This is a genomic window from Aliiroseovarius lamellibrachiae (genome assembly GCF_018599245.1).
In the GTDB taxonomy this organism is placed as follows: Bacteria; Pseudomonadota; Alphaproteobacteria; order Rhodobacterales; family Rhodobacteraceae; genus Aliiroseovarius; species Aliiroseovarius lamellibrachiae.
In genome coordinates this window covers 350729-408399 of sequence record NZ_JAHEVJ010000003.1, presented here as the reverse complement: position 1 = coordinate 408399, position 57671 = coordinate 350729, and the positions used below count along the sequence as shown (strand labels likewise).

Here is a 57671-nt window from a genome sequence, read left to right as displayed (position 1 = left end):
TTCCAGGCTTTCTTGGCCTGACAAAAACAGCGCCGAGGAATAGGTCATGCTGTCATCCAGCCATAACCCATAGAAATCATTCCCTAAATCATAGTGATACGAGATATTTTTGCGGGCTTGCCGACGTGAATTTCCATTCATCACATGGCGCATCCGCTCATAGGCCCGTACAAAGATCATGCCCGGAAACCCGTCATACAGCATGTCATTGTCATCCTGCACCAGATCCAGAAACGCCTGAAGATCCGGGGTCGACCAATCGCCTTCGATATAAGCATCGCAAAAGCCAAGATCCCCTTCGCGCACCAGCCGCGCAAAGACATCCGGGTTGTGGATGTGAAGTTCGGCCACCTGCCCGCCCCCCTCTCCGCTGGCACGAAACCGTCGCCCATCGGGTAGGACAAAATCCAACTGTCCCCGGTTCAATTTCTGAGCAAGGTCAAAAACGCGTTTGAAATAGCGTGGCAGGCCGGTTTGGCCGCGTGTTGTAAACAGGATCATGGCTCCCCCCGAGGCTATCCCTGAATGGCAATAGGCTAGGCGCAGAGGGGGTTGGCTGGCAAGATGGTCGTTCTGCACCTGCAGAATGCCGTGCTGCATGGGCGAAAGGACGCCGGTTCACCGCAAATAGGCGGGAAAGGACATCCCATCAAAAAGGGGCACCGCAGCGCCCCTTTTTCTTTGGCTTATTTTCCCTGGCCTCGCGTCTACAGCACCTGATCCAAAGCCGCGATCAGTTTGCTGACCTCCGCCTCGGTTGTGTAATGGGTAAAGCTGACCCGCAGCACGCCGTGGGCCGGGTCCACGCCCTGTGCGGCAAGCGCTCGCACGGCATAGAAATCACCTCCACCCGCCATAATGCCCATTGAGGCCAGCCTCACCGCCAGCTCTTCACCGGGAATTTGCGACGCCAGTGCCACAGTTGGCGCGCGGTTGGCGGCCTGATCTGGGCCCAATAGGCGCACCGAGTTCTTGGCGCTTGCGTAATCCAGAAGCGGTTGCAGCAACGTCGCCTCATGATCCCGCATCAAGGAATGCGCGGCCCGTGCTGCCGCCGCACCAGACGCGGCGTGGCCATGATGCGCCGAAAGCGCCTCCATATAATCCGCCATGCCAGCCGAGGCCGCAATTTGCGCGTGATCCGGCCCCGCCGGGGTGAAGCGTTTATAAAGGCTGTCGGCGTTGAAATAATGCCCTTGGTTGGGCAACGCCTCGCCCAAACCACGCCGAATGATCATGATGCCTTGATGCGGCCCATAGGTTTTATAGGCGGAAAACAGGTAAATATCCGCGCCCAGCGCGTTCACGTCCACAAACCCATGCGGCGCATAGCTGACCCCGTCGACGCAGGTATAGGACCCATTGGCGCGCGCCTTGGCACAGATCAAAGCCACGTCATTGATCTCACCCACCACATTGGAACAATGGGGGAAACAGACCAGTTTCACCTTTTCGTCCAAGAGGTTATCAAGGGTTGCCACATCCAAATGACCGGTTTCAGGGTCAATCTGCCATTCCCGCACCTCGATCCCTTCCTCCGCCAAACGGCGCCACGGGCCGGTGTTGGCCTCGTGGTCCTGATTGGTGACAATGATCGCATCGCCCGTGTTCAGGTGCTGACGAAAGGCGTTGGCCAGAACATATGTGTTCTGCGTGGTGGATGGCCCAAATGACAGCTCATCGGTGTCGACCCCCATCATCGCCGCCAGACGGCTGCGCGCCTCATCCATTTCCGCGCCCGCCAAGGTCGACGCCTCATAAGGCGCATAGGGTTGTACCTTACGTTGGGTGTAATAGCGGGTCAGGCGGTTTATCACCGGCGCGCAAGTATACGACCCGCCCGCGTTTTCAAAAAAGGCCTGATCCTGCAACACATCCTCGGCAAAGGCCGGGAATTGGCTGCGCACCCATGTGGTGTCGAGTGTTGTGGTGGTGTCTTTCATCATTCTCTCTCACTGTCTGAGAGCACGCGGGACCTATGTCAGACCGGCGCGCCCATGTGGCTCCGTTCCGGCAGGTCTTCCAGCCAGCGGTGCAGATATGGCTCTGCCCCGCAGCCCGCCTCTTGGGACGGTCCTTTCCCAATGGCTAACGTGTTGGGGTATTGGGCGTCAAGTCCAACAAAAAAGGGCCCTCAACTGAGAGCCCTTTTTAGGGTCATGTCACAGCAATTACTTGCCTTTGCTCTCGGCGCGCAGACCCAAGAAGATCGACACGCACATCAGCACCAGCACAATGGCAAAGGGAAAGCCCGTTGCAATGGCCGCGGCCTGAAGTGCTGCAAGTCCGCCCCCCAGCAAAAGCGCAATGGCAATCGCCCCTTCCAGGATGCACCAGAACACGCGCTGTGCGGTGGGGGCGTCGGTTTTGCCCCCGGCGGTGATCGCATCAATGACCAAGGATCCGCTGTCCGATGAGGTCACAAAGAACACGATGACCAGCACAATGCCCACAAAGCTGAGGATCCCGGTCAGCGGGAAGGCTTCGAACATGGTAAACATCTTAAGCTCAAGCGCTGCGTCTTTCAAAGCTTGGCCGCCCCCGGTCATCGCATCCCCCATGACTTGATCCAAAGCGGCCCCACCAAAGACCGACATCCAGATTGCGCCAACCACAGTTGGGATCAGCAAAACGCAGATGATGAACTCGCGCACCGTGCGCCCGCGTGAGATGCGCGCGATGAACATGCCCACAAAAGGCGACCAGCTGATCCACCACGCCCAGTAAAATGCGGTCCAGCCTTGCATAAAGTTACTGTCTTCACGGCCAATGATGCCCGAAAGCTTCGGCAGGTTCACCGCATAGGCCCACATATTGTCGAAAAACCCGGTCAGGATTGCCACAGTTGGCCCCACAATGACCACCAAAACCAGCAAAGCCCCCGCAAGGATCATGTTCGCCTCGGACAGACGTTTCACGCCTTTGTCCATCCCAGCCACAACCGAGGTCAAGGCAAAGCCGGTGATCACGATGATCAGCAACACTTTCATCCCATCAGAGACCGGCACACCAAACAGATAATTCAACCCGCCCAGCGCCTGTGTCGCGCCCAGGCCAAGCGAGGTGGCAAGACCAAAGATAGTTGCGAAGACCGCTAAAACATCAACAACATGGCCCACGGCCCCCCAAGTGGCCTTGCCGAACAGCGGGTAAAACACCGAGCGCATGGTCAGCGGAAGACCCCGGTTGAAGCTGAAAAATGCCAATGCCAGCCCCACAACCGCATACACCGCCCAAGGGTGCAGCCCCCAGTGAAAGATGGTTGCCGCCATCGCGAGATCTCGCGCCGCTGCCGGATCCCCCGCAGCCGCCCCCAAAGGCGCCCAATCCGTACGCATACCGCCCTCAACAGCGATGCCCCCCAAGGAGGCCCCATAGTGCGAAATCGGTTCCGCCACGCCCCAGAACACAAGGCCAATGCCCATGCCCGCCGCAAACAGCATCGAGAACCATTCCATATAGCTATAGTTGGGTGTCGCCGTGGCGCCGCCCAACCGGATCTTGCCATAAGGCGAAACCACAAGCGCCAGTGAAAACAGCACAAAGATATTGCCCGCCAATAAGAACACCCAGTCGAACTGGCGCGTCAGTGCCGGGCGCAACCAGCCAAAGAATGCCCCGGCCTCGTCTTTGAACACCAAGGTAAAAAACACAAACGCCAAAATGGTCAGCGCAGACACGCCGAACACTGGATTGTGGATATCCAGACCCATGATCTGAACATTGTCCTGCCCAGCCTCATATGTGGTCTCTTCTTCTTGCGCCATGTGGCCCCCGTTTTTTTGCATATTTTGTCCAGACATCCCTGTCTGGAACCGGGGATTTAATATGGGTTCAAAAGACCTCGCGCGGTGCATTTCCGACATTTTCGTCGCAAATGGCCGGTATTATGTCCATAGTGAGTATTGGTGAACAGGTGAAGTGTCCCACTCTGGTTCGATGGGACATAGGCGAAAGACCTGTTTTCCTAAAACTATAAAAGGACAGGGAACATGAGTATCAAACCACCGTTTACGGAGCTTGAGATTAACAAGGCTTCGTCTGGTTTTTACGAAGGGAACAGCCTTCCAATCGCTTTGATCTCAAAGGGGATCATGGTGGCGCTGGTGATTTGGGCGCTGGTCTTTCCAGCCAATGCAAATTCCACATTGGGAAGCTTGAACTGGAAACTGCTAGAGGGGTTCAATTCTTTCTACATCGTTATCGTTGGCTTCTTTCTATTCTTTCTGGCCGTCGTGGCCATTCTCCCCTCAACAGGGCGGCGGGTGATGGGGCTGCCCGGACAAAAACCCGAGTTTTCGAACTTCTCGTGGTTTTCGATGATGTTCGGCGCTGGTCTGGGTGTGGGGCTGATGGTCTTTGCGACCGCGGAACCGCTGGGCCTGTGGGGATCTAACCCTGTGGTGCTGTCAGGGGACGTTGCCCCCAACACCGAAGAGGCACTGCAATCGGCGTATCGCTACACCTTCTTGCACTATGGCTTCCATGCCTGGGCGATTTACGTGATGACCGGCCTTGCGCTGGCGTATTACGCCTATACCCGAGACATGCCGCTGACCATCCGTTCCGCGCTGACACCGCTGTTTGGCAAATACGTGAATGGCTTCTTTGGTCATATCGTTGACGTGCTGGGGGTTGTGGCGACCATTCTGGGTGTGTCTGTGACCATCGGCTTTGGGGTTAGCCAGTTCATCGACGGGATGTATGCCATCACCGGAATGGAATGGATGATGGATATGTCAGGTGACGCCCCTGCCCCGGGCAAAGTCGGTCTTGTGGCCGGTCTTGTGGTGATTATGGCGATGTCAATCATCTCGGCGGTTTCCGGTGTCGGCAAAGGCGTGAAATACCTTTCAAACCTGAACCTCGTTCTCTCGCTGATCTTGCTGACCGTGTTTGTGGTCTTTGGCTCGTTTGCCTTTGCAATGTCCACATATGGAGCGGCCTTCATCGATTACATCCTGCATATCGTACAGCTGTCATTTGGCCCTTACGGTCCACAAGCGGCTGGTGACTTTGCCAATGCCCTTCCCGAGGCCGCGGCCCCCTTTGCCGACGCCCTGAAAGGTGGCGCAACCAACGCATGGGGCAGCTTTGATGGCTTTGTCTCGGGTCTGGAAGGCGACGCCGCCGCCCTGCCCCAAGATGTGCTACAAGCCGCCTATGCGGCCGGCGAACCTGCCCGTCAGTTCGGCTGGCAAGCGGGTTGGACCACGTTCTACTGGGCATGGTGGATCGCGTTCTCACCCTTTGTTGGCCTCTTCCTGGCCCGCATCTCCAAAGGGCGCTCCGTGCGTGAATTCATCATCGGCTGCGTTTTCGCACCCGCTCTGGTGTGTTTCGCCTGGATGACCATCCTTGGTGGCACCGCGATTGATCTGGAACTGACCGGTGGGGCCGAAGGTGCCATCATCGGTGCCTCAAACACAGCCAAGCTCTTTGTGACCTTGGGCGAGATGATCTCAGGTCCGTTCCTGTCGATCATCACCGTCATGTGTGTGGTTCTGATCATGACCTTCCTCGTGACCTCAGCTGACTCCGGCATCCTGGTGATGAACACCATCATGTCCGGCGGCGAGCAGGAAACCGGCATCAAACACCGCATCGTCTGGGGTGTGATCCTGACACTGGTGATTGGCACGCTGCTTCTGGCGGCCGGGGAAAACAACCCGATGGACGCGCTGAAAAACGCGATGATCATCGGCGCGTTGCCCTTTACCGCCGTGATGGGCCTGATGATGGTGGCGCTTGCCAAAGCGCTCTATCGTGACGGTCTGCGCGACAAGCACAACGCGGTTCAGGAACAACCCGCCGAGTAAGCTTTTCGCTGATCAAACACCAAACGGCGCCGCGTCAAACCGGCGCCGTTTTTCTTTTGGGGAACGATTTCGTTGGGATTAGCTGGCCCTGTTGTCCAAATGGATCTCTGTGGCCCGCTGAATTTGCGCCAAATACCGGTCATGCCCCTCGACCACGGGCATGGACAGATCCGGCTGGCCCGTCGCGCCCGCAATTGCCAACTGTGTGCAGAACCAATTCAACACCGCCCCACGCGGCAATTTATCCGCCGGAGGGAACGCCTGCTCAATCGCAGGGGCTTTATCAATCTCTCCACTTAGCAATTTCCTGACAAATCCCGGATCAGTGATAAAAGGCCGTCCCATGCCAATCAGATCCGTCTTCCCCCCCTCAATCGCCGCATCCATCACGCTGGCCGAACGAAACCCACCAGTGACCATCAAGGGGATGCTCAAAGCGTCTTTAATGGCCGCCGCATAGTCTAAGAAATAGGCTTCACGTATTTGGGTAGAGCCCGTTTTTGACGCGTGTTGATAGGCTGTGGGTTCTTCAAAGTTCCCACCAGATATTTCTATAAAATCAACGCCTTCCGCCTCTAACATCACAGCCACCAGAACCGAATCCGCGTGGTCAAAGCCCCCCTTCTGAAAATCAGATGAATTCAGCTTCACCGCGACAATAAAATCAGGTGCAACCGCCGCGCGGACCGCCCGGACCACCTCAACCGTCAATCGCGCCCGGTTTTCAAGGGATCCCCCCCAACGGTCGGTACGTGTATTTATCCGCGGCGACAAAGCCGAGCTGAGCAGATACCCGTGGGCGGCGTGGATCTCGACCCCGTCAAACCCCACGTCTTGCGCAATCTTCGCAGAGCGCACAAATTTCGCAATAACCTCGGCAAAATCTTCATCCGTTGCGGCATCAGGCGCGCCATAGCCCGGCAAGGCCAGCTGAACCTCTGAGACAGACGTGGGATGCGGGTTGATCGCCTCTGGCGTCTGTCGCCCCGCATGGGCAAGCTGGGCCAGTATCTTTGCCCCGCCACTTTGCCCCGCCTCAACAAGTGCTGATACTTTTTCGCTGTCGGACTGGGGGTCGAGCACAAAATTCCCTGCGTGTTCAAGATGCATCCGGTCAATGGGCGTGTTGCCGGTGATCAAAACTCCCGCCCCGCCTGCGCTCCACTGTCCAAACAGATTGATTAACGCCTGCGTCGGGTTGTTCTGCGCATCCGCCAGCGCCTCTGACATTGCGGATTTCACAATTCGGTTCTTCAGCGTCACCCCATTGGGCAGCGTTAGTTCGGTTCCAAACATGTTCATTGCAGATCCTCCGAAAGCTTTTTCAACGTCTGGGCAATCACCTCTTCGTTGCGGCGATAAAAAGTCCATTGACCATGACGCTCTGACAACACCAGCCCAGCCCCCTTCAACGCATTCATATAGGTCGAAATCGTCGACTGAGAGAGGCCGGATTTCTCTTGAATATATCCAACACAAACCCCCGCCAGATCCGCGTGTTCTGGCAGCGCAGGTGGAAAGTTTGAGCGGTCCTTCAGCCAGATTAGTATTTGGCGACGAGCGGGGTTGTTGAGAGCCGAAATGGCTTTGTCGATATCCATATATCGAGATATCGCGATATAGCGCTACATTGTCAAGCCCTCTTTCCAATCTCTCGCGTCCACATTGGCACCGCTCCCACACAGGGACTTGATCCCGCCCCCACAACCGCCTATTTGGCGCACATGTTCACAATCGCTGCTCTTTATCACTTCACCCGCTTTGACGACCCTTCTGCGTTGCAGGCCCCCTTGTTGGCGCTGGCGCAGGCCAAGGGCGTGACCGGATCGCTTTTGCTTGCCAATGAGGGCATCAACGGCACCATTGCCGGATCTCGCGCAGGCATCGACGCGGTGCTCGCGCATATCCGCGCTTTGCCGGGCTGCGCGGAGTTCTCGTGGAAAGAAAGCACCGCAACCGATCAGCCCTTTGGCAAAATGAAGGTGCGCCTGAAGAACGAGATCGTGACCATGGGCGTGCCGGATGTGGACCCCAATGCCTCTGTCGGTCATTACGTGCAGCCCGAGGATTGGAACGATCTGATCGCGCAGGATGATGTGGTGGTGATCGACACCCGCAATGATTACGAGGTCTCGATCGGCACGTTTGAGGGGGCAGTTGATCCCAAAACCGAAAGCTTTCGCGATTTCCCCGGCTGGTGGCAAGACAACAAAGATCGCTTCCACAACAAACGTGTGGCGATGTTTTGCACCGGCGGCATTCGCTGTGAGAAATCAACCAATTACCTGATCAGCCAAGGGGTTGAGGATGTGTTCCACCTCAAGGGTGGCATCCTGCAATATCTGGAAGATATCCCCAAGGAGGAGAGCACTTGGGAAGGCGAATGCTTTGTCTTTGACAACCGCGTTTCTGTGGGTCACGGGCTGACCGAAGGCCCGCATGAGCTGTGCCATGCCTGCCGCCGACCCATTCTGCCCGAAGACAAAAACCGTGTGGAATTTGAACAAGGCGTGAGCTGTCATCAGTGCATCGACCAGTTTGACGAAGCCCGCCGGGAACGATTCCGCGAACGCCAAAAGCAAATGGCATTGTCTGCCAAACGCGGCGAACGTCATTTGGGGCGGGACCCCCTACCTCGTTAACGGATAAAGCAAAAGGGCACCCAAATGGCCAGCCTGTGCGATAAATGTTGAAAATGAATCGCCCCACCAGTAACCTGGTGGGGCGTTTTCTATTGCGGGCTTGGTTGTGGCGAAAAAATCAGAGGCAAATTCATCCCAAAAGCTCCCGAAGAAATCTTCGAGAGTTGCAAGGAGGCGCCTTCCAGCAACTCCAGGTGGATTTTCGATCAATTTTTGCCGGAATCCTCACTGCGAAGCCTTTGGTCGTTTCCCGGACCCCCTTGATGGACGAGGAAGGTCAAAGCCGTCTGACAACCGAGGAACCTTATCTGGCTCTGGCGAGGAGCGATCGTATATCTGCCCAACATGCGGTGTGGCAAATGTAGTCAAATCAAACCGTGCCGTAGCTGAAGAGTATTCAAGAGTTCGTCGACAAGATAGGAGAACAAACGGAAAACATTGCCAAAATTCGACCTGTGAGAACCATGGCCTGTCCGTTTGTCTTAGTCCAAGTTCTTACTCGTCCTTTGGCAAGACGGCGAAAGGTGACCCCCGATATCAGTGCAAATCGTGCAAAAAGACTTTCTCGGTTGGCAAACCAACTCGGAGGCACAAGTCGACAGACGACACAGGGGCGATCTTCAAAAGTCTGGTGAACAAGGTTGCTCTCGCCCGCATCTGTGAAATTCACGATGTCAGTATGAAACAGATCCACAGCAAGGTGGATTTCTTGCATAAACAAGTCGTGGCTTTTTCACACGAACGGGAAAAGCGTTTGGATGCGTGTTTCGAAGGCCGAAGGCCGTTTTTCACTACTGACATCCAAACAATCTTGGTCAATTGGCCCGTGAAGAAACGACGCGGAACAATTCCTCTCCTGCACATGGCCACAGTTCATAAGTTTTCTCAATTCGTTGTGGCAGCCACCGTTGACTACGATGCAAGCATCTCCCCCGAAGACCTCGAAAGTGCCATGGAAGGTTGCGGCGACTTTGATTTGCCGCGAAGCATGCGTAAACATGCAAGGCTGTGGTCCGCTACCGAGTATCAGGGGTCTCTCATGCGCTCGCAGGGAGTGCGCTTTTCAAAGGATGATATTGCTACAGCTGGCAAGCTACTCCTTCCCGGGCATGGAAGCAGGGTTCGCGGTGATGCCTTCAAGTTCGCACATATGATGCATGTGAAGAAGCTGATTGGAGAGCGCTTCAAGACAGCGAACTACTGCCTTGATGATGAAGCTGGCCTCGCAGCAGCCGTCTGCGCTTTGAATGTAGAAAATATCAAAGCAGGACGCGTCAATGTCGCGGAGATTAGTTTCAAGAAAGGGATGATCAATGATGATCGGCAAGTCTTGGCGGCCCAGGGCAGAGCCACCCTTACCAATTCGATTGCCGCTGAAGCACAAAACATGGCCTTGGTGAAAAGCGAATTCCCGAACTTGAGCGATTTTCAGGCCATTACTCTAATCTTGCTGTGGAAAAACTACCGCTCGCTCGCTCCTGCCGCTCGCGCTGCAAAGCTTGCTAAATCAGGAGTGCCTTGGCCTTTCCATACCAAGTCTGAGCCTTACAAGTTTATTCGTCTGAAGACAGATCTCGATGACATGGGCTGGGATGGACTGGCGAAGTTCTTTGCCAATGCGACCATTCATCCAGTGGATGCCTACTTCAATTTAGCCCGCCGCCGCGTCATGGGTTTTGAACGTGGCGTCCCAACGGCCTCAAACGATCAACGCATCTGGCATGCCTATTCCTACTACAATCCCGAGATGGTCCCCAAGATGGTCGCCATCCTTCGGTTTTACTACAACTACATGCTGGTGCCACGGGATGGCGACGGCAAGACGCCAGCTATGCGATTAGGCTTAACGAAAGGAAAAATCTATGTCCGTGACGTGTTGTCATACAAATGATTTCCTCCAGCCAAACAATGGTTTGCGTCAAACATGCTTCACGTTATGGTTGCGCAAAGCATTTAGCAGAATCCATTTCTGGGAAATGGGTTTCATCCCCATATTCTCGGCAAGAAACAACACTTTTTGAGGAAGCCGCATGAGCATCGAAACCACCCTTTTCGCCGCAGCAGACAAAATGTGGGGCAATATGGACCCCGGCGAATACAAACACGTGGCTCTTGGCCTGATCTTCCTCCGATATGTCTCGGAGTCCTTTCAGCGTTTGCACGATACACTTTCCGAGGACCAATACTCGGACGCAGAAGACCGCGACGAATACCTGGCCGAGAACATCTTTTGGGTGCCGGAAAAGGCGCGCTGGTCTTTTCTGGCCAAGAATTCCAAAAGCCCAGAGATCGGTGTCATGCTCGACGATGCCATGCGCGCGATCGAGGCTGACAACGAAAGCCTGAAAGGTGCGCTCCCGAAGGTCTATGGCAAGGAAAGCATGGACCGTGGCATGCTGTCGGGCTTGATGGACCTGTTCACCAACTTCAAGCTGGCTGGCAACGATGAAGACTTCGACCTGATCGGCCGCGTCTATGAATACTTCATCGGTGAATTTGCATCTGCCGAGGGCAAACGCGGTGGTGAGTTCTACACGCCCAAACCCGTAGTTGACACGCTGATCGAGATGATCGAACCCACCAAAGGCCGCGTCTATGACCCCTGCTGCGGCACTGGCGGCTTTTTTGTGCAGTCGGAAAAGTTCATCGACGCACACAAAGGCCAGAAGAACGACATTGCCATCTATGGTCAGGAACGCAACCACACCACCTATGGTCTGGCGCGCATGAACCTTGCCATTCGCGGTATCTTTGCGGAGATCCGTTGGAATTCCGAAGGCACGCTGCTCAAAGATGCCTTCCCGGATGAACGCTTTGACTATGTCCTCGCCAACCCGCCGTTCAACATCTCGGACTGGTCCGGTGATCTGCTGCGCGAGGATGCGCGTTGGAAATTCGGCGCGCCGCCTGTCGGCAATGCGAACTACGCGTGGCTCCAACACATTCACACGCACCTGTCCTCCAAGGGGATCGGCGGCGTGGTGCTGGCCAATGGCTCGATGTCGTCCATGTCTGGTGGCGAAGGCGATATTCGCCGCGCCATGGTCGAAGGCGACGCGGTCGATGCCATGGTCGCCCTACCGGGGCAGCTGTTCTACGGCACGCAGATCCCGGCCTGCTTGTGGATCTTGGCCAAGGATAAATCCAACGGTATCGCCAAGGACGCAAAGCTGCGCGACCGTCGCGGTGAGGTGCTGTTTATCGACGCGCGCAAGATGGGCGCGCTGGTGCCGGGATCGCGCAAGCAAAAAGAGCTGTCGCGCGTGGAAATCGAGAAAATCGCCACCGCCTATCACGCTTGGCGGGGTGAGCCGGACGCAGGCGCATATGAAGACGTCGCGGGCTTCTGCAAGTCAGCCACAACCGAAGAGATCGCCAAACACAACTTCGTCCTGACCCCAGGCCGCTATGTCGGCGCAGGAGAGGTGGAGGATGACGGCGAACCCTTTGAGGAAAAGTTCACCCGCCTGATGAGGGCCTTGCGCCAGCAGTTTGCCGAGGGACGGCGGCTGGAAGCGCAGATCGAAGATCGTTTGGGGGAGTTGAAATGATAAGTCGCCAAATTTTGTCCGTCGGTGACTTGTTTGAGCTTGAAAATGGTTTCGCCTTCAAAAGCAGAGACTTCATTGATCAAGGCGTTCCAGTTATTAAGATCAAAAACGTAAAAGCAGGTTTCTTCAGTGAGCATGAGTTCTCTTATGTATCGGACAAATTCTTAACGGAACGCGCCAACAAACTTGCTAAGCCTCAGGACCTTCTCATCAGCATGTCAGGGAACCGGCATGACGGTTCGCCGGAGACATGGGTTGGTAAAGTCGCCTTCTTTGACAGGGCGACACCTTACTTTCTGAATCAGCGAGTCGGGGCGCTCCGTCTCAAAAAGGAAAAGCAGGCGAGTATTCGCTTTATGGGGTATTTGCTGAGTTCGTTTCCCTATCAAGAGCAATTCATTGCGATTGCTACCAGCTCTGGGGGGCAAGCAAATCTCTCGCCAGCTCAAATACTTAGCGCAGAAATCGATATCCCAAATATAGAAGAACAACTCGAGATCGCGGCGATCCTCGGGGCGCTGGATGACAAGATTGAGGTGAACCGCAAGACGGCGGCGACGCTGGAAGAGTTGGCGCAGGCGCTTTATCGGTCGTGGTTCGTTGACTTCGACCCCGTCCACGCCAAAGCCGCAGGCCGCACCCCCGCCCACATGGACGCCGCCACCGCCGCTCTCTTCCCCGACAGCTTCGGCGAGAATGGCCTGCCGGAGGGGTGGGAACAGTCGACGGTTTCTGCAGTCTGTGAGCATGTAAAACAGACGGTGAAACCGATGGATCAGCCAGATCAGCCATTCCATCATTTCAGCCTGCCAGCATTCGATACTGGGCGCGTTCCTGTCTTAGAAAACGGCAAAGATATCAAAAGCAACAAGCTGTTTGTTCCAAACAATGCAATTCTGTTTTCGCGCCTTAATCCGTCGATATCCCGCGTGTGGTGGGCGCAGACAGATGAAGAAGCGGCAATTCCTGCTTCTTCGACGGAGTTCTATGTCGCCAAGGCGCTTCATGAACTTCAAACGCCCTGGCTTTATTGCCTGATGTCCTCGGCAAACTTCCGTGATGAGGCCCTTTTTAGGGTAACTGGCACATCCAACAGCCACCAGCGGGTGCCCCCCAAAGCTTTTGCAGAGATCGAGGTGATCAAACCAACAGATGGTCTTCTTCAAGCCTTCGGTGAGGTCTGTGGAAACTGGTTTGAGCGCATTCACGCCATGTCCGAAGAAAACCAAACCCTCGCCGCCCTGCGAGACACGCTTCTCCCGCGCCTGATGTCCGGTGAGTTGCGCGTGGGTGAGGCCAAAGAACAAGTAGAGGCAATCGCGTGATGCGGCTGCCTCTTCATATTCGGGCGTTTGCCCAAAAGATGATTTACAGGTGATGTGATGGCGTTTTTGATTGAAGCCGATCTTGAAGACTTCCTGATGGAAGAAATGGGCGATCTGGGCTGTCAGTTGATGCATGGTGCGCAGCTTTCGCCAGATGTGAAACCCGCCCTGCGCGCCAGCAACCGCGATACCATCCTGGAACCCGTTTTCATGGATGCTTTGCGCGCCATCAACCCCGATCTGCCCGAGCGGGCCTTGATCGACGCCTCCAAGAAAATTCTCGACCCCGTTTTCACCACCGACGTCGTGCAGGAAAACCGGCGTATTCATCGGCTGATGGTTGAAGGCATCAAAGCCACCTATGTGCAAGACGGCGAAGAGCGCGGCGCGGTTGTGCATCTGGTTGATTGGGAAGACCAGAACAACGACTGGCGTGCGGTCAATCAGGTCGACGTCGTGGGCAAAGCCCCTCGCATCCCCGATATGGTCATCTTCCTCAACGGGCTGCCATTGGTCGTGATTGAGCTGAAAGGCACCGAGGGCAAGGATATCGAAGCCGCCTTCAACCAGATCGAGACCTACAAGGCAGATATCCCTGATCTGTTCCGAACGACGCTGCTCAATGTGATCAGCGACGGGTTCACGGCGCGCTATGGTTCGCTCTCGGCCAATCTCGACCGTTTCATGACATGGCGCACGCTCGACGGTGAGACGCTTGTTCCTGCGGGCACGGATCTTGCGCTGGAAACGCTGGCGCGAGGATTGTTGAACCGTCAGACGCTGCTTGATCTGCTGCGCTGGTGTGTGGTGTTCGAGGATGAGGGCAAAGGCCCGATCAAGAAGGTCGCCGGTTATCACCAGTTCTTTGCCGTGCGCAAAGCCATGGACGCCATCGCCAGTGCCCGTGGACAGGACGGCAAAGCGGGTGTGATCTGGCACACGCAGGGTTCGGGTAAGTCGCTCCTGATGACCTTCCTTGCTGGGCGGGTCATGCATGATCCTCAGCTTGAAAACCCAACCCTGTTGGTGCTGACGGACCGCAATGATTTGGACAACCAACTGTTCGCCACCTTCGCGCGTTGTAAGGACATTCTGGGTGAAGAACCTGTGCAGGCAGACAGCATTAGTGATGTAAAATCGCTGTTGGATCGTGATGTAGGTGGCGTTGTTTTCTCGACCATTCAGAAGTTCCGACCAGACGCTGGCGGAGAGTTCCCAGAAATCACGGATCGCTCGAATGTCATCGTCATGGTCGACGAAGCGCACCGCACCCAATACGGGTTCGACGCGAAGATGACCAAGGAAGGCGATGTGAAATACGGCCTCGCCTATCAGCTTCGCCAGGCCCTGCCGAATGCCGTCTATGTGGCCTTCACAGGGACACCTGTTGAGTTGGTAGGTGCGAACACACGCGGCGTGTTTGGCGAATACATCGACGTCTACGACATCGCTCAGGCCGTCGAAGATGGCGCTACTGTGCCAATCTATTATGAGGCGAGGGTTGCGAAGATTAAGCTAAACGAAGACCTTGCTGACGAAATTGACGAGGTATTCGACGACGCAACTGAAGAGCTCGAAGAAGAAGAGACTGACGCCGCAGCCAAGAAATGGTCGCGGGTTGAGGCTCTTGTGGGGGCAGACAACCGGCTGGACGCTGTTGTCGCAGACATTCTCCAACACTTCGATGCGCGCATTGAGGCAATCGATGGCAAAGCCATGATTGTGTGTATGAGCCGCAGGATTTGCGCCGAAGTCTACGATCGTATCGTTGCGACACGCCCCAAATGGCACGGAGATACAGATGACACCGGAGAGGTGAAAGTTGTCATGACCGGCAACGCAACAGATCCGGCGGCGATGCAGCCTCACATCCGCTCGAAGTCCCGACAGGAAGCCATTCGCAATCGATACAAAGATCCAGCTGATCCATTGAAGCTCGTGATCGTCAGGGACATGTGGTTGACCGGCTTTGACGCGCCTTGCATGCATACGCTGTATGTCGACAAGCCGATGAAGGGACATGGCTTGATGCAGGCCATCGCGCGCGTGAATCGGGTGTTCAAAGGTAAGCCAGCTGGCTTGGTCGTTGATTACATTGGGATTGCTGCGGACCTGAAGAATGCCCTCGCGCATTACTCGCAGTCCGATCAGAAACAGACGGGTGTCAATGAGGCGGAGGCTGTCTCCGCGTTTCTTGATGCATTGGATGTCGCGCGACAACAGTTTTTTGGGTATGACTATGCTGATGTGCTTGATGGATCGTCGAAAGACAGGATCAAGGTTCTTCCACCCGCGATTGAACACATCCTAAACAAAAGCATCCAAGATGATGGCGCATCCGTCAAAAGGTTCCAGGACGCGGTTGCTGCGCTGGTAAAGGCGTTCAAGCTGGCATCAGGCAGCCCTCAGGCGACCGAGCATGCTGTCGAAGTGGCGTTCTTCTCAGCGGTTCGAACGGGGATCGAAAAGCTCGATGCTGATCGCAAGGGCAAGAAGAGTGGGCAGTCGGATTTTGCAATTCAGCAGCTCGTCAACAATGCTGTCGCTTCAACGGAAGTGGTCGACATTCTCGGCGCTTGTGGCTTTGACCGACCTGACATCAGCATGCTCTCCGAGGAGTTCATGATCGAGCTTCAGAACATGCAGCATAAAAATCTCGCAGTGGAAGCACTGAAAAAGCTTCTAAATGGAGAGATCAGTGCGCGGACTCGAAGCAACGTTGTCAAGAAAGACGAGTTCTCTCAACGCCTTAAGGTGGCAATTGGGCGCTACCATAATCGCAGTGTTGATGCGCTTCAGATCATTCAAGAGCTGATCGAAATTGCGAAAGACCTTCGCGCAGAGCCTGACGACGGCCTTACGACGGACGAACGCGCGTTCTATGACGCGCTCGCGCAGAATAACAGCGCTGTTGAGATCATGTCCAACAATGAACTCCAAGTTATCGCGGCCGAGTTGGTCAAGACAGTCAGGGGGAATGCGGGTGCTGATTGGTGGCGTCGTGAGAATGTGCGCGCGAAAATGAGGATTGCGGTGAAGAAGATCCTTCAGCGACACGGATATCCGCCTGATCTCACATCAGACGCCATCAAAACGGTTCTGAAGCAAGCTGAAGCGCTCGCAACAGAAATTTCCTGAAGAGAAATTAGGCTTCGAATTCTTTTTCGCAGTATTGGTTTCGCAGAGCGATGAAGTATTCGGCCAGAACAATAGGGTCGCTATCAGTCTTCCAGGCAGCCTTTTTAATGAAAAGTTCCATGTCTCGGCAACAATGTCTTAGAGGCATGGAAGCATCATTGGGCAAGGCCACTCTCAACGCGAGAAGTTTGGTTAAAGCCAGCACCGCGGAGGCATTTACCGTCACCTTTCCCCTTTTTCTTATCAGTCGCGCCTCTTCCAGGAACAGACCTTTCTCTTCTGATGAAAATTCAGAGATTGGCGCAAAATTTGCTTCTATGAAGTCTTGTGCATCTCTATCCGCCTGATCCTTCCAGAAGAGGCCAAATGATCCTATTCGCATACTTGCTCCAAAAAAAAATCGATCAACCAATAGGAATTAGTTCGGACCGTAGTCATAGAAAAACCTCCCGCAAATTATTTGACGCATTCTCACTTATAGGACATTGAGTGGGTCCTCGGCAGCTTATCTGCCGAGGAAACCCTTTGGAGGGTCCGCAATTTGAGTTGGTCGTCTACGTGACGATCTGATGTTGACGGCCCAGACCCGCCATTCGCCTGACAACAAATCGCTGCATCGCAGCTTCCCGAAACCTGTTGTTCGAAAAATGGTGCAGCATTTTGCCTGCCTGAGCGGCAGGACTGGCGGGACTTAGCTTCCGTTCTCGACAATTGCGCCGATGGCAACTTTCCACGGTCTGAACTGGGATCTGTTAAGCCGGTTTGACCTTTGCCACCTAAATGGGATTTCTTCCGAGTTTAATTTTTATGATACATGCATGCCTCATATCTTGACGTCCGGTTTTGATACACCTATGTCCCATGTCAAGACACACAAAGGATATGAAAATGAAACATCTGCTCTTGGCCATCTCGGCCATCTCGGCCCTCCTTCTCGTCTCGGCGTGCTACCCAGGTAAAGGAATGAAAACCCTGGGCGAACTGCATGAGTTCACCGGCAGCTGGACAGGTTCAGGCACCCTCTATTCAGATGCAGGCAGCCAGGGCACCCCTTGGACATCTGAGGTCATCTACACGCCGGCCTACGATGATGTTCTGATGGAAAAACGGGAAATCATCGACACGGGCGCCGCGCAACCCATCGCGACCCTGTCGTTTCTGGGCTGGGACTGGGGCACTGAAAACCCTGTTCACCTGACCGTTGGCAATGACGGGCTGGGTGCGCGCAAAGAACCGATGACCCGCATCAGCGACACCGAATTCATGGTCACGCGCACGACCATGAACGCGCAAGGTCAAGCCGTCGTTGATCAGACGACAATGGAGCTGTCGGGCAACACCTACACGGTGTCCCGGATGCGTGCTGTGGATGGCGGAACGCCGTTTGTCAGCTTTGAAGGCACCTATCAGCGCAGCTCTGAGGCGCTGGACGTTGACCTGTTCAAAGTGGGTGCCCAAGTGCCGCTGTCTGACGACACGAACCGCATCGCCTGCATGGCGGGGTTCTACCGTCAGGAGGGCAGCTATCAGGGTTCGCCCATCCTTGGCGATGAATCCATCGAACTCATCCTGGGTGGCCACGCGATGTTCATCAACTTCAAGTTCGAAGCGGACGCGGGTGACGGCTATTTCGGATCGTCCCTGACGTCGTGGAATTCAGAGCAGGACCGGTTCACCGGCTTCATGGTCTCCAATGACGCCATGACCGCCGCGTTCGAAGCCTGGTTATCAGACGACCAATCGCAGCTGATCTATCAGCCTCTCGACGATCAAGGGCGCGGTATGGAAGACGCCCGCTGGAGCGCCAATCTGAACAGCGACGAAAACCATTGCTTGTTGAACGTTTCCAGCCCAAAAGTCGGATCAAATGATGCCGCCGACAAGGGGCTGTTCATCAAATTCACAAAGGTGGTCGAATAACGCTCATGAAACGGGATCAGCGCCTTGTGCAATCTGAAACGGCCATCGTTGAAGCAGCTCTCAAGACGCTGATCACCAATCCGTCTGCGGCAATGTCAGAAATTGCCATTGCCGCAGACGTGGGGCGGGCGACGCTTTATCGGCATTTCGAAACGCGCGAGGTTCTGATCAAGGCGCTCGTTGTGGACTGCATGAAAGAGACCGAAATCGCGTTGAAGGGCATTGAGCACCTGAAGGGCCGCGCCGCGTTTGAGGCCATTTTCGACCTGCTGATGCCGCTCGCAGACAGGTATCAGTTCATGGCTGGCATCTGGTCCCAGGTCCAAAACGACAAGGACCTGGTCAAGATCGAAGCCGGTTGGAAAAAGGACATGCAGGCCCTTGTAAAGCAAACCAAAAAACGGGGCGAGATCAACCGCGACATTCCTTCAGAATGGATTGTCGCGGTTTTTGACAGCACCTTCGCGGCGGCCTGGGTGCTGGTCAGTTCGGGCGATCTGTCGCCCAGCGATGCAGCCAGATATGCAAAACAAACGTTCTTTTCGGGCTGCGCAGGATAGCCCCAACAGGGGTGTTGCCGATGGCTGCCGGGGTCTCGCTGCGGCCCTAAACAGGTGCTATTGCGCGTATCTCAGCAAGCGATAGCCGTCCCCGTCGGTTTCCTTCATCATTTTGTCATATTCTTTCGCTCGTTTCTGTCGCGTTGGCTTGGTCGCGTCCTTGTCGAACGAGATGACATGCCACTCAAAGCGATCATCTTTGATCATGTCTCGAAATATGTGAGGAACGGTGCGAGCCATAGCGGCTTCCTGCTCTCCAACCAGTGTTATCTTTCCGTATGCAAGCAGGGTTTTCTCAAGCCAGAAAATGCGGTCGTAGATCCTTTTCACCCCGACTTTACGTTTTCCTTTTGCCGGCATCAGCAACCGCTTCAATCCGTTGATGCTTGCATCGTTAACCAGGTGTTTGAGAATTCGGATATTCTCTCGCCGGTCCTGTTGCCGGATATGAGATTGAGAAACCGTAAAGCGCGCGCCCGTTTTGCCCTTGCAGGGCTCGTGGATCATACGCACACCTATGGCTTTTGATTTGCCTTTGGTGGTCGTTTTCTTGCCGTTTGCCCCATTGAAAACAAACTCTTCAGGCGCGGATAGGTAAGTTGTCCCGCAATGCCCGCAGCTTGGTCCATCAAGCAGACCATTTTGTGATAGGAAACGCTCTTCTTCTTTTGCAAAGTGTTCGTTTGAAAGAACTTTAAACTGAATCCCGCATTCAGAGTTTCGCGCTGTGTGCTGGCATTTCACAGAGCGATTATCATCCCAAGAGTGAGGATCATCCGCGTATTCCAGAGCAATACTGTTTCGTATTTCTTGTCATCTTTTCCGCCATGAAAGCGATATCAGCCCACGCCCATGTTGATGCCAGAGTTCTTCAAAGATGCAGCTAATCGCCGTTGTCCAGCATTTCTGCCGCGAAAAGCATTGTGGATGCTATCAGGTGCGATGCCATAGTTGCCGCAATCAGGATCGCCGCAGGTATTTAGGTTTACATCACCATTTTGTGCTGGATAGATCTGCTCCAACGACAGTTGTGGAATACTCTTGCCCAAGCGTTTGCCCTTCGAAGTTTCGGTCAAGAGTTTGTGTTTCGTATCAGCTACATTGGCTTGATCGAGCATTTCCAAAGGGCCTATTACTCAGTATTTGAAATTTTTCTCGTGCGGACCTCTGGCCGTGCACGAACAAGCCTCATCTGGCAGATGAATTTGAAAAAATTATGGCGCAAAAACAAAACGCTGCCGGAAATCAATCCGGCAGCGTCGTTTGGCCATGTCCTATAGGTGAGAATGCGTCACAAATTATTTGCGGGAGGTTTCAACATTTATCGCACAGGCTGGACCCAAATGGGCGCCCTTTCTTATGTCACAGGTCATGCCTTACAAGGTTAACCGCGCTCAGGCGTTCACATCCACCACAACACGCCCCTTGACCTGACCTTTCAGGATATCGGCGCCCAGCGCGGGCAAATCAGACAGTTTGGCCGGGCGGATCATCGCCTCCAACTTGTCCATCGGCAGATCGGTGGCAATGCGTTCCCATGCGCGCAGACGGTTCTCGGTCGGTTGCATCACACTATCAATACCCAACAGGTTCACCCCACGCAGAAGGAAGGGAATGACCGTGGCCGGCAGCCCAGCGCCGCCCGCAAGCCCCACCGCAGACACGCTTGCCCCGTATTTCATCTGACCTAAAACACGCGCAAGCATCTCGCCGCCCACCGCGTCCACACACCCCGCCCAGGTTTCCGCCTCAAGCGGACGTTTGGTGGTTTCGTTCAGTTCCTCTCGGGCGACAATGGTGGTGGCCCCCAGCGATTTCAGATACTCCGCCTGATCGGGACGCCCCGTGACGGCCGCAACCTCATAGCCAAGATGGGCCAAAATCGCCGTGGCAACCGAACCAACACCGCCCGCAGCACCCGTAACCAGCACCGGACCATTGCCGGGCTTCAGCCCGTGATCCTCAAGCGCCATCACCGCCAGCATTGCGGTAAATCCCGCCGTGCCCACCGCCATCGCCTGACGGGTATCAAGCCCTTTGGGCAGCGGCACCAGCTTATCGGCTGAAATGCGCGCCTTCTGCGCATAACCGCCCCAAGTTGCCTCGCCCACGCGCCAACCGGTCAGCACCACTTTGTCGCCGGGTTTGTAGCGCGCGTCCTCCGACGCCTCAACGGTGCCTGCATAATCAATGCCCGGCACATGGGGATAGTTGCGCACCAGCCCGCCGCCTTTGGCCGACAGGCACAGCCCGTCTTTGTAGTTCACGGTGGAATACTCCACCGCAACCGTCACATTGCCCTCGGGCAGCGCAGCCGCCTCGATCTCTTTGATCTCAGCCGCGGCCAAACCATCCTCGCCCTGCTCCATTACCAGCGCTTTAAACATCGTCATCTCCTTTTTGCGGGCCACCCTGCCCGCCGGTTAAATCCAAAATGTGTCATAAACGGTCGCAGCACGCGGCCCATCTGGTGTCAGCACATCCAACTCGGTGCCGGACGCCCAATGGGTCATGCGCACCATGCCAATCGCGACACCGGTGTTGAAATCCGGGGAATTGGCGGCGGACGTCACCTGCCCCACCTGGTTTTCCCCATCCATCAAGGGCCAGGCCCGATCACAGGGCGGCACGGGGCGCCCATCCCCGGTGTGGATCTCAATCGCGCGCACCTGTTGCACCGGGCCTTCCTTGGCCACGCGCAGCAGCGCATCACGCCCGACACAGCCCAAGGCACTTTGGGTGGAGCAAAACCGCCCCAACCCGGCCTCGTGCGGGGTGTTATCGCGGGTCATATCGTTGCCGTAAGACAAAAGCCCGCCTTCGACGCGCTCAATCCCATTGGGACATCCGGCATGCACGTCCATGCTTTTGCCGGCTTCCATCAAGGCGTTCCACAGCGGCATGGCAATGTCAGCCCCCTCGACATAGATCTCAAACCCACCCTGCTTTGAATAGCCAGAGCGGGCGACCACCAGTTTGCGCCCCTGAAAGTCCAGCTGTTTATAGCGGAAAAACCGAATGTCACGCACCGCGTCGCCAAACACAGCCGCCGCCAGATCATCCGCGCGCGGGCCTTGAATGGCAAGCGGCGAAACATCCGGTTCATCCACCAATACATCCAGACGAAAGCCGTAGACCAACCCTTTGACCCAAAACAAAAGATCACTGTCGGCGATGGAAATCCAAAACCGGTTTTCATCCAACCGCACAGCAACAGGGTCGTTGAGCATCCCCCCCGTCTCATCCACCATCGGCACATAGAAACATTGCCCATCCTGCATCTTTGACAGATCGCGCGGGGTGAGCATTTGCATCAGGCGCGCCGCATCCGGCCCGCGCACTTCCACCTGTCGTTCACACGACACATCCCAGACCTGCACGGCGTCCTTCAGGTGGCGGTAATCCTCTTCCACCGACCGAAAAACAGTCGGTAGAAGCATGTGGTTGTAGATCGTATACCCCTTGACCCCGGCGGCTTCGACACCGGGGCTGAAAGGGGTGCGCCGCAAACGGCGAGAGGGTGAGATCATGGCTCCTGAAGAACTTACCACGGGTCGCGCTCCCTTATCAAAGGTCCGGCCGCGTCAGCGACCGGGACCTTTCCAGTCGATCTGACAGATTTCAGCGGATTTTCCGTCAAAATCCCACACCCGACCAAAGGCGCGCACTTTGGCAACATTGGCCTTGGCAACGGTGATATCCGGACCCATCCAGTAATTGGTGTTGGTGATGACCTGATCGGCCCCGCCTTTTCCGGGCACAGGTTCAATCTCGCCTTTGATGGCTTTGCCGACCATCAGGCGGCGCTTGTTGCCTTCGGTTTCAAAAACAACCGGCGCGCGTTCTGCACCCAGAAACTCGCTGACCAACATCTTGAACAACCCGGTTGTGCCTTTGGCCGCCCCGGTGAAAATGTGGCACAGCGCTTCGAACGCGGCATCATTGGCACGATCATCAATATAGGCCGCAGCTTTCCAGTTGCCACGCGCCATGCGGCCGGGGATTTCCAACAGAAGCCCCACATTCAGGCCAGACAGGTCCTCGCCGCCATAATGGCCGCTGTCGATGCGAATGCCCGCCCAGCCCATGCAATACCCTTCGGTCGGGGGGTGATCGCCCAAACTGACCACACAGGGGCAAAACACCGTGCAGTTACAGTTGAGGATCAGTTCCCCTTTGATGGCCCATTCAACCTGGCCTACTTGCGTCCCGTCCATGTCATTCTCCCTTATTCGGCGCCCCTAAAGCAGGTTCATTGCGCCATTGGTCATGAGTGCAAGGCCAAGAATAGTCAGTCCCCAGCCCAGCGGTTTGGTCACATACCGGCCAATGTCCGGCAGTTTTTCGAAAATCATCACAAGCGTGGCGAGGCCCATAAAGGCAATGTTCATCACGCCCCCCACAAACCCAAGCAGCATAAGCGCCCAACAACAGCCAAGGCAGACCGCCCCCAATCGCAGACCCAGCGCCACAGCGTTCCAGCGGGTGTTGCGCCAATACTGCATGAAAAAACTCATCGGTTGGCGGCATTTTGACAGGCAAGCCTCCTTGAAGGCTGAGAACTGATAAAGCCCCGCGCCAATCAGCAAAGCCCCCGACAACCAGACCGACAGGCTTTGACCCAGCGGAGAGATCAACCCAAGCCGGAACAGCGCCAATTGCGCGCCTGCCGCCACCAGCGCAAAGCCCAGCCAGATCGCCAGATAGCCCGCAATCAGCTCGCCAAAGCCGCGTGTGCTGGCCGCGCCACTGCTGCGCATGTCGTCATAAGTTGCCAATGCGGGCAATGCGGTGGGCGCCATCATCGCCCCCGACATAATCGCCCACATTGCAGCCAGGCCCCAATATCCTGCCCGATCGGGCGACACCACGCACAGCGAGCGCCAGAACTCGGCCCCGTAAATCTGCGCCATCGCCAAATCATCCGTGGGAACGGCCATCGCATAGAGCCCCCCCCAACCCAGCAAGACCAAGCCAAACAGAGCCAGCCAGTGAGGGGCGGCCATTTGCCTGATGCGGGTGGCGATTTGCATGGGGTGCTCCTGAAAGATTCGCAATTGTCTTACATTTAAACGCTACATCCGGAACCAATTGTCAGACAAATGATTTTTTTCCGCACCGAAAGTGACGCAGCGTCCAGTTGACCACACGCCCCCTCACCGCCTAGACACAAAGGATGAGCGCGCAAAAACCCACCCCGCAAGACCTTTCCGCCCAAATCGCCAGCGATATTCGTGATGCCATCATTGCCGGCGACCTGATTGTCGATCAGCGCCTGCCGTCAGAGGCCGAATTGGCCGATCAGTTTTCCGTCTCCCGCCCCACCGTGCGCGAGGCGCTAAAAAGACTGGCCGCTCAGAACCTTATCCGCACACAGCGCGGTGCCACCGGGGGCGCCTTTGTGAACCGCATGTCGTTTGAGGACGCTTACGGCCAGCAGATCACCACCTCCACCCTGCTGCTCTCAATGAATTCCGTCAGCTTTGAAACCGCTTGCGAAGCGCGCTATGCGCTGGAACGCGCCTGTGCGCCACTGTCCGCCCAACGCCGCACGCCTGACCACCTTGCCACCATGCGCGCCGAGATTGTCCGTCAGGGGCAAACCGGCCTGTCAGACGAGGCTTTCTGCGCCTCGGACGTGGCCTTTCACCGCGCGCTGGTCGACGGGGCCGGCAATCCGGTGCTGTCTTATCAACTGGCCGGCGCCGTAGAGGCGATGCAGCCGCTGATGAACATGATCACCTATACACAGCGGGATCGCGACCGGATCATTGCCCTGCACACCCAGATCGCCGACGCATTAGAGGCACGGGGCGGAGCACAGACAGATGACACCCTTGCCGCCTTGGGGGAATACACCCAGACACTGGCAAGACAGGCCTTTGCGCGGCGCGGGCACTCTGCGGATCACGGTTAACCCACGCTTAACCACAATAACCAATGCTGCGGCTTTAACCACGCCCCCATATCCCCACACGCACCAAAGGCATGGCAGCACGCGCTCTTCACCTCAAAAACCGAGCACACAGGCGCGGTGATCCGGCGTACGGAAAATTCCGGCCAGACCCTCATCTTCTGCAATCGGGCGCCAATCCACCCGCCGCCTCTGTGACAGCCGCGCTTTCACTGCAAGAAAACGGTATGAAATCTTTCAAAGATTTCACACAGGCCCTTTTATCTGCCGGCACGAAGACTTATATCTGTTTCGTCCCCTCGGGGACTATGGACATAAACGCGCTCGCAATAAGCGGATCGGACCCGGGGGCGGTACCCGGCGTCTCCACCAAACATCCTATCATTTGGGATCATGGGGACGAAATAGGATCGACGGACGTCTAAAGGGGTTAGCTTTGTTTCGGTGAGTTACCACCGTTATCGGTACATTTTAAGCTAGTTGCAAATGACAACAAAGCTCCAGCAATGGCTATGGCTGCGTAAGCAACCTTGGTCGCTGACCTTAAGTCCTTACGCCTAGCCGCGTTTGGCGGGGTCCGCAGGTACCTGGCAACAGAAACCTGCACTTAACCTTCCCCTCATCATATCACTTCGAATTTGCAAGTGAAAAACCCATTTTTTATGGGGTTTTTTGCACAACCTGTCCAAATAGACAGGTGCCCGTGCAAGGGTTTGTTCACGTTTCACTCACTATACTTGTCGTAACTTTTGAACGCTGAGCAGCATAAAGGCGGAGACCACATGTCTAATCTGGACATCCTAAAAGAATGGTATCAACGCGTCTGGGTCGAAGCAGACCTAGAGGTCATCGACACCCTATTCACACCAGACACCGAAGCGCAGGGCATGATGGAATTTGGCGTCGGCCCTGAAGATTTCAAAGCCCTCGCCGGGGCCGTACATGAACAAATCGAAGACGTGACAATCCACTTTGACCGCGTGGTTGAACTGGACAATTGGGTCTGGGCACAAATGTCCGCCAAGGCGACTGGAAAACTGAATGAAGGCACGGTAAATGTCACCGGCCAAATCATGTGTCGTATCAAAGATGGCAAAATCGTCGAAGCCTATAACCAATTCGACTTTTTGACACTATTTGAACAACTTGGCCTATTACCAGAACACACATTGGCTCTGTGCTTGGCCGGGGAAACCATCGGCTAAATCTATGAAAAAAGGGGGCGCGAACATGCCCCCTTTTGCTTGGCGAATACCCCGCAAGAAAAGCGATAAGTTTTTCACCTCACCACTTCCTTTTACGTTAATTTCCCGTATGCTCAAATCAAGCAACAGCAAGGGTGCAGCATGTCCGGATCGATCGACTATGGAAATTTGATGCATGATGCCATGCGCGGTCTGATAAAGTCCGTGCTGGAAGATGTGGCGCGCGAGGGCCTGCCGGGAGATCACCATTTCTTTATCAATTTCAACACCCGCCATCCCGATGCAGAGCTGGCGGATTGGATGCATGATCGCTTCCCCGAAGATATGACCATCGTGCTGCAACATTGGTTCGATAACCTCAACGTCAACGACGACGGCTTCGGGGTCACATTGAATTTTGGCGACACACCCGAAACCATGTATGTCCCCTTTGATGCGATCAACACCTTCGTCGATCCCTCGGTAGAGTTTGGCCTGCGCTTTGAAACACAAGACAGCGACCATCACACCAATTTGCACATCGCGGGCGAAGACGAGGACGAAGAGGGCACAGAGGACGCGCCCGAAATTGAACTGGAAGAGGCCGAACCAGAACCCAAAGATGCCGACGTGGTCAGTCTCGATAGTTTCCGCAAGTAATTTTGCGCCTGCAACGCGAGAGCCGCACGGGCCCCGGTCCTGCAACCGGGCGCAGTTTGCGACGAATAATCACAAACATGCGACAGGTTCTGACGCTACCAGCATTGAATTCCGCGCGCTTTTAAGTACAAAAGCCGGGACTTCTTTTGCTAAAGGCGCATACCATGACCCAAACCCGCACAGAATCCGACAGCTTTGGCCCGCTCGAAGTGCCCTCCGACAAATATTGGGGCGCACAGACGCAACGCTCGTTGATGAACTTCCCCATTGGTTGGGAAAAACAACCTGTCGCCATCGTGCGCGCGTTGGGCGTGATCAAACAAGCCTGCGCCGAGGCCAACAAAGCCTCGGGCGACATGGACGCCACAATCGCTGACGCCGTGATCCAAGCCGCAAGCGAAGTGATCGCCGGCAAGTTTGACGACAACTTTCCGCTGGTCGTGTGGCAAACCGGGTCCGGCACCCAGTCAAACATGAACTCCAACGAAGTGATCGCCAACCGCGCGATTGAAATCATGGGCGGTGTGATCGGGTCCAAAGACCCCGTGCACCCCAATGATCACTGCAATATGGGCCAATCCTCCAACGACACCTTCCCCACCGCCATGCATATCGCCACCGCGATGTCCGTGCGCGACGTGCTGTTGCCCGGTCTTGAAAAACTGCTGGCGGGCCTTGAAGCCAAGCAAGAAGAATTCAAAGACATCATCAAAATCGGCCGCACCCACACGCAGGATGCAACCCCGCTGACCTTGGGTCAGGAATTCTCAGGCTACGCCCATATGATCCGCCAGGGCATCGCGCGGGTGAACGCCGCCCTGCCCGGCATTTATGAACTCGCGCAAGGCGGCACCGCTGTCGGCACCGGGCTCAACACCAAAAACGGTTGGGGCGAAACGGTTGCCGCCAATATGGCGCGCATCACTGGCCTGCCATTTGTAACCGCCCCCAATAAATTCGAAGCGCTCGCCGCCCATGACGCCATGGTCTTTATGTCCGGCGCTTTGGCCACGGTCGCGGGATCTTGCTATAAAATCGCCAATGACATCCGTTTCTTGGGCTCTGGCCCCCGTTCGGGTCTGGGCGAATTGATCCTGCCGGAAAATGAACCCGGGTCCTCGATCATGCCGGGCAAAGTGAACCCGACACAGGCCGAAGCCCTGACCCAAGTCGCGGCCCACGTCATGGGCAACAACGCCGCAATGACATTCGCAGGGTCGCAAGGTCACTTTGAACTCAACGTCTACAACCCGATGATGAGCTATAACCTCTTGCAATCCATCCAACTTTTGGGCGACGCAACCGACAGCTTCACCGAACGTATGCTGAACGGTATCCAAGCCAACGAGCCACGCATTGACAAGCTGATGAAAGAAAGCCTGATGCTCGTCACCGCTTTGGCGCCAACAATTGGTTATGACAACGCAACCAAAGTGGCCAAAACGGCGCATAAAAACGGCACAACCCTGAAGGAAGAGGCAATCGCGCTTGGCTTTGTGGACGCAAAAACCTTTGACGAGGTGGTCCGCCCCGAGCAGATGATCGGCCCAAAAGACGAATGACTAAAGACGGTTCAGAGCCGGTCAATCTGAACCGGTACAGAAAAGAAAAAGCGCGGGCCGAGGGTAAGGCCCGCGCGCAAGAAAACGCGGTGAAATTTGGCCGCACAAAGGCGCAAAAAGACGCGGAACATGTGGATGCTGAACGGGTGCGCAAGCTTTTTGATGGCCACAAACGGGACGGCGAGGACGACAAAACATGACCACCCGCCCGCAAAAACACTCGCTCACCTTACACGGTCACCGCACCTCGGTGTCGCTGGAACCGGAATTCTGGCAAGCCTTTAACGAGATTGCCCGCGCGCGCGGCATGGCCCTGAACGCCTTGGCCGCCGAAGTGGACGAAACCCGCGGCATGGACCGCGGCCTTGCCTCTGCCATCCGCGTTTACGTGTTGAACCACTACCGCGCTTAACCCCGCTGCGTCAGCCTCAGCCAGATCCCATCTTTGCCGCGCACCGTCAGGTGTGCGACGGGCATTGCTGGTTTTTCGGTCACGATTTCAAAGCGATAGGCGCGTATCAGCAGCGATAAGATCAAAGGCCCTTCGATCATCGCAAAAGCAGACCCAGGGCACACCCGTTGCCCGGATGAGAACGGAATATAGGCTTTGCGCATGCAGGCTTTGCCCTCTTCTGTCGCAAACCGGCCCGGGTCAAAGCCATCGGGATTGTCCCAAATCCGTTCGTGCCGGTGTAAATGCCACGGGCTTAATACAATCTGACTGCCCTTGGGCACCTTGCGAGCTCGAAAGCTCTCAGGACAGGCCGCCTCGCGCACCATCATCGGCACGGGGGGATAAAGCCGCATCGCCTCTCGAAACACATCCCGCGACAGTTTCAGCTTGGACATCGTTGAAAAATATATCTTTTCCGGGTCAATCGCCGCTTCCGCCTCTGCCGCCACACGGTCCTGCCACTCTGGAAACTGCGCCAATAGATACAGCGACCACGCCAGCGCCGATGCACTGGTTTCATGCCCCGCCAAAAAGAAAATCGCCACCTGGTCCACCATCTCTTCGGTGTCAAATTGCGCACCGGTTTCCGGGTCTTTTGTGGTCATAATTTTGGTGGCCAGATCATCAGGGGCCGTGCCCGCCTTGATCTGCGCCATGCGGTCTTCGGTCAACTGTGTGATCAGCGCACGGATATCGCGCGCCGTTTCTTTGGTTTGCTTGCTGTGAAAGCGCGGAAACCATTTAGGCAGCGGCAACAAGGCGCCCAGATTGACCACGGGCTGGGCGCGTTGATGGTCTTTGAACTTGTCAAAAACCGCGCCCGCAACCTCATGTTCAATCGGAATTGAGAACAGCGTGCGAAAGATCACATCCGCGGCCGCGTGGCTGGTTTGCAATTCAATTTCAAGGGGTTGCCCATCCGCATTGGGGGCCAGACGGTCCACCGCGGCCACACCCGCATCCCACATCGCGGGAAACACATCCCGCACGCGCCCCCCTTCGAAGGCGGGGTCAATGATACGCCGCTGCCGCTTCCACGTCTCGCCATTGGTGATGAACACCGAATTGCCCAAAAGCGGGGCCAGACCTTCGCGAATGCGGTCAGATTTTGGGAAATCATCAGGGCGGCCCTTTAGAACCAGATCGACCAATTCCGGGTCATTACACATGAAGCTGCGAAAAAATGGGGTGCGAAATTCGGCCATCCACGCCCGATACAGCCGCGCGGGCTGGGCCGACAAAATATCTTTTCGAAACAGCTTGGCATATCTGCGCAGCGACACACGCCCCTCTCGCGCCGGCGGTTTTGGGGGGAGCTTTGAGGTCTCTCCACCGGTCTCAGCAGTGGTTTTTGTCATGGATCCATACTCGTAAACTTCGATATGGAACGGTCGATACGGCTATTGGATGAAGGGCGATTCCGGTAGCGTTCTAAAAGGCTTATAGGGCCTGCGGTGATCTGAAAATAGTCATAATCTTTGGGGCGGTCAAAGGCGCAGAGATATTGGAAATGCAGCCGGAAAAATCGCCATCTCAGCGCCTTCCAGCGCGCGGGGCTTAGGGTTTTGGTGAAGGCTGCGGAAAAAACGATCGGCCAGCGTTTGCCCGTCGCCGGCGCGACCCCAGACACCGACACCGGATCGCACAGCGCAAAGGCACAGCCATCGCCGGGCGCCGTCACATCCACCCAAGCGATCTGGTCGGTCTGGCAAAGGTCATGCAAATCCCGGCGCAAACGGCCCGCGTTGGGTAGGAATGACACCATCGGCACCACCTGCCCGAGGGTCAGAAACCCAAGCTTTGGACCGGATTTTGGCACGCGCCCTCCGCGTACCAAATCGGCCAGAATGGACACGCCAAGATGCGCACCAGAGCTGTGCCCCACCACTAAAACCTCATCCACGTCCGAGGTCAGCGCCTCGGCGATTTGATCGGTAAATTGCGCCATGCGCGCTTCAAGCTGGGGCGGATTGGCCCCTTTTGACGCCGCGGAATAGCTGTAGTCATGCATTAGGTAATAGACGTAAAGCTTGTTATCGATCTTGCGGAACCATTTGAGAAGAAAGATAAAAACGAAAATGCCAGCCGCACCCCCTACGAGTTTGGCAAGTGATCCACCGATAAGGGATGCAAACCCAAGCGCAATGAGGCCGCCCATGCTCCACCCTGCCAAAACCGCCAAAAGCAATTGCAGGATCAACATGCCAACGGGGTAAAGGGCTGCGATCACCGGGCCTTTGCGCAGCTGCATCAGGCGACACAACGCACCGGATCCGATATAGGTTCCCGCCGTGCGCGCCATCATCAGATAGGTCTGGAAGATGTTCAAATCCATGCTCTCGCGCACAATGTCCGACCAGACCAGCACATCAAATTCCGCCTCGGTTTCGATCCCGTCCATTTTGCCGGTGACTTGCCAGCCATAGGTCGAGGTCCCCTGTCGGCCAATCAGATCCACCGAATAGCCGGAAATCTGCCCCTGACGGGCGCTTTCCTTGCGGTAAAGCTCGCGGTAACGCCGCGGATGAATGGGGTCATAGCCGGGGATGTAAAACACCCGCCTGCGGCGTATTTCTTGTTTGGCTGTCACGTTTTCTGCCATCTGCCCGGCCTTTCAACTGGGCATATGCTAGCGCGAGTTTATGGCCAAAGTAAGCCCTGTTTTCAGGGATTTACCCGAGCGTTGCCAGGGCTGGGAAGGTTTCCAGAAGCCAGTATGAGAACGACGAAAACCCGCCTGTCAGCATCAAAAGCCCGATGGTCCACAAAAGCAGCCCCATGATCCGTTCAATGCGCAGCATATGCCGCTTCATGAACGCCATGACCCCGCCCATGCGTGGGAAAAACGCCGCGACCAAAAGGAACGGAATGCCCAGCCCCGCCGCATAGACCGCCAACAGCAACGTGCCGTGCGACACAGAGCCTTCGGTGGCGGCCAAGGATAAAATCATGCCCAGTTGAGGCCCAATGCAGGGCGTCCAACCAAAGGCAAACGCCAGCCCCAAAAGATAGGCGCCAAAGGCGCTTCCGCCTTGGTCACCGGCATCAATGCGGGCTTCGCGGTTGAGAAAGGGGATGTTGATCACGCCCAGAAAATGCGCGCCGAACACCATCACCAAAAGCCCCGCCAACGTGTTGAATGTGCTTTGGTTTTGCAGGAAAAATGACCCAAAGATCGAAGTCGTGAAGCCAAGAAACAGAAACACCGTCGACAGGCCCAGCACAAAGAATCCGGCGGTCATCAGCACCTTGCCCTGCACCCCGCGCCCCTCGGACATGTCGCCCATGGACACCCCCGACATATACGCCAGATACGGCGGGACAATCGGCAGCACACAGGGGCTGAGAAATGACAAAAGCCCCGCAACGAGGGCAACGGTCATGGCGGGCAGAAGGCTCGCGTCTATCAGGTCAATTCCGAACATAATTACCACATAGGCGAAGTTTTCGCGGGTGTCACCTGCCACTTGGTCACATCCCCGCGACAGGCCCGCGCCCCGCGCTCAGAAACCGGATATAGACAGCGCGCATTTGCCGATTTATGCACGGGGTATGAACACAGACAACACCCCAGACCTCAGCTATGACGAGACCCTCGATGCCGTTGGTCTCTTGTGTCCGTTGCCCGTGCTAAAGGCGCGTAAGCGGTTGAAATCTATGCCATCAGGCGCTGTGTTGCGGTTGGAAGCCTCGGATCCGGCCGCGGTGATTGACGTGCCGCATTTCTGTGCCGAACAAGGTCACACGCTTTTGGGTGACACCCCTGATGCGGGCAATGAGACGATCACATATTATTTCATTCGCAAGGGCTGATCCGGGCGCGGGATTTCAGGACGGCTTGCAGGAACACGGCATAAAAAAGCCGGGCACTGGGCCCGGCTTTTTGCGTTTCATATTCGGATCTGTGATCCGGTTAGCGACCAAGTGACCACCACCCTTTGCGCTTTGGCTTCGGCGGACCATCGTCTGCCTTCGGGGCCTCAGCTGCGGCCTCAGCAGCGGCGGGGGCTGGTGCTGGCGCAGCCGCGGCCATTTCAGGCTCTGGTTTGGCTTCTGGTTTGGCTTCTGGCGCAGGTTCCGCTGTGGGCGCAGGGGCTGGTTCAGCCGCCACTGGCGCAACAGGATCAGCCGTCACTTCCTCAGCTACAGGCTCTACCTTTTTCTTGCGCGGCGCACGTTTGCGCGGTGCTTTCTTAGGCTTCTCTTCCTCAGCAGTTTCCGCAGGTGCGGCCTCTGCTGTGGCCTCAGTTGGCGCGTCGGACGCCGCCGCCTCGACCGTCTCTTCGGTCTTTTTCTTGCGCGGGGCGCGTTTGCGTGGGGCTTTCTTCGGTTTTTCTTCCGAAGCCGCCTCCGTCCCACCCTCAGTTGGCGCATCCGCTGCTTTGGCCTCAGGTGTGGCCTCAGCTGTTTCAGCACCGTCCGTCACGGCCTCGGCCGCAACATCGGATTTTTTCTTACGTGGCGCACGTTTGCGCGGGGTTTTCTTTGGCTTTTCCTCAACCGTGTCGGTTGCGGCATCCACCTCTGCAGGCGCATCAGCACTGGCCTCTGCCCCCTCATTTGAGGTCTCCGAAGGCGTGTCAGCAGTATTCGTACCAGCATCAGACCCTTCGGCGCTGGCGCCTTCGGTGGTCTCGCCACCTTCCGTGCCTTCACCGTTTTCGCCATTCTCACCGTTGCCACCGCGACGACGGCGACGACGACGACGGCGCTTTTTGGGCTTCTGTTCGTCTTCAGATGCGGCGTCAACCGGGGTGGCCTCTTCGATCACCTCGGCCTCTTCGACCTCGTCCAGATCCGCCATCAAAGACGCATCAGCCGACACCACAGGGGCGGCCACTTCGGCCACAACACGGGTGGCGGTTTTGAACTTTTCAATCGCGTAATCGGGCGACACCAGGAAGGGGTCGGCCTCGATGCGGACCGACATGCCATAACGGGCTTCGATCTGCGCGATATGTTCGCGTTTGTTGTTCATCAGGAAGTTGACGATGCCAATCGGCGCTTTCACCAGCACTTCGCGGGACCGGCGGCGCACGCCCTCTTCTTCCAACTGACGCAGGATGTTCAGCGCAAGGTTGTCATCTGAGCGGATCAGCCCGGTGCCGTGGCAATGGTTACACGGCTGGGTGGTCGCCTCGATCATGCCGGGGCGCAGACGCTGACGGGACATTTCCATCAGACCAAAGCCCGAAATGCGGCCCACCTGGATGCGCGCACGGTCGGTTTTCAGCTTGTCTTTCATCCGCTTTTCAACGGCGTTGTTGTTGCGGCGTTCATCCATGTCGATGAAGTCGATCACGATCAGACCAGCCAAATCGCGCAAACGCAATTGGCGCGCCACTTCATCGGCGGCCTCAAGGTTGGTTTTCACCGCGGTGTCTTCAATGGATCCTTCGCGAGTGGACCGGCCAGAGTTCACGTCAATCGCCACCAGCGCTTCGGTGATGCCGATCACAATATAGCCACCGGATTTCAGCTGAACGGTCGGGTTAAACATGCCCGACAGATAGCTTTCGACCTGATAACGCGCAAAAAGCGGCATTTGGTCCTGGTACAGTTTCACGTTTTTGGCGTGCGACGGCATGATCATTTTCATGAAGTCTTTGGCGGTGCGATAGCCCGCTTCGCCTTCGACAAACACTTCGTCGATTTCGCGTGAATACAGATCCCGGATCGTCCGTTTGATCAGGTTGCCTTCTTCGTAAATCTTCGCAGGCGCAATGCTTTCCAGCGTGAAGGAACGGATCTGTTCCCACAGGCGCTGAAGATATTCGTAATCGCGCTTGATCTCGGTGCGGGTGCGTTTGGCCCCTGCGGTGCGCACGATCAGACCGGCGCCTTGTGGCACGTCAATCTCGGTTGCGATGTCTTTCAGCTTTTTGCGATCAACAGCATTGGTGATCTTGCGGCTGATGCCACCGCCACGCGCGGTGTTGGGCATAAGCACACAGTAACGACCCGCAAGCGACAGGTAAGTGGTCAGGGCAGCGCCCTTATTGCCACGTTCTTCTTTGACAACCTGCACCAAAAGGATCTGGCGCACTTTGACAACTTCTTGGATCTTGTAACGCTTGGGGCGTGGTTTGCGGCGCGGGCGAATATCGTCCGAGCTGTCATCATCCGCCACGCGTTCAATCTGGTCGTCTTTTTCGTCAGCTTCCAGTGGCGAGTCTTCGTCGTCACCGTCATGATCATGATCATGATCATCGTCGTCAGACTTATCCGTGTCAGCATCCGAAGCGGTGTCTTTGGCAGCTTCTTCAGATGTCTCTTCTGCAGCGGCCGCTTCAGCAGGTGCCTCAGCCACATTCTCAGTCACATTCTCTGGCGCATCCTCGGTCGAAGCCTCAGCCTGCGCCGCATCGCCGTCCGCCGCATCCGCCGCGGGTTCCGCAACAGGGGTGTCCTCAACCAAATCCATTGGCGAGTGACCTTCCAGCGTGTCATCGCCACCCTGGTCCAGATCAATCACATCCATGCCACCAACATTGCCGTCGGTTGCAGGTTTTGCCGCATCCGCCGCGTCCACCTCTTTGGTGGCGACAACGTCGTCGGTCTTGGTCTCTTCGGCTTTTGAACGACCGCGCGACCGGCGGCGGCGCGATTTCTTGGGTTTTTCTTCTTCGGCGGCCATAGCTTCCGCATAGGCACGCTCTTCTTCCATCAGCGCCTCACGGTCCGCGACCGGGATCTGATAATAGTCGGGATGGATTTCGGAAAACGCCAGGAACCCATGACGGTTCCCACCATAATCCACAAAGGCCGCCTGCAACGAGGGTTCAACCCGCGTCACTTTTGCCAAATAAATATTGCCAGCTAGCTGACGTTTGTTTTCACTTTCAAAGTCAAATTCCTCGACTTTGTTGCCGTCGACCACAACAACACGGGTCTCTTCCGTGTGTGTGGCGTCGATGAGCATCTTTTTAGCCATGATGTCTTTCTGCACCCGATATCAGGCGCCCGCCGAAGTCTTATTGGCGGGAGTGCTTGAGAATAGGGGTGGCTTGTCTGGGCGAGCGGATGCGCGGGATACAGCAGCACAGACAGGGGCGTGTGCCCCTGATGTGTTCTTTGCTCAAACCTCACACGCTTCATCGCGTTTGCTTCTCCGGCGCCGGCGGCCTGCCCTTTCACATCACAGAGGGTCATCCCATCTGCATTATGTCCGGTGGCCCGCCCGACCCCAATTTATACCCCGCCGACCCAACAGGGGCCAAACCGGGCGTTGTCTCCAACCCGAACCCATTGGCGTGTCAAACCTTTGGTCGTTCAGATCTTCAATTTCTGGCCACAAGGGGTGGTGTTCGTCGATCGTGTCGTATCGAACCTACCGCTCTGTGGCGCTCTAGTGGCGCTCTCAGCCTGTGTTGCCCCGTGCAACCGGCACATGTCGTCATGCGCCACACGTCTTAGCAAAACAGCGAAACTCTCAGGTGGGCGCAAATTCTGCGTCAATCACCTGTTTTGAACATATGGGGAGAGGGGGGGTTATGACAATGGGCAAAATGGAGCAAAACGCGTAAATCACGGCAAGATTGAGATTTCTCGCCGCGATACACGCCGACATTATTGTTGTGTCTAAAGCGTTTCGAGATAAACCAGTCACACGGGTTTGTCGCAAAATGCCTGCTTCATCGAAATATCTTACTGCGCTTCGACGGTCCCCCGTTTCGGGTTAAAGCCGAAACACTTTAGTATTGGCCACCCGAGGAAAGCGACCCAAAGTCAGCTTTGCCCGGCACAATCACCCGTTTCCCGGTGGAGGTGGTCACCTCAGAGGCTTGATCCCCGCCCGGCGCAAACAGCGGCAGGTTTGACCCCATCGCAAAGCCGCCATCAAACATCACCCCAAACAATGGCTCTTCCCCGTCACGGAAATATTCTGCCACCACATGATCGCCAGAGGCATCCTCCGGCAGGCGCGCGCCGGTAAAGCGGTCAATCTTGATAAAGTGCCCGCCCGGCGGCACCTTAAAGGGCCCGCCGCCATAGTCCTTGATCGCCTCTTTCATGAACCGGTTGAACACCGGACCACACATGCCGCCCCCCGACGCACCGGGCATAGAACGCGGGCGGTCATAGCCAATATAGCACCCCGCCACGATGTTTGAGGTAAAGCCAATAAACCAAGCATCACGCCCGTCATTGGTGGTGCCGGTCTTGCCCGCGGTGGGCACCGGAAGGTTCACCGTTCTGGACGCGGTGCCGCGTTGCACCACACCGGTCATCATCGAGGTCAGCTGATAGGCGGTGATCGCATCCATCACCCGCTCGCGGTCTGACAGAATGCGTGGCGCCTCGCCCGGCGCAATATTGGGGTTCTCGCAATCCACACAATCGCGGCGGTCATGACGGTACACCGTCTTGCCCCACCGATCCTGCACCCGGTCCACCAGCGTCGGTTCCACCCGCTCGCCGCCATTGGCAAACATCGCATAAGCCGCGACCATTTTGAACAAAGTGGTCTCTTCCGACCCCAATGAGTTCGCAAGGAACGGGTTCATATTGTCGTAAACGCCAAAGCGTTCGGCATAGGCCTTGACCGTCTCCATACCGATTTCCTGCGCCAGACGCACGGTCATCAGGTTTCGCGAGCGTTCAATCCCGGTGCGCAGTGGCGTGGGGCCGTAAAACTGTTTCGACGCATTCTGTGGCCGCCAGATTTTGCCGCCAGATTTCACCTCAATCGGCGCGTCAATCACGATGGTCGCAGGCGAAAACCCACTGTCCAAGGCGGACGCATAGACAAATGGTTTAAAGCTTGACCCCGGCTGACGGGTCGCTTGCGTGGCGCGGTTAAACACCGACGCCTGATAGCTGAACCCACCCTGCATCGCGATCACGCGACCGGTGTTTACGTCCATCGCCATAAAGCCGCCCTGCACTTCTGGCACCTGGCGCAAGGTCCAACGGATAAAGCTGCCGTCATCGTCTTTGACCATGCGGCGCACATGCACCACGTCGCCAACATTCAAAAGGTCATCGGCCACGCGGGCTTTGCGGCCCAGCTTGCCGCTTTCCGGATCACGGCGGCGCGCCCATGTGACGTCTTTGGCGGGGATCCAATGACCGTCCTCGTCCTCATCGACGCCCTCAATGCCAATACGGGCATCTTTGCTACCAATCTCAAGCACCACTGCCGCATGCCAGCCTTCGATATCACGGGGGAATTTGGTGTCGGCAAGGGCCGCGCGCCAGCTGGCTTCATCGCCCAACTGATCCGCCGGAATGGTCACCCCCGATGGGCGCCACACACCCTGACGACGGTCATAATCCTCAAGCCCTTTGCGCAAGGATTTCGCCGCCTCAAGCTGTAAATCCGGATCCACCGTGGCGCGCACGGACATGCCGCCGGTAAAGAACTCTTCCGCGCCAAAATCGCGGCTCAGCTGACGACGAATTTCATCCGAGAAATAGTCGCGCGGCGGGAGTTTGCGGCGAAAGCCCTCAAAATCTCCGTTCTGCACCGACCGCAGCGGCTGTTCGACCTCAACCTCATAACTCGCCTTGTCGATATAGCCGTTTTGATACATTTCGCGCAGCACATAATTGCGCCGCTTCAACACGCGCTCCTTGGCGCGCACCGGGTGATATTTGCCCGGCGCCTGCGGCATTGCGGCCAAAGTCGCGGCCTCATGCGGGGCCAATTGGTCCAGCGTTTTGTTGAAATAGGTCTGCGCCGCGGCGGTCACCCCGTACGAGTTCTGCCCCAGAAAAATCTCGTTCAAATACAGCGCAAGGATCTGGTCTTTGTTCAGCGAACTTTCCAATCGCACCGACAGGATCAATTCCTTGATCTTCCGTTCAGCAGACCGCTCGGAGGACAGCAAAAAGTTCTTCACCACCTGTTGCGAAATCGTCGACGCACCGCGCAGACGCCCACCGCGCGCCGCCTCGATCGCCGCCGCCACAATGCCGCGCATGTCAAAACCTTGGTGCTGATAGAAATTTTTATCCTCGGCAGAGATGAAAGCATGTTTGACCAAGGCCGGAATTTCATCTGCGGGCGTGTAAAGACGCCGTTCGCGCGCAAATTCGTCCATCAGGTCACCTTCGCCGGAATAGACCCGGCTGATGGTCGCAGGCGTATAGTTCGCCAATTGCTCGTGGCTGGGCAAGTCCCTGGAATACATCCAGAATACGGCCCCAATAATCAACGCGCCGACAAACACCCCCAACGTGAGGAATGTAAAAATCGAACCAAAAATACCCAGAATGAATCGGATCACGGGTGCCCCCAAGCCTTGTGTGCCCCCTCATATAGGGTGCGCGCGCGCGCGGGTCAAAGCAACTCGCCGCGATTAAGGGGGGAAAATCGGCACGATTGCGCCAGCGCCCCCGCCGTCCGCGCCGCAAACGCGTCAGGAATGACAGGGTCAGATTGCATCCGCGCGTCGCCGCGCCTATGTCTTGGGCAAATGCCTAGATCAAATCAGGGCATAAAAATTCAAATAGAAGTCTCGGAGAGCCCATGTTCCATCCCCTTCAACAGCCCCTTTCCTTTCCCGTTCGCGATGCAAATGCCGGCGCTGGCGCCAGCCCGTTTGGCGATCTTCCCGTTTGGGACTTAAGCGATCTTTACGCAAGCCCAGACGCCTCTGAGCTGACCCGCGATCTGGCATGGGTAGAAACCGCAAGCGCGGAATTTGCGGCGACCTATCAGGGCAAATTGGCGGATCTCGATGCCGCCGGGATGCTTGCGTGTATCTTGGAAGACGAAAAGATCACCATGATCGTCGGGCGCATCATGTCCTTTGCGGGCCTGCGGTATTACCAAGAAACCACCAACCCGGACCGCGCGCAGTTCTTCCAAAACTGTCAGGAAAGCATCACGGTTTCCACCGCCCCCTTGGTGTTTTTCTCGTTGGAAGTGAACCGGTTAGACGATGACCTTCTGGCTGGCTGGTTTTCAGAAAACGCAGACCTCGCCCGTTATGCGCCCATCTTTGAACGCATGCGCGCCATGCGCCCACACCAGCTGTCGGATGAGTTAGAGCAGTTCTTGCACGACAAATCCTCGGTGGGGGCTGGCGCTTGGAACACGCTCTTTGATGAAACCGTTGCCGGGCTGATGTTCACCGTGAACGGCGAAACCCGCAACCTTGAGGCCACCGCCAGCCTGCTCACCGAACAAGACCGCGCCACCCGCGAAGCCGCCTCGCGCGAAATCGCCCGCGTGCTGGGCGAAAACATCAAAATCTTCTCCCGCGTGCACAACACGCTCGCCAAGGAAAAAGACATCGAAGACACATGGCGCAAAATGCCGACCCCGCAAACCGGGCGGCACCTTGCCAACCATGTGGAACCCGAAGTGGTTGAGGCGCTTCGCAACGCCGTGGTTGCCGCCTACCCGCGCCTAAGCCACCGGTATTACGCGCTTAAGGCCAAGTGGCTGGGGCTGGAAACGATGCAGGTTTGGGACCGCAACGCGCCCCTGCCGATGGAAGATGAAACGCTGGTCAGCTGGGAGGATGCGGAAAAAACCGTGATGGACGCCTACGCCGATTTTGACCCCAAAATGGCCGAGATCGCCAAGCCGTTTTTCACCGATGGCTGGATTGACGCGGGCGTGACCCCCGGCAAAGCCCCCGGCGCCTTTGCCCACCCCACCGTGACCGACGCACACCCTTACGTGATGCTGAACTATCTGGGAAAACCCCGCGATGTCATGACCTTGGCCCATGAACTTGGCCACGGTGTGCATCAGGTTCTGGCCGCCGAACAGGGCGAACACCTCGCGAGCACGCCGCTCACGCTGGCCGAAACCGCGTCTGTGTTTGGCGAAATGCTCACCTTCCGCAAGCTGCTGAGCGAGGCGAAATCCCCTGCCGAGAAAAAGATCCTTCTGGCGGGCAAAGTGGAAGACATGATCAACACGGTTGTGCGCCAGATCGCGTTCTACGATTTTGAATGCAAACTGCACGCGGCCCGCGCCGAAGGCGAGTTGACCCCCGATGACATCAACGCCATCTGGATGTCGGTTCAGGCCGAAAGCCTGGGGCCGGTCTTTGACTATATGGACGGCTATGAAACCTTCTGGGCCTATATCCCCCACTTCGTGCATTCACCGTTTTACGTCTATGCCTATGCGTTTGGCGACGGCTTGGTGAACGCGCTCTACGCGGTCTACGAGGAAGGCGACGCGGATTTCCAAGCCAAGTATTTCGACATGCTGAAAGCGGGCGGATCGAAGCACCACAAAGAGCTGTTGGCCCCATTTGGCCTGGACGCGTCTGACCCGAAATTCTGGGACAAAGGCCTGTCAATGATCGAAGGCTTCATTGATGAACTGGAAGCGATGGGGTGATCATACGCTCAGAAACGCCCTGTCCCCCGTGACGGGGCGTTTCAAGTTCCTTTGCGCATCCTATCGTTTGGGGCAGTCTTGTTCATGCTGATTTCTGTCCCAAAATAGGCGATGGCGCAAAGCTGAAAACAATGCTCACCAAATGGTGGACGTGGTGGCCATAAGCAGACGTAACAGGATAAGTGCCAAAAAACTGGTCACGCCCGACCGATGATCCGCGCGCGCCATCTGTTTTTCTTGCCTCAAATACCTCGGGGTGAGCGCAAAGCGCGAGGGGCAGCGCCCCTCCTTTTCACTCTATAAACAGCCCCCTCACTTCAACTGACTGTCCTTTGACCCACGCCGGTTGATCCCGGCCCGCGCCTGAAACGCGCCGTCGCGTTCGCGCACGCAGTCGATGCACAGCTTCACCCCCGGCAAGGCCACGCGCCGCGCTTCGGGGATTTCCTCTTCACATTCCGCGCAATGGGTAAAGCTCTCGCCCACGGGGGTCGATTTGCCTTTCATCCGCGCAAGTTCATCCGAGATCGACGCCTCGATCTGCTCAGACACCGCGCCATCGCGCGCCCATCCACCGGCCATAGCATTCTCCTTTCTGACAAACCTAAGCGCCCTGCCCGCGGGATCAAGGCCGTTTTTCTGACCATTTCCCCCGCGTCAGACTTGGCAAACGCCACAAGCTGACGTTTCATTGCCCCAGACAGGGAGAAACATAATGAAATGGATCAAACGCGGGCTTTTCGGCCTTTTGGGGCTTTGCGCGCTGGGACTGATTGGATTTTGGAGCTTTGCCCCCCGGATTGTGGATGCCGGTGAAAACCCGGTGAAACCGCATGCCCCCTATGTGATCAGTGACGCGGCAGAGGCGCTGCACCGGGATCTGATCATTGGTGATTGGCACGCCGACAGCCTTTTGTGGAACCGCAGCCTGCTGAAACGCCATGATTACGGCCATGTGGACGTGCCACGTTTGCAAGAGGGCAACGTCGCCATCCAGGTCTTTACCGCCGTGACCAAAAGCCCGGCGGGGTTGAATTATGAAGAAAACGCAGCGGACGCGCGCGACAACATCACGCTTCTGGCCTTTGGCCAGCTTTGGCCGCTGCGCACCTGGACCTCGATCTTTGAACGCGCCCATTATCAGGCAGAACGCCTGCATGAATACGCCGCCCAAGCGCCGCATGATTTGCAGGTTGTGACCACGATAAGCGAGCTGGACGCCGTTCTGGACGCCCGCTCCAACGGCGATGACACGGTCGCCGCCCTGTTGGGCATCGAAGGCGCCCACCCGCTTGAGGGCGACATCAAAAACCTCGATCGGCTTGAGGCGGTTGGCTACCGCATCATTGGCTTACAGCATTTCTTTGACAATGAACTGGGCGGATCCCTGCATGGGATCGGCAACAAAGGCCTGACCGATTTTGGCCGCGACGTGGTTGGCGAAGTGGCCAAACGTGGTATGGTTCTGGACCTGGCCCATTCCAGCCAACAAGTGGCCTGGGACGTGCTGGATATCACCGATATGCCGATCATTGTCAGCCACACCGGGCTGCACAGTCATTGCGGCACCAAACGCAATTTCCCCGACCCGTTGATGCAAAAGATCGCCGCCACCGGGGGGGTGATTGGCATGGGGTATTGGGCCGACGTGACCTGTGATGACAGCCCCGCGGGGGTCGCCAAAGCGATCAAGGCCGCGATTGCCGCGGTGGGCGAAGACGCGGTGTCCCTTGGGTCCGATTACGACGGCACCGTGACCACCAGCTTTGATACCTCGGAACTTGCGGTCCTGACCCAAGCGATGATGGACGCCGGGATTTCTGAGACGCAAATCCGCAAAGTCTCTGGCGGCAATATGCTGCGGGTCCTGCGCGCGCGTCTGGACCCGTAACCCCCATTTACACAAAAGAAAAAGCCGCATGAGACCTTTGCTCATGCGGCTTTTCCAAGTTTTATCACACTTACGCGCAAGCGTCTGATGGGGCGCCTTACGCCTCTTCCAACAGACCCTTTTCCGCGGCCAGTTCCTGCATCCGGGTTTGCAGCTTTTCAAAAGCGCGCACTTCGATCTGACGGATCCGTTCGCGGCTAACATCATAGATCCCCGACAGATCCTCCAGCGTGACCGGCTTATCTTTCAACCGACGCTGGGTCAGAATGTCCTTTTCACGGTCATTCAGCACTTCCATCGATTGCGTCAGCAGATCGCGACGCACCGAAAGTTCGTTGGCTTCGGCGTAATCCCCGGCCTGATCCGCATCTTCATCCTCAAGCCATTCCTGCCATTCCATCGCCCCTTCGCCATCGGCCGAAATGGTCGCATTCAACGACGCATCCCCGCCCGACATGCGGCGGTTCATGGAAATCACTTCTTGCTCGGACACATTCAGATCATTGGCGATTTTGGCCACGTTTTCGGGGCGCAAATCACCCTCTTCCAACGCGCCGATACGGGCCTTGGCTTTGCGCAGATTGAAAAACAGCTTTTTCTGCGCGGAGGTAGTGCCCAGTTTCACCATCGACCACGAACGCAGCACATATTCCTGAATGCTCGCGCGGATCCACCACATCGCATAGGTCGCGAGGCGAAACCCCTTTTCCGGGTCAAATTTCTTGACCGCCTGCATCAGACCGACATTGGCCTCGGAAATCACCTCGGCCTGCGGCAATCCATAGCCGCGATAGCCCATGGCAATCTTGGCCGCCAATCGCAGGTGGCTTGTGACCATTTTATGCGCGGATTTGCTGTCTTGATGGTCCACCCACCGTTTGGCGAGCATATATTCTTCTTCCGGTTCCAACATGGGAAACTTGCGGATCTCCTGAAGGTAACGGTTTAAACCGCCTTCGGGGGTGGGTGCCGGTAGGTTTTTGTAATTGCTCATTTTCTTCATGGCCCTCCTGGCCAAACTCTTCCTGTCAGCTCGCTCGATGTATCGAGGCTTAACATCGAAATAGGTCCTTTTGAAAAGTTTTCAAGAGGGACATATCCAATTTTTGTTACCGCTATATGAAACCTCAAACGCCGCTTTGTGAAGGGGGCTCACGCACTCGTGCAAAGCGTTTCAGTTTTTGAAAAACCCGGCGCTTATAACAGCGGCGCCAAAGTGCCCATGCCATTGATCACCAACCGCCGCAAACGCGTCCAGGCGACCACATCGTCTCGCATGACCTGCTCGGAGCTTTGCAAAAACCGCTCTTGTTGCGCGCGGATCTCACCCACCACATCCGCCCCCTGCAGCATCATGGAGTTCTCAAAATTCAGATCAAAACTGCGCCGATCCAGATTGGCCGACCCCACCAGCCCCACCTGCCCGTCCACCGTCAAAAGCTTGGCATGCAAAAGCCCACCGTGGAATTGGTACAACTCAACGCCAGCTTTAAGAAAACTGCTGAAATAGCTTTGCGCCGCCATACCCACAATCCAACTGTCGTTGCGCGCCGGAAGGTTCACCCGCACCCGCACCCCCCGTTTGGCCGCGGAACAAATCTGCCCGTGCAGCGCGTCAGATGGCACGTAATAAGGTGTGGTGATCACCACCTCATGCTGGGCGGATGCGAGCAGCATCTGGATCATATCCGGAACACCCTCATAGGTTTGCACCGCCCCCGTGCCCGCCATTACGGCGGTAAAACTGTCCTTGCCGGGCGCCTCAGGCACCGGCGCCTCTCGGTCCAACATCTCGGAAATATCAGGGCCGCCATGCGCCATCCAATCGCCGACAAACAGGCGCTGCGCCTGCCACGCGACCGGCCCTTCGATGCGCAACATCGTGTCGACCCAAGGGGCGTATTTTGCCTTGATCAGAAATTCTGGATCCGCGCAGTTTTGGCTGCCGACATAGGTCGTGTTATGATCAATCACCACAATCTTGCGGTGATTGCGGATGTCAAGCCGTTGATAAAGCGCAGCAAATAGCGGGTACGAGATATCGAAGGCCACAACGCATTCCACGCCCGCTTCTTGCATTTTGCGCCACAGGGGGTGCGACAGCAACGTGCGCGACCCCAACCCATCGACAATCACGCGCGCGTTCACCCCACGGGTGGCGGCGGCGATCATCGCCTCAGCCACGCGGGTACCATTGTGATCTGGCAACCAGATGTAAAACAAGAGATGCGCGTGGCCTTTTGCAGCCTCAATATCGGCCACCAACCAGTCAATCGCCTCATTGCTATCCGCGGTCAGCTCGGCCCGGTTGCCCGCGACCGGAACAAAGCCATTTAACGACGCCGCTCGGGCAAAGGACTGGGTATAAAGCGGGGGCAGTTCAGGATCAGGGGTGCCACCAAGAGGCACGCGCGGAAGCTCTTTGCGCAACGCCGTCAGACGACGATCCATACGCGCATTTGCACTGGGATCGCCAAACAGAAAATAGGCGACAATGCCAAGCCCCGGCAGGGTGAAAATCACCGTCACCCACGCCAAACGTGACGCTGGCGTGCGATGATCCCGCGTCAGCGCGCGCACCACCACAACCAGGTCAAGAAGGAAAAAACTGACAGACCAGATCACCGCCCAATTCATGTGGTCATCCACCGTGCAACCGTTGCTTAGCCGTTTTTAAGAGCCTCAATCAACTCTACCATATCGCGGGGCAGCGGCGCTTCAAAGCTAAGTTTTTCGCCCGAAATGGGATGCACAAATCCAAGGGTCGCCGCATGAAGCGCCTGACGTGGGAAAGCCCGCGCCGCCTCAACCGCGCCGTCCCCAATGGCTTTGGCATTCAACTTGCGCCGCCCGCCATAGGTCGGATCGCCAATCAGCCCGTGACCCGCATGGGCCATATGCACGCGAATCTGGTGGGTGCGGCCGGTTTCCAGCCAGCATTCCACCAAGGTGGCCTGCGCGGGGCTGCCAAAGGTTTCCACAATCCGCGCGCGGGTCACGGCGTGGCGCCCGCCGGAAAACAGCACCGCCTGGCGTTGCCGGTCGGTCTTGTGACGCGCAAGTTGCGTGGTGATTTTCAGGATATTCCCGGTCTCAAAACTGGCCCCCTTCACCCCGCCCAAACGCGGATCTGCCTGATCCGGCGCGCCGTGGACCACCGCAATATAATGGCGTTCCGCCGTGTGTTTGGCGAATTGCGCCGCCAATCCGTGATGGGCCGCATCCGATTTCGCCACCACCAACAGGCCCGAGGTTTCCTTGTCGATGCGGTGCACAATGCCGGGGCGTTTGGACCCGCCAACCCCTGACAATTCCCCACCAAAATGATGCAACAGCGCGTTGACCAAGGTGCCCGACGGTGTGCCGGGGGCGGGATGCACCACCATGCCCGCGGGCTTATTGACCACAATCAGATCGTCGTCCTCATAGACCACCTCAAGCGGGATATCCTCCGGCCCAATATGGCTTTCCTCCGCTTCTGGCACCGAAATCACCAAGACGTCGCCCGCATCAACCTTGGCGCGCGGATCGGTGATCACCTCATCCCCGCGCCGCACGGCACCATCCGCGATCAGCTTGGCCAAACGCGAGCGGGACAGCGCAGCTTCTTCTGGCACATCGCGCGCAATCGCCTTATCAAAGCGCTTGGGCGGATCTTCCGCAATGATGACCTCGATCAGGCGCAAAGGGGCGGCCATGGACAATACTCCTCAGGACGAAACACCGGACACAGGCGCCATTGATGGCACCGTCCGCTTTCTGAAAATCCTCGTGACCACCCTGACGGCGACCACAATCATTGGTCTCATAGTGCTGATCACGGTGATTGTCATGCGCTTCCAGCAAGAAAGCGCCCTGCCCTTGCCGGAAAACATCACATTGCCAGAAGGCGTGACCGCCACCGCCGTGACCCGTGGGGCGGGCTGGCTGGCGATTGTGACCAATGATGACCGCATTCTGATCATGGGGCTTGATGGGGAAACCGTGTATCAGGACATCGCGATCACCCCCGGCAGATAATCGACCGCCCCCACCAAACACTTGCATCTTTCGCGCCGGCCCCCGATTGTGGCATCGGTGGTGCAGCCGGGCATGAGCCGGTTGGTCATTCGCAATCCTCACCGTCCTTCGATTGCGACACCATCAGTTTTTCAGCCAAGACCAAGCATCAAAACGAAAAAAGACGCCCAAGGGCGTCTTTCTCAACCGTCCCCAATGTGGGGAGAATGGTACCGCCTCCCCGGCTCGAACGGGGGACCCCTGGTTCCACAAACCAGTGCTCTAACCAACTGAGCTAAGGCGGCACTGGCGCTGATTTAGCGTCACAGGCTGGGGTTTGCAAGAGGGGAAGCTTGAAAAATTCACAAAAGATCCGTAACTCATGACGTCAAAGAATAAGGAGGCCAAATCATGGGCATCAACGACGAAAGTGACATCCAAGCCAACCTGCAAATCGGCCCAACCACCAATGGGATGGTCCGGTTGTTCATCGAAGGCGACGGGGTCGAAGTGCCGATGGATTTCGATCCGGAAGAAGCTGAGGAAATCGCCGAAGAGCTGCGCGCCGCGGCCCAGCAAGCCCGCGCCATGTCAGACGCTGGCAGCAAGTAATCCGACGTGACGCGCGTGCGCGCACGGGCGTCACCTATGGCTCACACCTATGCATTTCACCGATGGATCTCACCGGGGCCGATCAGTTCAAACCCGGTGATTTCAAACTCGTAAAGCCCTGTTCCATCAGGCTTTTGCGCCCGTGCAATTAATTTCCCCTCGGGGTCATGAAACACCGCATGGGCGGTGTGCAGCGCGCGAAAGCACCAATCCCCGTCCGGATAGTAATATTTAATCATCATCGTCTGATCCTTTATATTTGGCTCTTGATAAGCGCCGCCACCCCCGGATCGCGGTACGCCTGAAGGCGGCGCGCGGCGTGGGTGGCAAATTTCTGCACCATGACTTTGCGCCGCGCGGGGGCCAGTTTGTGCTCGGGTGCCATGCGCATGATCTCTGCGTCATAAGCGTCTGCGATGATCAGCCCGGTGCCACGGTTTTCAAAGGTCTCGGGCAACAAATCCGTCGGAAAATCGCCATCCACAGCCCAGAAATAGCGGTCGCACCATTCCAGATAGCCCTGCCATTTCTTGTCAGAGGTGAAATCTTCGCGGCTGGATTTGCATTCGATCACCCAAATCTCGCCTTTTGGCCCCAAAGCCATCACGTCCACGCGAAGGCCACGCGTTGGCACCAGCTCTTCAACCGTGACAAATCCGTGGGACACCATATGGCGACAAACGCCGCGCGCCAAAAGTTGGCCGGGTTGGGTGTGGACCGAAGGTGGGGTTGAGTGGCGCATGTCACATGTGAACAATTCATGAACAAATTGTCAATAGCGCGCGCGCCTCCTGCCACCCCTTGCAACATCCCCACCCGCGCCCTATCTAGGGTGTTGGCGGTTTCTGCCCTTTTCGTCATCCCGGGTCATATTCCAGCGGCCTTAAGCAATTCTGAGGGAGCTGGCTCTGTCATAGCCCTGGCTACGTTACCTGGCGCCCACCTGTACATACAGGTCCTCAGGAATCTAGACCCCGACGTCTGCGTGCGGTTCCGCCAACCACCGCCCCCACCATCACGCCACAGGAAAATCGGCCCCGACCGGACCTTTAAAGAGTTTACAGTTTCGCTTGTTCGGCCCGCCAAAACTTTAAAGTTTCGGGTTTGACACCTTTAAACTGTTTACAGTTTTGGGTTTGAAATCTTTAAAGAGTTTAAAGTTTTCAAAGCCGGGTTTGTGGGGCGTTTTGCGGGTTTTGGGACAGATTTTGGGATGGCGCTGAGGCCGCAACCCGGACCGGAATGTCGGTCGCAATCGGCTGACGTTTCCCACCTTTTGGCGTGTCATCCTCATGTCCCATGCGCATGATCACAATGGCAAATTGCACGCCTGCAAAGATGATCCCATTGGCCATAAACAGCATGATCACAGCGATCAGGCCAATATCAGAGCTGGTCACAAGGTGCCAAAGATTGCCGACATTGGTGTAAAGAAGCCCGCCAACAAAGAGCCCCGACAGACCAAAGCCCAACAGCACTTGCTTGATGTAAAGTTGCACGAGTTTCGGCATATTTGCCCCCTTAACGTCAGCGTTTCCAAGGACAGTTTAACACAAACAGGAATTTCCAAAAGGGGCACGCCGTCGCAGGGAAGAACCCAGCCGGTCACACCATAAGCCCTTAGAATGCTTCGGGTTTTGCCTCACGCGCCATGTGATCAAGCACAGCATTTGTGAACTTGGCTTCGTCGCTTTCAGGGAAAAACGCTTTGACCACATCGACAAATTCGCTGATCACCACTTTGGGCGGCGTTTTGCCGTGGGTCAGCTCGGCGCCTGCTGCGCGAAAGGCGGCACGCAAGGTTGGATCAATGCGTGCGAGTGGCCATTTGGCCACCAGGGCGCGGTCGGTCAGCTGGTCGATTTCCGCCTGATTATTCACTGCATTTTCAATGAGTTCACGGAAAAGTTTCACATCGCCTTCGGCCATTGTGTAATCGTCGAACTCTTCGCCAAAGCGCACATCTTCAAACTCCACCCGCACGCGGTCCACAGTCTGATCCGAGACTTCCATCTGAAACAGCGCCTGCACCGCGAAAAAACGGGCCGCAGATTTCATCTGACGTTTTTGATTACCAGAGAGCGTCATGCCGTTGGGGTATCCTTTGGGTCGCCTGCAAGTTTGATCGAGTCGGACAGGGTCTTAAACCCAACGCCCTTATTCGAAGCGCCCCATTTGCGCGAAAGCGCGACCAAATGCAAGGCCGCAGCAGCCGCCCCGCCGCCTTTATTTTGCTCAGCCGTATCCGCGCGCACTTCGGCTTGCGGACGGTTTTCAACGGTCAGAATGCCATTGCCGATGCACAGGCCGTTTAAGCCCATCATCTGGATCGCACGCGAGCTGTCGTTGCACACAGTCTCGTAATGCGTTGTTTCTCCACGAATAACACAGCCCAATGCCACATAACCGTCAAAGCTTGACATGCGTTCTGCGATGGCAATTGCGGTGGGAACTTCCAACGCACCGGGCACTTCGACCAGATCCCAAGTGCCGCCTGCCGCCTCAATTTCAGCCTTGGCGCCTGCGACCAAATTGTCCGCAATGTCCTTGTAATAAGGGGCGACGACGATCAGGATCTTCACCGGCTTGTCGAATTCTGCGCGCGGCAGGATGTAATGTTGTTCAGCTGCGGCCATCTTATTTCTCCTGAATGGGGCGGGTGCCGGTGATGTTCAGACCATAGGCGTCAAGCCCCACATAGCGCGTTTCCGGGCTGTCGGTCAGAAGGATCATATCGGTCAGACCCAAGGTCGACAGGATCTGTGATCCAAGACCGATTTGGCGCACAATTTGCGGACCTTCTTCGTCATCTGCATGCAGCGTTTTGCGCGGCTCGCGGAACAGACACACAACGCCGCGCCCCTCATCGGCAATGATTTTCATCGCACGCGGAAGCTCGTCTGCGGGCTTGGGACCAAGGCCCAACACATCCTGCGCTTCGGTCAGCGCATGGGTGCGCACCAGCACCGGCGCGTCAGTGGAAATATCGCCTTTGATCAACGCCACATGTTCGATGTCATGGGTCAGATCGGTGAAAATCCGCATCTCCCAATCGCCACCGAATTCAGAGGTGATCGCCTCGCGGCCGGTTTCCCGCACAAGGTTGTCGTGGCGACGACGATAGGCGATGAGGTCAGAGATCGTACCGATCTTCATCCCGTGTTTCTTAGCAATTTCAACAAGTTCCGGAAGGCGTGCCATGGTGCCATCTTCGTTCATAATCTCGCAGATCACGCCCGATGGGTTGCGCCCGGCAAGGCGGGCGAGGTCCACGGCGGCTTCGGTATGACCGGCACGCACCAGCACCCCGCCGTTGCGCGCACGCAGCGGAAAGACGTGCCCGGGGGTGGCGATCTCTGCCGGGCCGTTTGCCGGGTCAATTGCGGTTTCCACCGTCAGCGCACGATCCCCTGCTGAAATGCCTGTGGTCACCCCTTCGCGCGCCTCAATCGACACGGTGAACGCGGTTTCGTGACGCGAGGAGTTGTGCATTGCCATCATCGGCAGGCCCAGTTCCTCGACCCGGCGCGCTTCCATCGGCAGGCAGATCAGCCCGCGGCCATAAGTGGCCATGAAGTTCACCGCCGCCGCATCGCAGGCATCCGCGGGAATGACAAAATCGCCCTCGTTTTCACGGTCTTCGTGATCGACCAGAATGATCATCCGGCCTTTGCGGGCCTCTTCAATGATCTCAGCTGCGCTGGAAATGGCGCCGCTTAATCCAGCCTCAACCGGGCCCGGCGTTTCATATGTGGTGCTGTCGCTCATGTCAGGGTCCCCAGCTGTCAGTGGATTTCGTGCAAAAAGATGGCTGTTGGCCCGCAATACCTTAGCGCACAGGCCAAGGAAAGCCCAAACGCGACGTCTTTCTGCGCATCTGCGCGAATGAAATGTGCAAATTTCGCGTGCAGCGCCTGTTCAGCTCTGGGTTAGAATTTCCACAGCGCCGGGACAAAGTCATAAACGTCACCATCCCGTCTCACATGGCCCACGCCGGGGAAGGGGAAATGGTATCCCAGCACCGCAACACGGTCGGTTGCGGCCATATCCAACAGGCGTTTGCGGGTGGCGACTGTCATTTCGCCGTCCGCATCAAAGCCATTGTACCAGTTGGGTTTGCGGAAATTGAGGTAGGGGTTTGAAAGGGAATCCCCCACTGCGATCAGCATCTTACCATCGCTTTCGACCTGAACCGACATATGGCCCGGCGTGTGACCGGGGCTGTCGATCAAGCGGATGCCGGGTGCGATTTCAGCCCCCCCCTGCACCAATGTCCACTCCAGCCCCTCAGCGGTGATCGAGTTCACGGCGCCAAGCACCACCGATTGTTCGGTCGGCGCGACACGGTTCACCAGATCGTCCTGCATCCAATGGGCATGTTCCGCCTCGCCCATCACATATTCGGCGTCGGTGAAAATCGGCTCGTCAAAATCATCGCGAATGCCCCAGATATGGTCGGGGTGCGCGTGGGTAATGGCGACATGTGTGATGCTGCCTGGATCAATACCAGCGGCGTCCAGATTGCCCATCAAAGCACCGGTGGTGTCAGCAAACCGGTTGCCCGATCCCACATCAACCAGCACCTTTGCATCCCCCAGTTCGATGAACATGTGATTGGTATGGGAATAACCTTCGTCTGTCGGCATAAAGTGTTCAGCCAAAAACGCCAGCTTTTCCGCCTCAGGCGCGTTGATCGCTTGGCCGGACATTGGAATGGGGAACCAACCATCTGAAACCACAGTGATTTTCGCCTGCCCCATGGTGAAGCTGAAATGCGAGGGGTTGGTGGTGTCGGGCGCGCCAAAGGCCTGTGCAGTCTGTGCCGACAATCCCCCCATCGCAAAGGCGGGGGCAGCGGCGGCAAGGCGCAAGACATCGCGTCTTTGCAGGAGTGTGCGGGTCGGTTTGATCAGGCTCATGGCAGGCTCCCATATGGTTCACCTGTTAACATATGCGCATATGGGAATTTATGGAAAGCCCTTTTTAAGGGACGCTTTGGTGATGCCGTATTAGCCGTAATCCGCCAGCCGCGCCACATAACGCGCCAATGTGTCGATCTCAAGATTCACAGCGTCGCCCACCTTGGCCTGCCCCCAGTTTGTCACCTCTTTGGTGTGGGAAATGAGGTTCACGCCAAAGGTGTCCCCCTCCACTTCGTTCACCGTCAGAGAGGTGCCGTTTAACGCGACCGAGCCTTTGGGTGCGATGAAACGCGCAAGCGCTGAGGGGGCTTTGAATGAAACGCGGGTGCTGTCGCCCTCGATGGTCATCGCGGTGATTTCAGCCACCCCGTCCACATGGCCCGACACAATGTGCCCGCCCAACTCGTCGCCCACCTTTAAGGCGCGTTCCAGGTTGACCCGGTGGCCTACCTCCCACGCGCCAAGATTGGTCTTTGAGACGGTTTCAGCCGAGATATCAACGTCATACCACCCATCCCCGATGGAAACGACGGTCAAACACACCCCATCCGAAGCAATCGACGCCCCAAGATCAATTCCCGTCGTGTCATAAGAGGTTTCAATCCGCGCGCGCAGATCGCCCGCTTTTTCCAGCGCAGCCACGCGCCCCACATCGGTGATGATCCCAGTAAACATGAGCGTCTTCCTTCTGATTTGTCACAGACCTAGCGCGCGCCCTGCCCTTTGCCAATCCCCAGCCTTTTCACTGGCGCGCAAAAAATCATTGCCGCTCATCAAAACTTTAGAATTGCAATGAATGATAAGATCTGCGGTATTGCGGCCATATTTTCGCCCCACGCGTCCGTTATGACGGGTTTGGGTTTAAGGCGCCCTTCGGGTGGCTTATAAGAAAAGCAACCGCGCCTGAGACGCGGATAAAGGTGAATTGGAATGAACGTGGTGACGGGTAAACAACGCAAATTCCTGTTTTTGCAGGGACCGCACGGGCCGTTTTTTGCGCGCCTTGGTCGGATGATGCGTGCCGCCGGTGCCGAAGTGTGGCGGGTTGGCTTCAACCGGGGCGATCAGGCGTTTTGGCGCGATCACGCCAGCTATATCCCCTTTACCGAAGCCCAAGAACTCTGGTCCGAGCGCTTTTCAGACATTCTGACCGACAAGGCCATCACCGACATTGTCCTTTATGGCGACACCCGCCCCATTCACGCCCAAGCCGTTGAAATTGCGCGCAAACGCGGCATTGGCATTCATGTGTTTGAAGAGGGATATTTGCGCCCGTACTGGGTGACTTATGAACGCGGCGGGTCAAACGGCAATTCCGCGCTGATGAACACGTCTATCAAGGATATGCAAACGGTTCTGGCGGATGCGGAGCTTGATTTGCCCGAAGCCCCCGCCCACTGGGGCGACATGCGCCACCATGTGTTTTACGGCGCGCTCTATCATTGGTTCGTGATGTTTCGAAACGGACAATATGCCAATTTCCGGCCCCACCGCGCGCTATCGGTTGGCAAAGAATTCAAACTGTATCTGCGTCGCCTTTTGTTGATGCCCGCCCAGTCTTTTGAACGCCGCGCGGCCACCTTGCGGATCAAATACGGCGGCTTTCCCTATCATCTGGTGTTGTTGCAGCTGGAACATGACAGCAGCTTTCAAATGCACAGCCCTTTTTCCACCATGACCGAATTTCTGGGGGTTGTGATGGACGGCTTTGTCCAAGGCGCCGCTCCGCATCACCATCTCGTCTTCAAGGCGCACCCGCTTGAGGATGGACGCGCCCCAGTTCGACGTGAAATCAAACGCTTAGCGCGCGAACATGGTGTCGAAGATCGGGTGCATTACGTGCGCGGAGGTAAGCTCGCGCAGCTTTTGAACCATGCGCGCAGCGTGGTCACCGTAAACTCCACCGCCGCCCAACAGGCGCTCTGGCGCGGACTGCCAACCAAAGTGTTTGGCCATGCGGTCTACGCCAAAGCCGAGTTTGTCTCGACCCAGACCCTGCCGGCGTTTTTCACCCAACCCATGCGCCCTGACAGCCGTGCCTATCGCGACTATCGCCATTATTTGCTGGAAACCAGTCAGGTGCCCGGCGGGTTTTATTCCGCGCGCGGGCGACGCCAATTGATGCGGCAAGTCGTGGATATGATGCTGGCAGAGCATGATCCCTATGACGCCCTGTCAAAAGGCACAGCGGCACCGCGGCAACAGTTGCATGTTGTGAAGTAGCCACACCGCAAGGAAGTGCTGGATTTCACAGGGCTTCTCACCTATTCTCCCCCTAAAGAACAAAAGAAAACCGAGGCAATCCTCCAATAAAGGAGCCCGAGCAGTGACTAAAATGGGCAGAACTATTGCGCGCCGAGCCGCGCTTTTTGCATTGGCAGGCGCCGTCGCCGCCTGTGGGTTGCCGCGCGTTGGCCCCAGCAAATCTGAAATTTATGCAGGCAGTGTTGAACGTCAGGGCGATGCATTTATCGTGTCAGTCAACGACCGTGTGACCCGCGCAACCGCCGTGGTCCCCGCATTAGGGTTCAGCGAGAAATTCCAAAACGCATCCGTGGTGGGGTCTGATACGATCCGCGCCGGTGACACGCTTGGCATCGCGATCTGGGAAAACGTCGAAGACGGTATCTTGACCACCGCAGGCGCACCAGCGTCACTGGATGAGGTCCAGGTGGATGGATCTGGGTATATCTTCATACCTTACGCTGGCCGCATTCGTGCCGCAGGCAACAGCCCCGAAGCCATTCGCCGCATCGTGACAGAAAAGCTGGCCAGCCAGACCCCTGACCCGCAGGTCATGGTCCGTCGCTTGGCGGGGGATGGGTCCACCGTCACCCTGACCGGCGCCATCGCAGGCCAAGGGGTTTACCCGATTGAGCGCCCCACCCGCACGCTAAACGCCATGTTGGCGCGCGCAGGTGGTGTTGCTGTCTCGTCCGAGATTGCCAAGGTGAAAATCATTCGGGGTGATCAAACTGGCGAGATTTGGTTCGAAGATCTGTTTCATGACCCGAAACTGGATATTGCGCTGCGTGGCGGCGACCGAATTTTGGTCGAAGAAGACAGCCGCTCTTATACCGCCCTTGGGGCAACGGGCGCGCAAAACCGCGTGAAATTTGACACCAAAACCCTGTCCGCCATTGAGGCGATTGCTCAGGTCGGTGGTCTTCAAAGCGCAATTGCCGACCCAACCGGCGTCTTTGTCTTCCGCAACGAAGCAGCAGAGATCGCCAACCAAGTTCTGGGACGGACCGATCTGATCGGCGCACAGCGTATGGTTTACGTGCTGAACCTGACCGAACCCAACGGCATGTTCATGGCGCGTGACTTTGTAATCCGCGATGGTGACACCGTGTATGTGACCGAAGCGCCTTATGTCCAATGGACGAAGGTTCTGTCGGCGATCACTGGCTCGCTGTCCAGCGCCGGATCCATCACATCGCTGGCCAACTCGGTGGGCGGCTAGCCCTCCGGTTGACCATGGATCTTGATTTGAAAAACACAGATGCCGCCAGGGAGCCCACTTCCCGGCGGCTTTATGTTTACAACGGTGGGTTTCTGACCCAGCCACGCATTCGCCGGATCCTGGATCTTGCGGGCTGGGACATTCAGCTTGGCCTGCCCAAAGAGGGTGATTGGGTTGGCACCTGGGGAAAAAGCCCCACCTCGGGACGCGGTGAAAAGGTTTCAAACTGGAAAAACAGCCCGGTTTTGCGCGTTGAAGATGCGTTTTTGCGCTCGGTCCTGCCGGGACGAGGTGGCGAGGGCCCCTTGGGTCTGATGCTCGATGATTTGGGCATGCATTTTGACAGCAGCACCCCCTCGCGCTTGGAAACAATTCTCGCCACAGATCCCCTTGATAACAGTGCATTATTGAACCGTGCGCGGGATGCGATGGCCCGCATTCAGGCCGCGCATTTATCCAAATACAACGCCTTTGACCCAGCTCTCCCCCCACCGACCGCACCTTATGTTCTGGTCATCGACCAAACCTATGGCGATGCCTCGGTGGCCCATTCTGGTGCGTCAGAAGCGCGGTTTCGTGAGATGCTGGTCGAGGCCCGCCTAAGCCACCCCCATGACCGCATCTATATCAAATCCCACCCAGAAACCCAGCATGGGCATCGGGGGGGGTATTACGGTGTTGAGGATGAAAACGATCAGGTCACGCTGATCACAGACCCGATCAGCCCGTGGGAGCTTTTGGCCGGTGCAAAAGCCGTTTACACCGTCAGTTCCGGCATGGGATTCGAGGCGGTTCTGGCCGGCCATAAACCGCGGGTATTCGGCCAACCCTTTTACGCAGGTTGGGGGCTGACCGAAGATGAACACCCCGTAGATCGCCGGCAACGCAAGCTGACCCGCGCGCAGCTTTTTGCCGCCGCCATGATCCTTTTTCCCACATGGTATGATCCCCACCGTGATCAACTTTGCGAGCTTGAAACCGTGATTGATATGCTTGAGGCACGCAGCCGTGCATGGCGAGAGGACCATCGGGGCTATGTGGCCACCGGAATGCGGCTTTGGAAACGCAAGCCGCTGGCGCAGTTCTTCCACGCCAACCACGCGATGATTTTTGACGACAGACCCGAGCGCGCCGCCAAAGGCGCATATGATATCGCCCGGCCGCTGATGGTTTGGGCAGGCAAAGAACGACCGGAACACAGCACACACACACCGCCCTTGCGCATCGAAGACGGCTTTTTGCGCTCGCGTGGCTTGGGGGCGGCACTGACCCCCCCTCTCTCGTTGGTGCGTGATGATCTGGGGATCTATTACGACCCCACACGAGAAAGCCGGTTAGAGCGTTTCATTGCCGCCAGCCCCAATTTGCCGACCCAAGCACATGTGCGCGCTGATCGTCTGATCACGCGCCTGACACAACAGCGGATCGGCAAGTATAATCTGGCCTGCGCCGCACCGGATCTCAGCCATCTTCCCAAAGGCAAACGCATCCTTGTGCCTGGTCAAGTCGAAGATGATGCCTCCATCCAACTGGGCACCACAGAGGTTTCCACCAATCTCGCGCTGCTTCAACGCACCCGCGCCGACAATCCAAACGCAGTGATCATCTACAAACCCCACCCCGATGTCGAAGCGGGGTTGCGCGATGGGCAGGTTGCCCCCGAAGACCTGGCCAACCTTGCGGATTTTGTCGCCCATGACGCCGATCATATGGCCCTCATCGGCGATGTGGATGAGGTCTGG

The 57671-nt window shown here is 56.6% G+C and carries 51 protein-coding genes, 1 tRNA gene and 1 other RNA gene (2 of these 53 running past the window's edge); 23 read left to right on the top strand and 30 right to left on the bottom strand.

All coding sequences use genetic code 11. The features are described from left to right. The 3 genes from KKW20_RS07785 to KKW20_RS07775 form a co-directional block, all read right to left on the bottom strand. Window positions 1–501, bottom strand: partial view of an SAM-dependent methyltransferase gene (locus KKW20_RS07785; RefSeq protein WP_214567294.1) — the 5' portion only. It extends 717 nt beyond the left edge of the window; the window shows 501 of its 1218 coding nt (coding positions 1–501); its start codon is at window positions 499–501; the stop codon falls past the left edge of the window. 206 nt (window positions 502–707) lie between these two features. Continuing rightward, window positions 708–1946, bottom strand: coding sequence for an aminotransferase class V-fold PLP-dependent enzyme (locus KKW20_RS07780; protein ID WP_246534501.1), 1239 nt, complete (start codon window positions 1944–1946; stop codon window positions 708–710). A 225-nt stretch (window positions 1947–2171) separates the two neighbouring features. Beyond that, window positions 2172–3803 carry a BCCT family transporter gene (locus KKW20_RS07775; RefSeq protein WP_246534500.1) on the bottom strand — a complete coding sequence of 544 codons (1632 nt, stop codon included), beginning with the start codon at window positions 3801–3803 and terminating at the stop codon, window positions 2172–2174. 189 nt (window positions 3804–3992) lie between these two features. Between KKW20_RS07775 and KKW20_RS07770 the strand changes: the two genes are divergently transcribed. Then, entirely contained in the window at window positions 3993–5819 is a 1827-nt protein-coding gene (locus KKW20_RS07770) for a BCCT family transporter (RefSeq protein ID WP_214567293.1), read from the top strand. A 78-nt stretch (window positions 5820–5897) separates the two neighbouring features. Here KKW20_RS07770 and KKW20_RS07765 read toward each other — a convergent pair whose 3' ends face one another. Together KKW20_RS07765 and KKW20_RS07760 are read right to left on the bottom strand one after the other, a co-directional pair. Further along, window positions 5898–7121 (bottom strand): NADH:flavin oxidoreductase/NADH oxidase family protein, encoded by a 1224-nt coding sequence (locus KKW20_RS07765; protein ID WP_214567292.1) that lies wholly within the window; start codon window positions 7119–7121, stop codon window positions 5898–5900. Next, a complete protein-coding gene (locus KKW20_RS07760; protein ID WP_214567291.1) occupies window positions 7118–7420 on the bottom strand; it encodes an ArsR/SmtB family transcription factor in 303 nt (100 codons plus the stop codon). Before KKW20_RS07760 ends, KKW20_RS07765 begins: the two co-directional genes overlap by 4 nt. Window positions 7421–7543: 123 nt before the next feature. On the opposite strand from KKW20_RS07760, the gene trhO reads away from it, so the two are divergent. From trhO to KKW20_RS07735, 5 genes are all read left to right on the top strand, one after another. Continuing rightward, entirely contained in the window at window positions 7544–8461 is a 918-nt protein-coding gene (gene trhO / locus KKW20_RS07755) for an oxygen-dependent tRNA uridine(34) hydroxylase TrhO (protein WP_214567290.1), read from the top strand. Window positions 8462–9140: 679 nt separating this feature from the next. Next, a complete protein-coding gene (locus KKW20_RS07750; protein ID WP_214567289.1) occupies window positions 9141–10352 on the top strand; it encodes a hypothetical protein in 1212 nt (403 codons plus the stop codon). 139 nt (window positions 10353–10491) lie between these two features. Then, window positions 10492–12012, top strand: coding sequence for a type I restriction-modification system subunit M (locus tag KKW20_RS07745; RefSeq protein ID WP_214567288.1), 1521 nt, complete (start codon window positions 10492–10494; stop codon window positions 12010–12012). Next, window positions 12009–13337: a restriction endonuclease subunit S gene (locus KKW20_RS07740; RefSeq protein ID WP_214567287.1), complete on the top strand. Its 1329-nt coding sequence runs from the start codon at window positions 12009–12011 to the stop codon at window positions 13335–13337. The genes KKW20_RS07745 and KKW20_RS07740 overlap by 4 nt, the downstream gene beginning before the upstream one ends. Window positions 13338–13394: 57 nt before the next feature. Further along, window positions 13395–16475, top strand: coding sequence for a type I restriction endonuclease subunit R (locus tag KKW20_RS07735; RefSeq protein WP_214567286.1), 3081 nt, complete (start codon window positions 13395–13397; stop codon window positions 16473–16475). Between the two features lie 7 nt (window positions 16476–16482). On the opposite strand, the gene KKW20_RS07730 is transcribed toward KKW20_RS07735, so the two are convergent. Further along, complete coding sequence (locus KKW20_RS07730; RefSeq protein ID WP_214567285.1) at window positions 16483–16857, bottom strand: hypothetical protein; 375 nt, start codon at window positions 16855–16857, stop codon at window positions 16483–16485. 506 nt (window positions 16858–17363) lie between these two features. On the opposite strand from KKW20_RS07730, the gene KKW20_RS07725 reads away from it, so the two are divergent. Beyond that, window positions 17364–18395, top strand: a complete 1032-nt coding sequence (locus KKW20_RS07725; protein WP_214567284.1) for a hypothetical protein — start codon at window positions 17364–17366, stop codon at window positions 18393–18395. 5 nt (window positions 18396–18400) lie between these two features. Then, window positions 18401–18955: a TetR/AcrR family transcriptional regulator gene (locus KKW20_RS07720; RefSeq protein ID WP_214567283.1), complete on the top strand. Its 555-nt coding sequence runs from the start codon at window positions 18401–18403 to the stop codon at window positions 18953–18955. A 57-nt stretch (window positions 18956–19012) separates the two neighbouring features. On the opposite strand, the gene KKW20_RS07715 is transcribed toward KKW20_RS07720, so the two are convergent. The 6 genes from KKW20_RS07715 to KKW20_RS07690 form a co-directional block, all read right to left on the bottom strand. Continuing rightward, the gene (locus KKW20_RS07715; protein ID WP_214567282.1) at window positions 19013–19699 is read right to left on the bottom strand and encodes a hypothetical protein; all 687 of its coding nucleotides are present in this window, start codon (window positions 19697–19699) and stop codon (window positions 19013–19015) included. A 95-nt stretch (window positions 19700–19794) separates the two neighbouring features. Next, window positions 19795–20073 (bottom strand): hypothetical protein, encoded by a 279-nt coding sequence (locus KKW20_RS07710; protein WP_214567281.1) that lies wholly within the window; start codon window positions 20071–20073, stop codon window positions 19795–19797. A gap of 276 nt (window positions 20074–20349) precedes the next feature. Next, window positions 20350–21342, bottom strand: coding sequence for an acryloyl-CoA reductase (acuI, locus tag KKW20_RS07705; RefSeq protein WP_214567280.1), 993 nt, complete (start codon window positions 21340–21342; stop codon window positions 20350–20352). A gap of 36 nt (window positions 21343–21378) precedes the next feature. Further along, window positions 21379–22485, bottom strand: a complete 1107-nt coding sequence (locus KKW20_RS07700; protein WP_214567279.1) for a dimethylsulfoniopropionate demethylase — start codon at window positions 22483–22485, stop codon at window positions 21379–21381. Between the two features lie 54 nt (window positions 22486–22539). Next, window positions 22540–23172 carry a DUF1326 domain-containing protein gene (locus KKW20_RS07695; protein WP_214567278.1) on the bottom strand — a complete coding sequence of 211 codons (633 nt, stop codon included), beginning with the start codon at window positions 23170–23172 and terminating at the stop codon, window positions 22540–22542. Window positions 23173–23196: 24 nt separating this feature from the next. After that, window positions 23197–23988 (bottom strand): DUF2182 domain-containing protein, encoded by a 792-nt coding sequence (locus KKW20_RS07690; protein ID WP_246534499.1) that lies wholly within the window; start codon window positions 23986–23988, stop codon window positions 23197–23199. A gap of 143 nt (window positions 23989–24131) precedes the next feature. On the opposite strand from KKW20_RS07690, the gene KKW20_RS07685 reads away from it, so the two are divergent. The 7 genes from KKW20_RS07685 (at window position 24132) to KKW20_RS07655 (ending at window position 28687) form a co-directional block, all read left to right on the top strand. After that, window positions 24132–24872, top strand: coding sequence for a FadR/GntR family transcriptional regulator (locus KKW20_RS07685; protein ID WP_214567277.1), 741 nt, complete (start codon window positions 24132–24134; stop codon window positions 24870–24872). Window positions 24873–25123: 251 nt separating this feature from the next. Then, window positions 25124–25477, top strand: a transfer-messenger RNA (tmRNA) gene (ssrA, locus tag KKW20_RS07680). 174 nt (window positions 25478–25651) lie between these two features. Next, window positions 25652–26074 (top strand): ester cyclase, encoded by a 423-nt coding sequence (locus tag KKW20_RS07675; RefSeq protein ID WP_214567276.1) that lies wholly within the window; start codon window positions 25652–25654, stop codon window positions 26072–26074. Window positions 26075–26215: 141 nt separating this feature from the next. Continuing rightward, entirely contained in the window at window positions 26216–26713 is a 498-nt protein-coding gene (locus KKW20_RS07670) for an SspB family protein (RefSeq protein WP_214567275.1), read from the top strand. Window positions 26714–26877: 164 nt separating this feature from the next. Then, window positions 26878–28275 (top strand): class II fumarate hydratase, encoded by a 1398-nt coding sequence (gene fumC, locus KKW20_RS07665; protein WP_214567274.1) that lies wholly within the window; start codon window positions 26878–26880, stop codon window positions 28273–28275. Then, window positions 28272–28475 carry a DUF4169 family protein gene (locus tag KKW20_RS07660; RefSeq protein ID WP_214567273.1) on the top strand — a complete coding sequence of 68 codons (204 nt, stop codon included), beginning with the start codon at window positions 28272–28274 and terminating at the stop codon, window positions 28473–28475. The genes fumC and KKW20_RS07660 overlap by 4 nt, the downstream gene beginning before the upstream one ends. Further along, window positions 28472–28687 (top strand): ribbon-helix-helix domain-containing protein, encoded by a 216-nt coding sequence (locus tag KKW20_RS07655; protein ID WP_214567272.1) that lies wholly within the window; start codon window positions 28472–28474, stop codon window positions 28685–28687. The genes KKW20_RS07660 and KKW20_RS07655 overlap by 4 nt, the downstream gene beginning before the upstream one ends. On the opposite strand, the gene KKW20_RS07650 is transcribed toward KKW20_RS07655, so the two are convergent. From KKW20_RS07650 to KKW20_RS07640, 3 genes are all read right to left on the bottom strand, one after another. Next, complete coding sequence (locus KKW20_RS07650) at window positions 28684–30087, bottom strand: cytochrome P450 (protein ID WP_214567271.1); 1404 nt, start codon at window positions 30085–30087, stop codon at window positions 28684–28686. The two genes, KKW20_RS07655 and KKW20_RS07650, sit on opposite strands and share 4 nt — an antisense overlap. Continuing rightward, the gene (locus KKW20_RS07645; protein WP_214567270.1) at window positions 30084–31331 is read right to left on the bottom strand and encodes a hypothetical protein; all 1248 of its coding nucleotides are present in this window, start codon (window positions 31329–31331) and stop codon (window positions 30084–30086) included. The genes KKW20_RS07650 and KKW20_RS07645 overlap by 4 nt, the downstream gene beginning before the upstream one ends. Before the next feature lie 70 nt (window positions 31332–31401). After that, the gene (locus KKW20_RS07640) at window positions 31402–32154 is read right to left on the bottom strand and encodes a cytochrome c biogenesis CcdA family protein (RefSeq protein WP_214567338.1); all 753 of its coding nucleotides are present in this window, start codon (window positions 32152–32154) and stop codon (window positions 31402–31404) included. Window positions 32155–32281: 127 nt separating this feature from the next. Between KKW20_RS07640 and KKW20_RS07635 the strand changes: the two genes are divergently transcribed. Further along, window positions 32282–32542, top strand: a complete 261-nt coding sequence (locus tag KKW20_RS07635) for a sulfurtransferase TusA family protein (protein WP_214567269.1) — start codon at window positions 32282–32284, stop codon at window positions 32540–32542. Window positions 32543–32642: 100 nt separating this feature from the next. Here KKW20_RS07635 and KKW20_RS07630 read toward each other — a convergent pair whose 3' ends face one another. After that, window positions 32643–35663 carry an Rne/Rng family ribonuclease gene (locus tag KKW20_RS07630; RefSeq protein WP_214567268.1) on the bottom strand — a complete coding sequence of 1007 codons (3021 nt, stop codon included), beginning with the start codon at window positions 35661–35663 and terminating at the stop codon, window positions 32643–32645. A gap of 760 nt (window positions 35664–36423) precedes the next feature. Then, the gene (locus tag KKW20_RS07625) at window positions 36424–38961 is read right to left on the bottom strand and encodes a penicillin-binding protein 1A (protein ID WP_214567267.1); all 2538 of its coding nucleotides are present in this window, start codon (window positions 38959–38961) and stop codon (window positions 36424–36426) included. A gap of 242 nt (window positions 38962–39203) precedes the next feature. Between KKW20_RS07625 and KKW20_RS07620 the strand changes: the two genes are divergently transcribed. Continuing rightward, entirely contained in the window at window positions 39204–41039 is a 1836-nt protein-coding gene (locus KKW20_RS07620; protein ID WP_214567266.1) for a M3 family oligoendopeptidase, read from the top strand. 312 nt (window positions 41040–41351) lie between these two features. Here the strand turns inward: KKW20_RS07620 and KKW20_RS07615 are convergent, their stop codons facing one another. Beyond that, window positions 41352–41621, bottom strand: coding sequence for a DksA/TraR family C4-type zinc finger protein (locus KKW20_RS07615; protein ID WP_214567265.1), 270 nt, complete (start codon window positions 41619–41621; stop codon window positions 41352–41354). 133 nt (window positions 41622–41754) lie between these two features. On the opposite strand from KKW20_RS07615, the gene KKW20_RS07610 reads away from it, so the two are divergent. Continuing rightward, window positions 41755–42930, top strand: coding sequence for a dipeptidase (locus KKW20_RS07610; RefSeq protein ID WP_214567264.1), 1176 nt, complete (start codon window positions 41755–41757; stop codon window positions 42928–42930). A gap of 97 nt (window positions 42931–43027) precedes the next feature. On the opposite strand, the gene rpoH is transcribed toward KKW20_RS07610, so the two are convergent. The 3 genes from rpoH to KKW20_RS07595 form a co-directional block, all read right to left on the bottom strand. Beyond that, complete coding sequence (gene rpoH / locus KKW20_RS07605; RefSeq protein WP_214567337.1) at window positions 43028–43924, bottom strand: RNA polymerase sigma factor RpoH; 897 nt, start codon at window positions 43922–43924, stop codon at window positions 43028–43030. Window positions 43925–44127: 203 nt separating this feature from the next. Further along, a complete protein-coding gene (locus tag KKW20_RS07600) occupies window positions 44128–45567 on the bottom strand; it encodes a phospholipase D-like domain-containing protein (protein WP_214567263.1) in 1440 nt (479 codons plus the stop codon). Between the two features lie 26 nt (window positions 45568–45593). Beyond that, a complete protein-coding gene (locus KKW20_RS07595; RefSeq protein ID WP_214567262.1) occupies window positions 45594–46628 on the bottom strand; it encodes an RluA family pseudouridine synthase in 1035 nt (344 codons plus the stop codon). On the opposite strand from KKW20_RS07595, the gene KKW20_RS07590 reads away from it, so the two are divergent. After that, the gene (locus tag KKW20_RS07590) at window positions 46627–46950 is read left to right on the top strand and encodes a DUF6476 family protein (RefSeq protein WP_214567261.1); all 324 of its coding nucleotides are present in this window, start codon (window positions 46627–46629) and stop codon (window positions 46948–46950) included. The two genes, KKW20_RS07595 and KKW20_RS07590, sit on opposite strands and share 2 nt — an antisense overlap. Before the next feature lie 207 nt (window positions 46951–47157). Here the strand turns inward: KKW20_RS07590 and KKW20_RS07585 are convergent. Continuing rightward, window positions 47158–47234, bottom strand: a tRNA-His gene (locus KKW20_RS07585). Between the two features lie 106 nt (window positions 47235–47340). On the opposite strand from KKW20_RS07585, the gene KKW20_RS07580 reads away from it, so the two are divergent. Further along, window positions 47341–47541 (top strand): DUF6324 family protein, encoded by a 201-nt coding sequence (locus KKW20_RS07580; RefSeq protein ID WP_214567260.1) that lies wholly within the window; start codon window positions 47341–47343, stop codon window positions 47539–47541. Between the two features lie 56 nt (window positions 47542–47597). Here the strand turns inward: KKW20_RS07580 and KKW20_RS07575 are convergent, their stop codons facing one another. The 8 genes from KKW20_RS07575 to KKW20_RS07540 all read right to left on the bottom strand — a co-directional run bounded on the left by KKW20_RS07575 (window position 47598) and on the right by KKW20_RS07540 (window position 53138). After that, window positions 47598–47783, bottom strand: a complete 186-nt coding sequence (locus tag KKW20_RS07575) for a hypothetical protein (RefSeq protein ID WP_214567259.1) — start codon at window positions 47781–47783, stop codon at window positions 47598–47600. Window positions 47784–47794: 11 nt separating this feature from the next. Continuing rightward, window positions 47795–48283 carry an MmcB family DNA repair protein gene (locus KKW20_RS07570; RefSeq protein ID WP_214567258.1) on the bottom strand — a complete coding sequence of 163 codons (489 nt, stop codon included), beginning with the start codon at window positions 48281–48283 and terminating at the stop codon, window positions 47795–47797. Window positions 48284–48704: 421 nt separating this feature from the next. Further along, window positions 48705–49052, bottom strand: coding sequence for a hypothetical protein (locus KKW20_RS07565; protein WP_214567257.1), 348 nt, complete (start codon window positions 49050–49052; stop codon window positions 48705–48707). Between the two features lie 109 nt (window positions 49053–49161). After that, window positions 49162–49629 carry a transcription antitermination factor NusB gene (nusB, locus tag KKW20_RS07560; protein WP_214567256.1) on the bottom strand — a complete coding sequence of 156 codons (468 nt, stop codon included), beginning with the start codon at window positions 49627–49629 and terminating at the stop codon, window positions 49162–49164. Next, a complete protein-coding gene (locus KKW20_RS07555; protein WP_214567255.1) occupies window positions 49626–50177 on the bottom strand; it encodes a 6,7-dimethyl-8-ribityllumazine synthase in 552 nt (183 codons plus the stop codon). Before KKW20_RS07555 ends, nusB begins: the two co-directional genes overlap by 4 nt. 1 nt (window position 50178) lies before the next feature. After that, window positions 50179–51309: a 3,4-dihydroxy-2-butanone-4-phosphate synthase gene (gene ribB / locus KKW20_RS07550; protein ID WP_214567254.1), complete on the bottom strand. Its 1131-nt coding sequence runs from the start codon at window positions 51307–51309 to the stop codon at window positions 50179–50181. 161 nt (window positions 51310–51470) lie between these two features. After that, entirely contained in the window at window positions 51471–52460 is a 990-nt protein-coding gene (locus tag KKW20_RS07545) for an MBL fold metallo-hydrolase (RefSeq protein ID WP_214567253.1), read from the bottom strand. A 90-nt stretch (window positions 52461–52550) separates the two neighbouring features. Further along, window positions 52551–53138 carry a riboflavin synthase gene (locus tag KKW20_RS07540; RefSeq protein WP_214567252.1) on the bottom strand — a complete coding sequence of 196 codons (588 nt, stop codon included), beginning with the start codon at window positions 53136–53138 and terminating at the stop codon, window positions 52551–52553. Window positions 53139–53393: 255 nt separating this feature from the next. Between KKW20_RS07540 and KKW20_RS07535 the strand changes: the two genes are divergently transcribed. From KKW20_RS07535 to KKW20_RS07525, 3 genes are all read left to right on the top strand, one after another. Further along, window positions 53394–54686: a capsule biosynthesis protein gene (locus KKW20_RS07535; RefSeq protein WP_214567251.1), complete on the top strand. Its 1293-nt coding sequence runs from the start codon at window positions 53394–53396 to the stop codon at window positions 54684–54686. A gap of 112 nt (window positions 54687–54798) precedes the next feature. Further along, complete coding sequence (locus KKW20_RS07530; protein WP_214567336.1) at window positions 54799–55929, top strand: polysaccharide biosynthesis/export family protein; 1131 nt, start codon at window positions 54799–54801, stop codon at window positions 55927–55929. 14 nt (window positions 55930–55943) lie between these two features. Next, a protein-coding gene (locus KKW20_RS07525; protein ID WP_214567335.1) for a capsular polysaccharide biosynthesis protein crosses the window boundary here: on the top strand, window positions 55944–57671 show its 5' portion. Its footprint extends 333 nt past the window's final position; the window shows 1728 of its 2061 coding nt (coding positions 1–1728); the start codon lies at window positions 55944–55946; the stop codon falls past the right edge of the window.

Excerpts from the sequence above, each read along its gene's own strand:
- KKW20_RS07745 (WP_214567288.1), top strand. The coding sequence starts at position 10,492 with ATGAGCATCGAAACCACCCTTTTCGCCGCAGCAGACAAAATGTGGGGC.
- ribB (WP_214567254.1), bottom strand. The coding sequence starts at position 51,309 with ATGAGCGACAGCACCACATATGAAACGCCGGGCCCGGTTGAGGCTGGA.
- KKW20_RS07620 (WP_214567266.1), top strand. The coding sequence starts at position 39,204 with ATGTTCCATCCCCTTCAACAGCCCCTTTCCTTTCCCGTTCGCGATGCA.
- KKW20_RS07655 (WP_214567272.1), top strand. The coding sequence starts at position 28,472 with ATGACCACCCGCCCGCAAAAACACTCGCTCACCTTACACGGTCACCGC.
- nusB (WP_214567256.1), bottom strand. The coding sequence starts at position 49,629 with ATGACGCTCTCTGGTAATCAAAAACGTCAGATGAAATCTGCGGCCCGT.
- KKW20_RS07710 (WP_214567281.1), bottom strand. The coding sequence starts at position 20,073 with ATGCTCGATCAAGCCAATGTAGCTGATACGAAACACAAACTCTTGACC.
- KKW20_RS07685 (WP_214567277.1), top strand. The coding sequence starts at position 24,132 with ATGAGCGCGCAAAAACCCACCCCGCAAGACCTTTCCGCCCAAATCGCC.
- acuI (WP_214567280.1), bottom strand. The coding sequence starts at position 21,342 with ATGTTTAAAGCGCTGGTAATGGAGCAGGGCGAGGATGGTTTGGCCGCG.
- KKW20_RS07650 (WP_214567271.1), bottom strand. The coding sequence starts at position 30,087 with ATGACAAAAACCACTGCTGAGACCGGTGGAGAGACCTCAAAGCTCCCC.
- KKW20_RS07615 (WP_214567265.1), bottom strand. The coding sequence starts at position 41,621 with ATGGCCGGTGGATGGGCGCGCGATGGCGCGGTGTCTGAGCAGATCGAG.
- KKW20_RS07610 (WP_214567264.1), top strand. The coding sequence starts at position 41,755 with ATGAAATGGATCAAACGCGGGCTTTTCGGCCTTTTGGGGCTTTGCGCG.
- trhO (WP_214567290.1), top strand. The coding sequence starts at position 7,544 with ATGTTCACAATCGCTGCTCTTTATCACTTCACCCGCTTTGACGACCCT.
- KKW20_RS07730 (WP_214567285.1), bottom strand. The coding sequence starts at position 16,857 with ATGCGAATAGGATCATTTGGCCTCTTCTGGAAGGATCAGGCGGATAGA.
- KKW20_RS07595 (WP_214567262.1), bottom strand. The coding sequence starts at position 46,628 with ATGGCCGCCCCTTTGCGCCTGATCGAGGTCATCATTGCGGAAGATCCG.
- KKW20_RS07565 (WP_214567257.1), bottom strand. The coding sequence starts at position 49,052 with ATGCCGAAACTCGTGCAACTTTACATCAAGCAAGTGCTGTTGGGCTTT.
- KKW20_RS07750 (WP_214567289.1), top strand. The coding sequence starts at position 9,141 with ATGAAACAGATCCACAGCAAGGTGGATTTCTTGCATAAACAAGTCGTG.
- KKW20_RS07735 (WP_214567286.1), top strand. The coding sequence starts at position 13,395 with ATGGCGTTTTTGATTGAAGCCGATCTTGAAGACTTCCTGATGGAAGAA.
- KKW20_RS07700 (WP_214567279.1), bottom strand. The coding sequence starts at position 22,485 with ATGATCTCACCCTCTCGCCGTTTGCGGCGCACCCCTTTCAGCCCCGGT.
- KKW20_RS07570 (WP_214567258.1), bottom strand. The coding sequence starts at position 48,283 with ATGCGCCACTCAACCCCACCTTCGGTCCACACCCAACCCGGCCAACTT.
- KKW20_RS07535 (WP_214567251.1), top strand. The coding sequence starts at position 53,394 with ATGAACGTGGTGACGGGTAAACAACGCAAATTCCTGTTTTTGCAGGGA.
- KKW20_RS07590 (WP_214567261.1), top strand. The coding sequence starts at position 46,627 with ATGGACAATACTCCTCAGGACGAAACACCGGACACAGGCGCCATTGAT.
- KKW20_RS07660 (WP_214567273.1), top strand. The coding sequence starts at position 28,272 with ATGACTAAAGACGGTTCAGAGCCGGTCAATCTGAACCGGTACAGAAAA.
- KKW20_RS07530 (WP_214567336.1), top strand. The coding sequence starts at position 54,799 with ATGGGCAGAACTATTGCGCGCCGAGCCGCGCTTTTTGCATTGGCAGGC.
- KKW20_RS07675 (WP_214567276.1), top strand. The coding sequence starts at position 25,652 with ATGTCTAATCTGGACATCCTAAAAGAATGGTATCAACGCGTCTGGGTC.
- KKW20_RS07540 (WP_214567252.1), bottom strand. The coding sequence starts at position 53,138 with ATGTTTACTGGGATCATCACCGATGTGGGGCGCGTGGCTGCGCTGGAA.
- KKW20_RS07775 (WP_246534500.1), bottom strand. The coding sequence starts at position 3,803 with ATGTCTGGACAAAATATGCAAAAAAACGGGGGCCACATGGCGCAAGAA.
- KKW20_RS07670 (WP_214567275.1), top strand. The coding sequence starts at position 26,216 with ATGTCCGGATCGATCGACTATGGAAATTTGATGCATGATGCCATGCGC.
- KKW20_RS07635 (WP_214567269.1), top strand. The coding sequence starts at position 32,282 with ATGAACACAGACAACACCCCAGACCTCAGCTATGACGAGACCCTCGAT.
- KKW20_RS07740 (WP_214567287.1), top strand. The coding sequence starts at position 12,009 with ATGATAAGTCGCCAAATTTTGTCCGTCGGTGACTTGTTTGAGCTTGAA.
- rpoH (WP_214567337.1), bottom strand. The coding sequence starts at position 43,924 with ATGAGCAATTACAAAAACCTACCGGCACCCACCCCCGAAGGCGGTTTA.
- fumC (WP_214567274.1), top strand. The coding sequence starts at position 26,878 with ATGACCCAAACCCGCACAGAATCCGACAGCTTTGGCCCGCTCGAAGTG.
- KKW20_RS07640 (WP_214567338.1), bottom strand. The coding sequence starts at position 32,154 with ATGTTCGGAATTGACCTGATAGACGCGAGCCTTCTGCCCGCCATGACC.
- KKW20_RS07630 (WP_214567268.1), bottom strand. The coding sequence starts at position 35,663 with ATGGCTAAAAAGATGCTCATCGACGCCACACACACGGAAGAGACCCGT.
- KKW20_RS07555 (WP_214567255.1), bottom strand. The coding sequence starts at position 50,177 with ATGGCCGCAGCTGAACAACATTACATCCTGCCGCGCGCAGAATTCGAC.
- KKW20_RS07545 (WP_214567253.1), bottom strand. The coding sequence starts at position 52,460 with ATGAGCCTGATCAAACCGACCCGCACACTCCTGCAAAGACGCGATGTC.
- KKW20_RS07690 (WP_246534499.1), bottom strand. The coding sequence starts at position 23,988 with ATGCAAATCGCCACCCGCATCAGGCAAATGGCCGCCCCTCACTGGCTG.
- KKW20_RS07575 (WP_214567259.1), bottom strand. The coding sequence starts at position 47,783 with ATGATGATTAAATATTACTATCCGGACGGGGATTGGTGCTTTCGCGCG.
- KKW20_RS07645 (WP_214567270.1), bottom strand. The coding sequence starts at position 31,331 with ATGGCAGAAAACGTGACAGCCAAACAAGAAATACGCCGCAGGCGGGTG.
- KKW20_RS07580 (WP_214567260.1), top strand. The coding sequence starts at position 47,341 with ATGGGCATCAACGACGAAAGTGACATCCAAGCCAACCTGCAAATCGGC.
- KKW20_RS07770 (WP_214567293.1), top strand. The coding sequence starts at position 3,993 with ATGAGTATCAAACCACCGTTTACGGAGCTTGAGATTAACAAGGCTTCG.
- KKW20_RS07765 (WP_214567292.1), bottom strand. The coding sequence starts at position 7,121 with ATGAACATGTTTGGAACCGAACTAACGCTGCCCAATGGGGTGACGCTG.
- KKW20_RS07695 (WP_214567278.1), bottom strand. The coding sequence starts at position 23,172 with ATGGACGGGACGCAAGTAGGCCAGGTTGAATGGGCCATCAAAGGGGAA.
- KKW20_RS07760 (WP_214567291.1), bottom strand. The coding sequence starts at position 7,420 with ATGGATATCGACAAAGCCATTTCGGCTCTCAACAACCCCGCTCGTCGC.
- KKW20_RS07780 (WP_246534501.1), bottom strand. The coding sequence starts at position 1,946 with ATGATGAAAGACACCACCACAACACTCGACACCACATGGGTGCGCAGC.
- KKW20_RS07600 (WP_214567263.1), bottom strand. The coding sequence starts at position 45,567 with ATGAATTGGGCGGTGATCTGGTCTGTCAGTTTTTTCCTTCTTGACCTG.
- KKW20_RS07720 (WP_214567283.1), top strand. The coding sequence starts at position 18,401 with ATGAAACGGGATCAGCGCCTTGTGCAATCTGAAACGGCCATCGTTGAA.
- KKW20_RS07725 (WP_214567284.1), top strand. The coding sequence starts at position 17,364 with ATGAAACATCTGCTCTTGGCCATCTCGGCCATCTCGGCCCTCCTTCTC.